54 protein-coding genes, 1 other RNA gene, 3 pseudogenes and 1 riboswitch (2 of these 59 cut by a window edge) are annotated in these 56511 nt (G+C 61.3%); of the genes and pseudogenes, 28 read left to right on the forward strand and 30 right to left on the reverse strand.

Translation table 11 applies throughout. The features are described 5' to 3' along the window. Positions 1-282, forward strand: the 3' end of a protein-coding gene (locus AC1DTN_RS11125) for a MerR family transcriptional regulator (protein ID WP_007817771.1). 411 nt of this gene lie to the left of the window's left edge; 282 of the gene's 693 nt are visible here — the last part of the coding sequence; its start codon lies off the left edge, out of view; its stop codon occupies positions 280-282. A 68-nt stretch (positions 283-350) separates the two neighbouring features. Here AC1DTN_RS11125 and AC1DTN_RS11130 read toward each other — a convergent pair whose 3' ends face one another. After that, positions 351-1478 (reverse strand): ATP-dependent DNA helicase, encoded by a 1128-nt coding sequence (locus AC1DTN_RS11130; RefSeq protein WP_113323371.1) that lies wholly within the window; start codon positions 1476-1478, stop codon positions 351-353. Positions 1479-1537: 59 nt separating this feature from the next. Next, positions 1538-2863 (reverse strand): bifunctional folylpolyglutamate synthase/dihydrofolate synthase, encoded by a 1326-nt coding sequence (locus AC1DTN_RS11135; RefSeq protein ID WP_477920923.1) that lies wholly within the window; start codon positions 2861-2863, stop codon positions 1538-1540. Between the two features lie 20 nt (positions 2864-2883). Beyond that, positions 2884-2964: riboswitch (ZMP/ZTP riboswitch) on the reverse strand. Positions 2965-3136: 172 nt separating this feature from the next. Here AC1DTN_RS11135 and AC1DTN_RS11140 point away from each other — a divergent pair. The 4 genes from AC1DTN_RS11140 to AC1DTN_RS11155 all read left to right on the forward strand — a co-directional run bounded on the left by AC1DTN_RS11140 (position 3137) and on the right by AC1DTN_RS11155 (position 5945). Continuing rightward, positions 3137-4168 (forward strand): diguanylate cyclase domain-containing protein, encoded by a 1032-nt coding sequence (locus tag AC1DTN_RS11140; protein ID WP_477920925.1) that lies wholly within the window; start codon positions 3137-3139, stop codon positions 4166-4168. Between the two features lie 91 nt (positions 4169-4259). Then, complete coding sequence (locus AC1DTN_RS11145) at positions 4260-4640, forward strand: COG4315 family predicted lipoprotein (protein WP_439015880.1); 381 nt, start codon at positions 4260-4262, stop codon at positions 4638-4640. Positions 4641-4650: 10 nt separating this feature from the next. Beyond that, positions 4651-5166: an RNA polymerase sigma factor gene (locus AC1DTN_RS11150; protein ID WP_113323353.1), complete on the forward strand. Its 516-nt coding sequence runs from the start codon at positions 4651-4653 to the stop codon at positions 5164-5166. After that, positions 5163-5945 carry an anti-sigma factor family protein gene (locus AC1DTN_RS11155; protein ID WP_442206144.1) on the forward strand — a complete coding sequence of 261 codons (783 nt, stop codon included), beginning with the start codon at positions 5163-5165 and terminating at the stop codon, positions 5943-5945. Before AC1DTN_RS11150 ends, AC1DTN_RS11155 begins: the two co-directional genes overlap by 4 nt. 27 nt (positions 5946-5972) lie before the next feature. On the opposite strand, the gene AC1DTN_RS11160 is transcribed toward AC1DTN_RS11155, so the two are convergent. From AC1DTN_RS11160 to nthA, 4 genes are all read right to left on the reverse strand, one after another. Then, complete coding sequence (locus AC1DTN_RS11160) at positions 5973-6530, reverse strand: hypothetical protein (protein ID WP_442206145.1); 558 nt, start codon at positions 6528-6530, stop codon at positions 5973-5975. Positions 6531-6713: 183 nt separating this feature from the next. Further along, on the reverse strand, positions 6714-7085 hold the full coding sequence (locus AC1DTN_RS11165) for a nitrile hydratase accessory protein (RefSeq protein ID WP_477920926.1): 372 nt from the start codon (positions 7083-7085) through the stop codon (positions 6714-6716). Then, the gene (gene nthB / locus AC1DTN_RS11170; protein ID WP_442206147.1) at positions 7072-7731 is read right to left on the reverse strand and encodes a nitrile hydratase subunit beta; all 660 of its coding nucleotides are present in this window, start codon (positions 7729-7731) and stop codon (positions 7072-7074) included. The genes AC1DTN_RS11165 and nthB overlap by 14 nt, the downstream gene beginning before the upstream one ends. Continuing rightward, positions 7728-8402: a nitrile hydratase subunit alpha gene (gene nthA / locus AC1DTN_RS11175; protein ID WP_442206148.1), complete on the reverse strand. Its 675-nt coding sequence runs from the start codon at positions 8400-8402 to the stop codon at positions 7728-7730. The genes nthB and nthA overlap by 4 nt, the downstream gene beginning before the upstream one ends. A 255-nt stretch (positions 8403-8657) precedes the next feature. Between nthA and AC1DTN_RS11180 the strand changes: the two genes are divergently transcribed. The 3 genes from AC1DTN_RS11180 (at position 8658) to AC1DTN_RS11190 (ending at position 11203) form a co-directional block, all read left to right on the forward strand. Continuing rightward, on the forward strand, positions 8658-9350 hold the full coding sequence (locus AC1DTN_RS11180; RefSeq protein ID WP_442206149.1) for a hypothetical protein: 693 nt from the start codon (positions 8658-8660) through the stop codon (positions 9348-9350). A gap of 99 nt (positions 9351-9449) precedes the next feature. Then, a complete protein-coding gene (locus AC1DTN_RS11185) occupies positions 9450-10733 on the forward strand; it encodes an SDR family oxidoreductase (protein WP_442206150.1) in 1284 nt (427 codons plus the stop codon). Beyond that, entirely contained in the window at positions 10733-11203 is a 471-nt protein-coding gene (locus AC1DTN_RS11190; RefSeq protein ID WP_310387561.1) for a DUF2269 family protein, read from the forward strand. Before AC1DTN_RS11185 ends, AC1DTN_RS11190 begins: the two co-directional genes overlap by 1 nt. Here AC1DTN_RS11190 and AC1DTN_RS11195 read toward each other — a convergent pair. Next, a complete protein-coding gene (locus AC1DTN_RS11195; protein WP_439015888.1) occupies positions 11195-11788 on the reverse strand; it encodes a LysE family translocator in 594 nt (197 codons plus the stop codon). The two genes, AC1DTN_RS11190 and AC1DTN_RS11195, sit on opposite strands and share 9 nt — an antisense overlap. Before the next feature lie 152 nt (positions 11789-11940). Here AC1DTN_RS11195 and AC1DTN_RS11200 point away from each other — a divergent pair, with 152 nt between their 5' ends. Then, positions 11941-12786 (forward strand): aldo/keto reductase, encoded by an 846-nt coding sequence (locus AC1DTN_RS11200; protein WP_477920927.1) that lies wholly within the window; start codon positions 11941-11943, stop codon positions 12784-12786. An 80-nt stretch (positions 12787-12866) separates the two neighbouring features. Here the strand turns inward: AC1DTN_RS11200 and ilvN are convergent, their stop codons facing one another. Next, positions 12867-13439, reverse strand: coding sequence for an acetolactate synthase small subunit (gene ilvN, locus AC1DTN_RS11205; protein ID WP_113323364.1), 573 nt, complete (start codon positions 13437-13439; stop codon positions 12867-12869). Positions 13440-13465: 26 nt separating this feature from the next. Next, positions 13466-15259 (reverse strand): acetolactate synthase 3 large subunit, encoded by a 1794-nt coding sequence (locus AC1DTN_RS11210; protein WP_113323365.1) that lies wholly within the window; start codon positions 15257-15259, stop codon positions 13466-13468. Positions 15260-15601: 342 nt separating this feature from the next. On the opposite strand from AC1DTN_RS11210, the gene AC1DTN_RS11215 reads away from it, so the two are divergent. Beyond that, positions 15602-17647: an ATP-binding protein gene (locus AC1DTN_RS11215; RefSeq protein ID WP_439015892.1), complete on the forward strand. Its 2046-nt coding sequence runs from the start codon at positions 15602-15604 to the stop codon at positions 17645-17647. A 7-nt stretch (positions 17648-17654) separates the two neighbouring features. On the opposite strand, the gene AC1DTN_RS11220 is transcribed toward AC1DTN_RS11215, so the two are convergent. Both AC1DTN_RS11220 and miaA read right to left on the reverse strand, forming a co-directional pair. Next, the gene (locus AC1DTN_RS11220) at positions 17655-17912 is read right to left on the reverse strand and encodes a hypothetical protein (RefSeq protein WP_113323372.1); all 258 of its coding nucleotides are present in this window, start codon (positions 17910-17912) and stop codon (positions 17655-17657) included. 81 nt (positions 17913-17993) lie between these two features. Beyond that, positions 17994-18890 carry a tRNA (adenosine(37)-N6)-dimethylallyltransferase MiaA gene (gene miaA, locus AC1DTN_RS11225; protein ID WP_477920929.1) on the reverse strand — a complete coding sequence of 299 codons (897 nt, stop codon included), beginning with the start codon at positions 18888-18890 and terminating at the stop codon, positions 17994-17996. On the opposite strand from miaA, the gene serB reads away from it, so the two are divergent. Further along, positions 18889-19779 carry a phosphoserine phosphatase SerB gene (gene serB, locus AC1DTN_RS11230; RefSeq protein ID WP_439015894.1) on the forward strand — a complete coding sequence of 297 codons (891 nt, stop codon included), beginning with the start codon at positions 18889-18891 and terminating at the stop codon, positions 19777-19779. The genes miaA and serB overlap by 2 nt on opposite strands. 293 nt (positions 19780-20072) lie before the next feature. On the opposite strand, the gene AC1DTN_RS11235 is transcribed toward serB, so the two are convergent. The 6 genes and pseudogenes from AC1DTN_RS11235 to AC1DTN_RS11260 form a co-directional block, all read right to left on the reverse strand. Then, on the reverse strand, positions 20073-21812 hold the full coding sequence (locus AC1DTN_RS11235; protein ID WP_113325492.1) for a Do family serine endopeptidase: 1740 nt from the start codon (positions 21810-21812) through the stop codon (positions 20073-20075). A 103-nt stretch (positions 21813-21915) separates the two neighbouring features. Further along, a pseudogene (locus AC1DTN_RS11240) lies at positions 21916-22100 on the reverse strand (DUF2065 domain-containing protein). Between the two features lie 11 nt (positions 22101-22111). Further along, positions 22112-23077, reverse strand: coding sequence for a protease modulator HflC (gene hflC / locus AC1DTN_RS11245; protein WP_442206158.1), 966 nt, complete (start codon positions 23075-23077; stop codon positions 22112-22114). A gap of 3 nt (positions 23078-23080) precedes the next feature. Then, complete coding sequence (gene hflK, locus AC1DTN_RS11250) at positions 23081-24181, reverse strand: FtsH protease activity modulator HflK (protein WP_442206159.1); 1101 nt, start codon at positions 24179-24181, stop codon at positions 23081-23083. A gap of 146 nt (positions 24182-24327) precedes the next feature. After that, the gene (locus AC1DTN_RS11255) at positions 24328-24849 is read right to left on the reverse strand and encodes a dihydrofolate reductase (protein ID WP_477920930.1); all 522 of its coding nucleotides are present in this window, start codon (positions 24847-24849) and stop codon (positions 24328-24330) included. Between the two features lie 113 nt (positions 24850-24962). Then, positions 24963-25757 (reverse strand): thymidylate synthase, encoded by a 795-nt coding sequence (locus tag AC1DTN_RS11260; protein WP_113325496.1) that lies wholly within the window; start codon positions 25755-25757, stop codon positions 24963-24965. Positions 25758-25871: 114 nt separating this feature from the next. On the opposite strand from AC1DTN_RS11260, the gene ssrA reads away from it, so the two are divergent. From ssrA to AC1DTN_RS11280, 4 genes are all read left to right on the forward strand, one after another. Next, positions 25872-26248: a transfer-messenger RNA gene (gene ssrA, locus AC1DTN_RS11265) on the forward strand. Between the two features lie 131 nt (positions 26249-26379). Continuing rightward, positions 26380-26892, forward strand: coding sequence for an SspB family protein (locus tag AC1DTN_RS11270; protein WP_113325497.1), 513 nt, complete (start codon positions 26380-26382; stop codon positions 26890-26892). Between the two features lie 47 nt (positions 26893-26939). Beyond that, positions 26940-27128 (forward strand): DUF4169 family protein, encoded by a 189-nt coding sequence (locus tag AC1DTN_RS11275; RefSeq protein ID WP_037070786.1) that lies wholly within the window; start codon positions 26940-26942, stop codon positions 27126-27128. An 82-nt stretch (positions 27129-27210) separates the two neighbouring features. Further along, positions 27211-27432, forward strand: a complete 222-nt coding sequence (locus AC1DTN_RS11280; protein ID WP_113325498.1) for a ribbon-helix-helix domain-containing protein — start codon at positions 27211-27213, stop codon at positions 27430-27432. A 22-nt stretch (positions 27433-27454) separates the two neighbouring features. Here AC1DTN_RS11280 and AC1DTN_RS11285 read toward each other — a convergent pair whose 3' ends face one another. From AC1DTN_RS11285 to AC1DTN_RS11295, 3 genes are all read right to left on the reverse strand, one after another. Beyond that, the gene (locus AC1DTN_RS11285) at positions 27455-31168 is read right to left on the reverse strand and encodes an AsmA family protein (protein WP_113325499.1); all 3714 of its coding nucleotides are present in this window, start codon (positions 31166-31168) and stop codon (positions 27455-27457) included. Between the two features lie 89 nt (positions 31169-31257). Next, a complete protein-coding gene (locus AC1DTN_RS11290; RefSeq protein WP_477920932.1) occupies positions 31258-32670 on the reverse strand; it encodes an FAD-binding oxidoreductase in 1413 nt (470 codons plus the stop codon). Positions 32671-32770: 100 nt separating this feature from the next. Further along, positions 32771-33823: an aldo/keto reductase gene (locus tag AC1DTN_RS11295; protein WP_113325501.1), complete on the reverse strand. Its 1053-nt coding sequence runs from the start codon at positions 33821-33823 to the stop codon at positions 32771-32773. A 91-nt stretch (positions 33824-33914) separates the two neighbouring features. On the opposite strand from AC1DTN_RS11295, the gene AC1DTN_RS11300 reads away from it, so the two are divergent. The 3 genes from AC1DTN_RS11300 (at position 33915) to AC1DTN_RS11310 (ending at position 37102) form a co-directional block, all read left to right on the forward strand. Beyond that, complete coding sequence (locus tag AC1DTN_RS11300; protein WP_439015900.1) at positions 33915-34817, forward strand: LysR family transcriptional regulator; 903 nt, start codon at positions 33915-33917, stop codon at positions 34815-34817. Between the two features lie 152 nt (positions 34818-34969). Then, positions 34970-36064, forward strand: a complete 1095-nt coding sequence (locus tag AC1DTN_RS11305; protein ID WP_477920992.1) for an AbrB family transcriptional regulator — start codon at positions 34970-34972, stop codon at positions 36062-36064. A gap of 117 nt (positions 36065-36181) precedes the next feature. Next, positions 36182-37102 (forward strand): LysR family transcriptional regulator, encoded by a 921-nt coding sequence (locus AC1DTN_RS11310; RefSeq protein WP_477920933.1) that lies wholly within the window; start codon positions 36182-36184, stop codon positions 37100-37102. Between the two features lies 1 nt (position 37103). On the opposite strand, the gene AC1DTN_RS11315 is transcribed toward AC1DTN_RS11310, so the two are convergent. Then, positions 37104-38057 (reverse strand): NmrA/HSCARG family protein, encoded by a 954-nt coding sequence (locus AC1DTN_RS11315; RefSeq protein ID WP_439015902.1) that lies wholly within the window; start codon positions 38055-38057, stop codon positions 37104-37106. A gap of 453 nt (positions 38058-38510) precedes the next feature. After that, a complete protein-coding gene (locus AC1DTN_RS11320) occupies positions 38511-38909 on the reverse strand; it encodes a VOC family protein (protein ID WP_310389447.1) in 399 nt (132 codons plus the stop codon). An 87-nt stretch (positions 38910-38996) separates the two neighbouring features. On the opposite strand from AC1DTN_RS11320, the gene AC1DTN_RS11325 reads away from it, so the two are divergent. Then, positions 38997-39704: a helix-turn-helix transcriptional regulator gene (locus AC1DTN_RS11325; protein WP_439017254.1), complete on the forward strand. Its 708-nt coding sequence runs from the start codon at positions 38997-38999 to the stop codon at positions 39702-39704. On the opposite strand, the gene AC1DTN_RS11330 is transcribed toward AC1DTN_RS11325, so the two are convergent. Next, complete coding sequence (locus AC1DTN_RS11330) at positions 39699-40613, reverse strand: AraC family transcriptional regulator (protein ID WP_477920935.1); 915 nt, start codon at positions 40611-40613, stop codon at positions 39699-39701. The two genes, AC1DTN_RS11325 and AC1DTN_RS11330, sit on opposite strands and share 6 nt — an antisense overlap. 33 nt (positions 40614-40646) lie before the next feature. On the opposite strand from AC1DTN_RS11330, the gene AC1DTN_RS11335 reads away from it, so the two are divergent. Next, on the forward strand, positions 40647-41054 hold the full coding sequence (locus AC1DTN_RS11335; RefSeq protein WP_113325509.1) for a DUF2000 family protein: 408 nt from the start codon (positions 40647-40649) through the stop codon (positions 41052-41054). A gap of 68 nt (positions 41055-41122) precedes the next feature. On the opposite strand, the gene AC1DTN_RS11340 is transcribed toward AC1DTN_RS11335, so the two are convergent. Next, positions 41123-41788, reverse strand: coding sequence for a YiaD family glycine zipper/OmpA-like lipoprotein (locus tag AC1DTN_RS11340; protein ID WP_113325510.1), 666 nt, complete (start codon positions 41786-41788; stop codon positions 41123-41125). A 164-nt stretch (positions 41789-41952) separates the two neighbouring features. Continuing rightward, on the reverse strand, positions 41953-42363 hold the full coding sequence (locus AC1DTN_RS11345) for a winged helix-turn-helix transcriptional regulator (protein ID WP_113325511.1): 411 nt from the start codon (positions 42361-42363) through the stop codon (positions 41953-41955). A 77-nt stretch (positions 42364-42440) separates the two neighbouring features. Here AC1DTN_RS11345 and AC1DTN_RS11350 point away from each other — a divergent pair, with 77 nt between their 5' ends. After that, positions 42441-43034 (forward strand): NAD(P)H-dependent oxidoreductase, encoded by a 594-nt coding sequence (locus AC1DTN_RS11350; RefSeq protein WP_113325512.1) that lies wholly within the window; start codon positions 42441-42443, stop codon positions 43032-43034. A 65-nt stretch (positions 43035-43099) separates the two neighbouring features. Here AC1DTN_RS11350 and AC1DTN_RS11355 read toward each other — a convergent pair whose 3' ends face one another. The 5 genes from AC1DTN_RS11355 to AC1DTN_RS11375 form a co-directional block, all read right to left on the reverse strand. After that, a complete protein-coding gene (locus AC1DTN_RS11355) occupies positions 43100-44098 on the reverse strand; it encodes a flagellin N-terminal helical domain-containing protein (protein ID WP_113325513.1) in 999 nt (332 codons plus the stop codon). A gap of 283 nt (positions 44099-44381) precedes the next feature. Beyond that, positions 44382-47537 carry an efflux RND transporter permease subunit gene (locus AC1DTN_RS11360; RefSeq protein WP_477920937.1) on the reverse strand — a complete coding sequence of 1052 codons (3156 nt, stop codon included), beginning with the start codon at positions 47535-47537 and terminating at the stop codon, positions 44382-44384. Next, positions 47534-48739 carry an efflux RND transporter periplasmic adaptor subunit gene (locus AC1DTN_RS11365; RefSeq protein WP_477920939.1) on the reverse strand — a complete coding sequence of 402 codons (1206 nt, stop codon included), beginning with the start codon at positions 48737-48739 and terminating at the stop codon, positions 47534-47536. The genes AC1DTN_RS11360 and AC1DTN_RS11365 overlap by 4 nt, the downstream gene beginning before the upstream one ends. A 193-nt stretch (positions 48740-48932) precedes the next feature. Continuing rightward, on the reverse strand, positions 48933-49721 hold the full coding sequence (locus AC1DTN_RS11370) for a helix-turn-helix domain-containing protein (RefSeq protein ID WP_113325520.1): 789 nt from the start codon (positions 49719-49721) through the stop codon (positions 48933-48935). 187 nt (positions 49722-49908) lie between these two features. Continuing rightward, a complete protein-coding gene (locus tag AC1DTN_RS11375) occupies positions 49909-50391 on the reverse strand; it encodes a VOC family protein (protein ID WP_113325516.1) in 483 nt (160 codons plus the stop codon). Between the two features lie 332 nt (positions 50392-50723). On the opposite strand from AC1DTN_RS11375, the gene AC1DTN_RS11380 reads away from it, so the two are divergent. From AC1DTN_RS11380 to AC1DTN_RS11410, 7 genes and pseudogenes are all read left to right on the forward strand, one after another. Next, complete coding sequence (locus AC1DTN_RS11380; protein ID WP_477920941.1) at positions 50724-51413, forward strand: hydrolase; 690 nt, start codon at positions 50724-50726, stop codon at positions 51411-51413. Positions 51414-51482: 69 nt separating this feature from the next. Continuing rightward, a pseudogene (locus tag AC1DTN_RS11385) lies at positions 51483-51734 on the forward strand (XapX domain-containing protein); the annotation flags it as partial. Then, positions 51731-53488 (forward strand): annotated as a pseudogene (locus tag AC1DTN_RS11390) (amidohydrolase); the annotation flags it as partial. The pseudogenes AC1DTN_RS11385 and AC1DTN_RS11390, both read left to right, overlap by 4 nt. 14 nt (positions 53489-53502) lie before the next feature. Beyond that, a complete protein-coding gene (locus tag AC1DTN_RS11395) occupies positions 53503-53952 on the forward strand; it encodes a DoxX family protein (RefSeq protein WP_477920943.1) in 450 nt (149 codons plus the stop codon). Between the two features lie 4 nt (positions 53953-53956). Continuing rightward, positions 53957-54862 (forward strand): glyoxalase, encoded by a 906-nt coding sequence (locus tag AC1DTN_RS11400; protein WP_477920944.1) that lies wholly within the window; start codon positions 53957-53959, stop codon positions 54860-54862. A gap of 130 nt (positions 54863-54992) precedes the next feature. Further along, positions 54993-56321, forward strand: coding sequence for an alginate export family protein (locus tag AC1DTN_RS11405; protein WP_477920946.1), 1329 nt, complete (start codon positions 54993-54995; stop codon positions 56319-56321). 119 nt (positions 56322-56440) lie between these two features. After that, positions 56441-56511, forward strand: the beginning of a protein-coding gene (locus AC1DTN_RS11410) for an alpha/beta fold hydrolase (RefSeq protein WP_477920948.1). 910 nt of this gene lie beyond the right edge of the window; the window shows 71 of its 981 coding nt (coding positions 1-71); the start codon lies at positions 56441-56443; its stop codon lies off the right edge, out of view.

A 56511-nucleotide genomic window follows, 5' to 3' on the forward strand; every position in this document is an offset into this window, starting at 1 on the left:
CACCGGCAGCTGCAGCAGGTGAGCGACCTTCTCGATTACGACAGCAGCCTCGACCTGCCGCCGATCAACGACAACAGGGATCCGGCAAGCCTGACCGATCAGGAGCGCCAATGCCTGGAGCTGATGGCCGAGGGATATTCGACGCAGCGCATCGCCCGCGCCCTCGACCTCAGGCATGAGGAAACGCGCGCGCTGGAAGCCGATATCATCATGAAATTCCAAGCCAACAACCGCTTTCAGGCGATCGCCAAGGCGGTTCTCCTCGGCATCGTGCAGGCCTGATCACTTGGCAGCGGCCGCCACCGCATCCCTGTAGGAGCACAAACGCCAGTTTCCAGCGGACGCCAATCTTAGCGAACGATTGTCAGCGTCTCTGCTGCGCGCGTAATCGCGGTGTAAAGCCAGCGCTCGCGCGTATCGCGAAAGGCCCAGCTTTCGTCGAACAATACGACATTGTTCCACTGCGAACCCTGCGCCTTGTGCACCGTCAGCGCATAGCCGTAATCGAACTCGTCATAGCGCTTGCGTGTGTTCCAGGGGATCTCGCCTTCCACATTCTCGAAGGCTTGCTTCAGAAGCTTGATCTTCGCAGCCCCACGATCCATATCGTCATCTTCGGGGCGGACCAGCAGGTTGATGCCGGGCTTGGTCGTTTCCTTGGATGAGGTCATGACCTGCCAGAGCGAGCCATTCAGCAGGCCCTTGGCCGGGTCGTTGCGCAGGCAGACCAGCTTGTCGCCGGTCTGCGGATGTTCGGTCGTAAAACCCTTGAGCTCCCGCAAACGCTGGTTATAGCGCCGCCGCGTCTTGTTTGTGCCGACGAGCACCTGATCGGCATCCATGACCAGCGGCTGCGTCACCTCATTCTTCGAGATCACCTGCGCCTTGCCATAGTCGCCATACATGATCTCGTTGCCCTCACGCACCTGCATGGCAAGCTTGATGATCGGATTGTCGCGCGCCTGCCGATGAATATCGGTCAGCAGGTAGTCTGGGTCCTGATTGGTGAAGTAGCCGCCGCCGGTGACCGGCGGCAGCTGGCCGGGATCGCCGAGCACAAGGATCGGCGTGCCGAAGCTCATCAGGTCCTTGCCGAGCGCCTCGTCCACCATCGAGCACTCGTCGACGATGATCAGTGCCGCCTTGGCGACCGGGCTCTGGCGGTTGATGGAAAACATCGGCGCAATCGATGTCTTGCCGGTTTCCTCGTCGGCAATCTCTTCCTCGCCGCGCGGCCGGTAGATCAGCGAATGGATGGTCTTGGCATTCGACGCCCCGCGCGAGCGCAGCACCTGTGCCGCCTTGCCGGTGAAGGCGGCAAACAGTACGTCGCCATCGACATGCTCGGCAAAATGCTTGGCAAGCGTCGTCTTGCCCGTGCCGGCATAGCCGAACAGACGGAAGAGCGGCGACCTGCCCTCCTTCAGCCAGTTCGAAACGGCTTTCAGGGCTTCATCCTGTTGTGGGGCGAATTGCATGGAAGCGACTTGGCAGGATTCGCCCGGCATAGGCAAGGCGGAATTTTCCTTGAAGCGACCTAGCTCTTCGCAGCCTCGCTGATGACCCGCTCGCGCAGCAAGCCAACGAGATAGAGCGATCCCGTCAGGATCACCCAGGCGCCGGAGGCCGCTGCCCGTTCGAGCGCCTTTTCATAGGCTGTTTGCGGATCGTCGATCACCTCACTCGCGAGACCGATCTGACCGGCAAGCGTCTGTAATTCGGCAGGAGAGCGGAAACGATTGGAAACCGAGGTGAAGATCGGCGAGACGCCGTAGCGGCCCATCACCTCGAGAAGCCCGGCGGCATCCTTGTCTGCCGCGATCGCCACGACAGCAATGCCCGGCCCGACAAATCCTTCCATGCCGGAGAGGTCGTCAAGCACTGCTTCGAGATTGAACGGCACATGTGCCCCGTCGAGCGCAACGGCAACACCTCTGCCCGCGACAGGCCCCGAAACAGACCCAGAGACAGGCACGATCAAACGCTCCAGCCGCCCCGGCAGCTGCGATTCCCGCTCGGCCTCTGCATCGATCAGCCATCCGCCGACCGCCTTGCCTTCGCGCGCCTTGATGCCGAGTTCGCCAAGTACATCGAGCGCGGCACCCGCGACAGCGACATTACGACCGGCAATCGTCGACGCTCCGGAAAAATCCGGACGGATGAGACGCGCATCGATCTCTGCTGCCCGCTTGGCAGCCACTGCTCCGGCTTCATCATCCGCATCGAGCGGCGTGACGACGGTCGAGCGCGGCTTGATGATGCCGGCCTTTTCGAAGGCAATGGCCGCCCGTGTCTTGCCCAATATCTCCGTATGCTCGAGGCCGATATTGGTGATGATGGAAACATCGCTGTCGACGATATTGGTTGAATCCAGCCGGCCACCGAGACCCGTCTCGATCACGGCCCATTGAACGCCCGCATCGCGGAAAATCAGGAAACCGGCCGCTGTCAGTATGTCGAACCATGTTGCAGCTTCCGCCGCCGTCCCTTCCGCCCTTGCGGCCTTGAGAGCATCGAGCCCCAGGAAGAGCGCCTCGGCGAGCACAGCCTCTTCGACCGGTTGGCCATTCAGGCTGACACGCTCGGAAATATGCTCCACATGCGGCGAGGCATAACGCCCGACGGAAATGCCGGCATGGCGCAAGCCTGCTTCGAGTAGCGCCGAAGTCGAACTCTTGCCCTTGGTGCCCGCCACATGGATCGAGCGGAAGGCGCGGTGCGGATCGCCTAGACGGGCGGAGAGATCGAGGATCGGCTCCAGTCCGACGCGCATTTCGCCGCGTGGACGCTGTTCCCAGTTGGTGAGCTGATCAAGTTGCGAAAGGGCTTCGATAAGGCGGGGATTTTCTATCTGCATGGGCATGGCACAGGTTACAGGGGTTATTTTGGTGCCCAGGCGAGCGGCATCGGCAGCCTGCGCTTCCCGATGGTTCCCCATCTGTCTCGCCAGTCACGCAGGCGGGCCGACACTAGAACCTTTCCGTTGCCCTGCCTAGCCTCGCAAGCGTCATCAGCACGGCTCGCCGCGACGCCGCCTGCGGCAACTGCCAGTTAACGCTGGTGAATTTTAGCTCTTGCGGAGATTGGCAAGAGCGCCACTTTAGCTCCTGTCTATGACAAAGAGGCGGAGATTCGAATGGGACAGACTGTCCGAATTCCAGTTAACGAACCGCAGAGACTGCTTGCCGTGCGCTCGCTGAGCGCCATCAGCAGCAGCCCGACGCCGGAGCTTGCAGCACTTGCCGAGCTCGCCAAGAATGCATTCGCAATGCCCTATGCCGCCGTCAACATCGTCGACGAGGACTGGCTGCGCATCGCCGGCGAAGCGGGCATGCAGCTTTCGGAATGCCCGCGCGACCTTTCCTTCTGCACCCGTGTCGTCTTTGCCAACGACATGGTCGTCGTTCCCGATCTGGAACAGGATGCGGAGCTCAATGCCGCGCCCTATGTGACAGGCCCACCGCATTTCCGTTTTTATGCCGGCGCACCGCTGGAACTGGAAAACGAACTGGTCGTCGGCGCCTTCTGCATTCTCGATCAGAAGCCGCGCCTCTTCACCGAAAAAGAGGCGGCCAATCTTCGCCGTTTCGCTCGTGTCGCGAGGGCGCTTCTGCGGCTGCAGAAGGCGAATTTCGTCATGGGCCTTGCCGAAAGCAGCCTGCGCACTGCGGCCATGACCGATCCGCTGACCGGCTTCCTCAACCGCGCCGCACTCGATGCCATCGTCGACCGCGCGCTGGAATCAGCCCTTGCCTCCGGTCAGACCTTCGGCGCCCTTTATCTCGACATGGACGGCTTCAAGTCGATCAACGATACGCTCGGCCACCATATCGGCGACGAGGTGCTGCGCGAGGCGGCAAACCGCATCCGTTCGGTCATCCGCTCCGGCGACATCGTCGTGCGCATGGGCGGCGACGAATTTGCGATCTTCGTACCGAACCCGCCGAACACCGAAGCGCTGGTCTCCGTCTCCGAACGCCTGCTCTCGGCCTTCCGCAGCCCCTTCACCATCGAGGGGAATACGATCCTCGCCCGCCTGAGCATCGGTGCCGCACTCGCCCCGCAAGGTGGCCGCCGCCGCCGCGAACTGCTGCGCAACGTCGATGGCGCCCTCTATAGCGCCAAGGCTGCCGGACGGGACTGCTATGTGGTTTTCAATCCGAACTGACGTTTGAAAGAGAAACGGGAATAAAACGGACGCCTGCCGTGTCTCATCTCCGGTATCGCAAAAATGTGTGCCCAACCCGAGGAGAGAGACCATGAAGTCCGTGAAATTCCTGTCCGTGCTGGCAGTCGTTGCTGCCACCGCCACTGCAGCGTTCGCCGCCCCCGCGGTCACCACCGTCGAAACGACCAAGGGCAAGGTTCTTGCCGGTGAAAAGGGCATGACGCTCTACACCTACAAGAAGGACGAAAAGGGCGTCACGAATTGCTACGACAAGTGCGCCACCAACTGGCCGCCCTTCCTTGCTCCTAGCGACGCCAAGGCCGATGGTGCATACTCACTCGTTGAACGTAAGGATGGAAAGAAGCAGTGGGCCAAGGACGGCATGCCACTCTATTACTGGGTGAAGGACACCAAGTCCGGCGACATCACCGGCGACGGCGTAGGCGGCTCCTGGGATCTTGCCAAGCCCTGATGAGGCCAGCGTGAAGCCCCCCTCACCCGATACGTTCGAGGGCCAGATCCTGGCCCTCCTTCCCTCGCTCCGGCGCTATTCCCGCAGCCTCACCCGCTCGGATGTCGAAGGCGAGGATCTGCTTCAGGATTGCGTGGAAAAGGTTCTGGCCCGGCGCGGCCAGTGGCGCGGCATCAACCTGCGCGGCTGGGTCCTGACGACGATGACCAACCTCTATCGCAACACCCGCCGCGCCAGCCCCCGCGACCGGCTGATCGAGCTCGACGCCGTCGAAGAACTTGCCGGTCCTGATGCCCAGGCCGATCCGTTGGAGCGCCTGCGGCTGGAACAGGCTCTCGACAGTCTGTCGGAAGACTACCGCGCCGTCCTGATGCTCGTCGTCATCGAAGGCTACAGCTATCATGAAGTGGCAACCATGCTGGACATCCCGATCGGCACCGTCATGTCGCGCCTGTCGCGCGCACGCCAGCGCATGAGCGACCATATGAAAGCCGATAATGTGATTACGCTTCGGAGACCGAAATGAACGAGACCAACCCCACCGTGACCGAAGCGGACCTGCACGCCTTTGCCGACGGGCAATTGCCGGAGGCCGCCCGCGCCCGCGTGGAAGCCTACCTCGCCGAAAACCCCGAGGAAGCCGCCATGGTCGCCGGCTGGCAGGCGCAGAATGCCGGCATCAAGTCCCTGTTTTCAGGCTATGAGAAGAGCCGCGACACCGATCTCCGGATGGTGGCACCGGCTGACACTGCCTCCCCCTGGAAGACACGCTCTGCCCTTGCCGCTGCCGCCGTCATGCTCTTCGCGCTTGGCGCCGTCAGCGATCGCTTCATCCCGCCGCTCTTCCAACGCCCGCCGCTGCAGTTGGCCGAATCCGAGACCTTGCCGAAGCAGGCCGAAACCGCCTTCCTCGTCTATGCCGGCGAAGTGCGCCACCCGGTCGAAGTCTTCGCCAATGAGGAAGCGCATCTGGCGACCTGGCTCGGCAAGCGGCTGGCAATCCCCGATCTCAAGGTGCCGGACCTGAAATCCCTCGGCTTCCACCTTGTCGGCGGCCGCCTGCTGCCTGTCGATAACAGGCCGGGCGCCATGTTCATGTACGAGGACCAGGGCGGCGAACGCCTCACCGTCATCGTCGGCCGCAACAAGGAAAACAGGACGACAAGCTTCCGCTTCGCCTCTGCCAAGGATGTCGAGACCTTTTACTGGATCGACGGTGAACTCGGCTATGCGGTAACGGGCGAAATCTCCCGCGACATGCTGCGCAAGGTGGCCGAAGAATGTTACCGGCAGTTCCCGTCATAAAAGGGGAACTGCACGCAGACTACGCGATCAGGCCGATACGACTTGGTAGCGGCCGATTTCATCCTGCTTGAGCATAGAACCGCCCTCAGCACCCTCGGCAAGCTGCTTCTTCAAGGCCTGCGTGACCTTGTCGTTCTTGTCTGGATCATCAGCGCTGTTGATAAGATCTTCCAGCGTGATGCCGAGCTTATCCAGACCGAGATCGCGCTCGATCTTGGCAATGGCCTGCGCCCCGTCCGGCTTGCTCTTAAGGTCAGAAAAAGCCTTTTTCGTCGCAGCGACGAACGCATCCATCGATGCATAGTCGCTCTTTTTCACGCCGAGCGCTTCGCCTGCGCGGTCAATCAGATCGAGCTTCATCTGGGTCACGCTTCGATCGTTCACGCTGAACAAGGCATCCGAGATCTTGGACTGCGCGGCCGTCGGTTGCGGGCTCATGCCGGATGTCTGTTTGACCGGCTGGCCATGGGCAATCGCCACCAGATTGTCACCATCGGTCTTCTTGGCGTCGGTGGAATTCACAGGCGAAATGCTCTGCTGAAGGATCAGCAAGGCGGCTTCATTGGTCGATGAAATCGAAGTCATGCATGGTCCTCGTGCGCATGTGCTCGACCATCACGGGCGCAATGTGCAGGTTTGACCGGGCGTCATGCCTGAGCGGGAATCAGCTGGGTTTGCGATGGCATCATCGCCGTGATTCCTTGCATAAATATAAAACTTGAGCGTGTGCCTGTCGATAAATCCGATCGACAGCGTCAGGCCGTGATCTCAGCGCTGGGGATCGTTGGCAAGCTCGATCGGCTTGCCATGCGGCGTCGCTTCCGCCGCCCGCTGCCAGCTCTTCTGCAGGTCGAGAATGGCGGAAGCATCCGCTACACCACGGCTGACAAGCAGCTCGGAAAGGGCCGCCACCCAACAGTCAAAATAATCGCTGCCATCTTCGGCACGGCCAGGCTTATGCAACTCCCTGGACAGGACTTCCGCCCATTCGCTCCAGGCAAACAACCCCTTCTCATGCAGATGCACGGTCATGGCGAAGGCTTCCGCCGCCCAGGGCTCCGGGAAGACGGGATCACCCTCCGGCGACTTCGGCAGACCCGGCGATTGGGCCAGTTGCGAGGGCGTCTCACATACGCTCAAGATAGCTCTCCCACGCATCGATCGACACCGTCAGCGACGGATCGGCGCCCTCGCCCCAGATCTCGCCGCCATCGAAGACGACGGTATAGAGCCATTGCGGATTCTCGCCTTTGCCATGCGCGTTGTCATCGGGAAAGACGAAGGAACCCTGCACCGCCTCGATCACGCCCGTCTTGGCACGCGCATAACGCGGCAGCCGCGTATGGCTCGCCGGATTGAAATTCTTCGTCTTCACCGCTTCTCCGACAACGAAAAGCGGCGCGGTCTCGACCGGCCGGTCGCAGGGAGCGCCCTTGGCGAGCACCCCTGATACCATATCGGCCTTCAGCACCCGCTTCGGCACCGTGCCATCCTGCAGCTTGTGCCCGGACAGCAGCTCCTCGCGGCTCGCAAAACCATGGCGTTCCAGGAGCATGTCGATGCCGCGGATCCAGATTTCGTAATAGCTCGCCGCAAGATAATCGGCCGGCGGAATGCTTTCGCGCGCATGCCGGCTCTCGTCGATCGTCCAGGCACCGAAAGCGCCGCAGGACAGTGTGATGCCGAGCGCCCGCTTCTCCCATTCGGCATGGAAATAGGGTTCGTTCGTTTCGGGCGCGACGGGGCCGAAGCCCATCTGGCCTCCGAGATCGTGCGGGCCGTTCATGGGGTGACCTCCGGGTTGCCGGCACCCGAAATTTTCGGGCTGCCCACAATTGCGGTGCCGATCATCGCATCACGGCTGACGAGATCGGCAAGCGCCTCCTCGTCCATGCCTTCGGTCCCCTGTGGCCGCTCGGGAATGACGAGATAACGCAGTTCCGCCGTCGAATCCCAGACGCGAACCTTCTTGCTCTCAGGCAGCGTCACCCCGAATTCCGCAAGCACGCCGCGCGGATCTATGACCGCGCGTGAGCGATAGGCCGGCGCCTTGTACCAGACAGGCGGCAGGCCGAGCACCGACCACGGATAGCAGGAGCAGAGCGTGCAGACGATGAGGTTATGCGTGTCTGATGTATTGAAGACGGCGCGCATATGCTCGCCCTGCCGGCCGGTGTAACCGAGGCTCGCAATCGCCGCCGTCGCATCCCGCTTCAGCCATTCGGCAAAGTCGGGATCGCTCCAGGCTTTCGCAACGACACGCGCACCATTGCGCGGCCCGACCTTTGTCTCATAGGTCTCGACAATCACATCGATCGCCGCCGGATCGATCAGCCCCTTCTCCGTCAGCAGCGTTTCCAGCGCTTTCACACGCGCCTGCATGTCCGAATAGTGGTTGTCGTGGTGATGATCATGGTGATCGTGGTCATGATCTGCGTGGTCGTCTCTGTGCCGCATGGCGCTCTCCAGGGTAGAGCGCTCAATCTTATGCGCCGATCGGAGGACCGCCAAGCGTATTTCTCGCCAAGAAGTGCCCCAATGAATGCAATCGGCAAAGGTTGAAGATGGAGCTAATTAAGCAACTCCTTATTTTTCGCCGTGATCCTAACCAAACGTTAACGGCTTCATCTCAACATCGCACACATGAAAGTTCCGACATTCGGCCGCAGCACCAGGCCACCCGCGCCCCCGTCCGCCCCTCCGCGAGAGGAGATGGAGAGCCTTGCCGACAGCTCGGCCTCTGCCGATCCGCGCCGGCGTGAGACCGAAGATACCGTGCAGAGCCCGGGGCTGGTTGCACGCGCCCTGCTCGACCACGTGATTCAGGAAATGGCGACGGACGGCAATGTTCATTCGATCGATCTGTTCGCAGCCCTGGGATCGGTTGGCGGTTTTTCGTGCGTCCTCACCGCCTTTGATATCGCTTCCGCCGGACAGCTCAGCGACGACGCTGATCTCATCGCCATGGAAACCGAGGATGGCTCCCGCTATTATACTGGCAATCTGCCGAACGCCTTCCTTCTGGAAAACCATGATTCCCTGCTCAACCTGACATACGGCGCGGCAAGAAGGTCCGGTGCTGTGATCTCGCAAGAGATGGCGATGGAAGCGCTTCGTTACGTGGTCTCAACCATCGGACATCCGCAGTTCGGAATACCGCGATTGATGGATGAACACCGTCCAGGCGATACGCCCCTTGCCTACGTTCGCCGCCTGTGGCCGAAGTTGGCCGATGCTCTCGATCGAAATATCGTGCCCATCAGCAGGCGACCTTTCGCGATCGGCCTGGCGTTGGAACTTGCCTTCTACCAGGTCAGGCCGCCGCTCGACCCGTCCCTGGCGGCGCGGATCGTCACCGAATGCGCTATTCCCATGGCCAAACTCGATCCCCGCCTTATCGCCTAAGCCATCCGGCATGAAAGCGAGGCAGTTTCTTGCGAGCAATACGCGGGCATTACACGGCCGCCCCCTGCTCGATATGCCGTTTTTCGGTAGTCTCCCACTATGAACATCCTGATTCTCGGTGCCACAGGCTTCATCGGCTCGGCGATCGCAGCACAGTTGCTTGCGGACGGCTGCACCGTGACCGGGCTTGCCCGCAATCCCGACCGGGCACGGGTTCGCCAGCCCGCTATCCGCTGGATCCGGGCCGATCTGGAGAAGATGACCAATGTGGCCGACTGGGGGCCTGTGCTGGAAGGCCAGCACGTCGTCGTCAACAGTGCCGGCGCCCTCCAGGACGGTCTTTCGGACAATCTCGCAGCCACCCAGCAACGCGCAATGATCGCGCTCCAGCAAGCGGCGCGACCAGCTGGCGTGACGCTGATCGTCCAGATCTCCGCCCGAACCGACGGCGCCGGCAGCCACTTGCCCTTCCTCACCACCAAGCGTGCTGCCGATACAGCGCTTGCAGCATCCGGCCTGCCTTACGTGATCCTGCGCCCATCCCTCGTGCTCGGCCGCAACGCCCACGGCGGCACCGCACTTCTGCGCGCGCTTGCATCCTTCCCCCTTGCCCTGCCGCTCATCCATGCCGACAGCCCGGTCGAAACCGTCGCCGCCGAAGATGTCGCCTCTGCCGTCTTGGCCGCGATCTCGGACGCACTCCCCTCCGGCAGCGATATCGAACTCGCCGCTGAGGAACGGCACACGCTCGCAAGCCTCGTCAAACTGCATCGCGCCTGGCTCGGCCTGCCGGATGCGCCTGTCATCTCCATCCCGCCGGCAATCGCAAGGCCGGTCTCATGGCTTGCCGATATTGCCGGCCATCTCGGCTGGCGCTCGCCGCTACGCTCTACCGCCATGACCGTCATGTCCGAGGGTGTGCGCATGGACCGCCCCACGCCCTCGGGTCTGCCGACACTCTCGGCTGCGGAGACGCTCGCCGCCCATCCCTCCGGCGTTCAGGACCTATGGTTTGCCCGCCTCTATCTCCTGAAGGCGCCGGTCATTGCCGGGCTGTCGCTCTTCTGGCTGCTATCCGGCCTCATCCCGCTTCTGGCCCCCGCGCAGGCAAGCGCTCACTTCCTGCCCTTCATGCCCGCGGGCGCTGCGGTCACGGTGACAGTCCTCACCTGCCTGATCGATATCGCGCTCGGCGCTGCAGTCCTCTTGCGTCCATTCGCCCGCCGCGCCCTCCTCGGCATGCTCGTCGTCTCCCTCGCCTATCTCTTGGGCGGCACGATGCTGGAGTCCGCGCTCTGGCTCGATCCGCTTGGGCCGCTCGTCAAGATCCTGCCATCGCTGCTGCTGACGCTTGCGGCACTCGCCATCCTGGATGAACGCTGATGCTCGCAGAACTGCTGCTTCTCGCCCATGTTGTCGGCGCAACTGTGCTCTTCGGCACCGGCGCCGGTATCGCCTTCTTCATGGTGATGGCCCATCGCACCCTTAACCCTGTCCTGATCGCCCATGTCGCCGGCACCGTCGTCATCGCCGATACGGTCTTTACGGCCACAGCCGCCATTCTCCAGCCGGTGACAGGCTATCTTCTTGCCCGCATCATCGGCTGGGATCTGACGGAAAGCTGGATTGCGCTATCGCTGGTGCTTTATGTCGTCACCGGCATCTTCTGGCTGCCGGTCGTCTGGATCCAGATCCGGTTGCGCAATCTCGCCCGCGCAGCAGCCGCCTCGGGCACTGCCCTGCCGCCGGCCTATTTCAGCCTCTACCGCGTCTGGTTCGCCTTCGGCTTTCCGGCCTTCTTCGCGGTAACAGGCATTCTCTTGTTAATGCTATCAAAGCCGACGCTATTTTAGCATCGGCCACAAGCTGAGCACGAGCAGCACCGCCATGGTGATGTTGAACCATTTCAGCCGCACCGGATCGGAAAGCCACTGCCGAAGCGCCGAACCGAAGCCCGCCCAGGTGGAAACCGAGGGCACATTGACCGTCGCAAAGGCAAGGCCGACGAGCAGCACGCTGATCAGATAAAGCTCCGGATTCGTATAGGTTGCCATCGCCGTGACCGCCATCACCCAAGCCTTCGGATTGACCCACTGAAAGGCCGCAGCGCCAAGGAAGGACATCGGTTTCACGCCGCTCTTGCCTTCGCTCAGCGACCGCGATGTCGCAATCTTCCAGGCGATCCAGACGAGATAGGCGCCACCGGCAAATTTCAGCGCGATATAGACCGTCGGCACCGTATGCAGCAGCGCCCCGAGCCCCAGACCTACGGCAAGCAGCAGCGACAGGAAACCCGCCCCGATGCCGAACATATGCGGGATGGTGCGGCGAAAGCCGAAATTCACGCCCGAGGCAAACAGCATCATATTGTTCGGCCCTGGGGTGATCGAGGTCGTGAAAGCAAAAAGCAGCAGGGCCAGAAACGTATCCAGCGGCATGAAACCCTCCCGGGGCCGCACAGGTTCATAGCAAGGCGGCCTGTTGAAATTAGGTCAGCATAACTGCCCTAAACCCCTGTCACCATAACATGATTGTCATGGTGACAGGATTACCTGATAGTCTATCGAGCACGCACAGGATCAGAACGGACATGGACGACCCCATCCCCACCATCACCTTTCCCGATGGCACCGAAGTGCCGGCGCTCGGCCAGGGCACCTGGGGCATGGGCGAGGATGCCGGCCATGCGAAGGAAGAGATCGCAAGTCTCAAGGCCGGCCTCGATCTCGGCATGACGATGATCGATACCGCCGAAATGTATGGCGATGGCGGCGCCGAGGAAATCGTCGGACAGGCAATCAAGGGACGCCGCGACGAGACCTTCATCGTCAGCAAGGTCTATCCCTGGAATGCCAGCCGCACCGGCACGATCACCGCCTGCGAAGGCAGCCTCGAACGCCTCGGCACCGACCGCATCGACCTCTATCTGCTGCATTGGCGCGGCAATTATCCGCTGGCTGAAACCGTCGAAGCCTTCGAGACGCTGAAAGCGGCCGGCAAGATCCGTGCCTGGGGCGTCTCCAACTTCGATACCGACGACATGGAAGAACTGTTCTCCGTTCCCGGCGGTCGGAACGTCGCCGCCAATCAGGTTCTCTACAATCTCGCCCGCCGCGGCATCGAATACGATCTCCTGCCCTGGTGCCAGAGCCGCAACATTCCGATCATGGCCTATTCGCCGATCGAACAGGGCCGCATCCTGCACCACCCCGACCTGATCCATATCGCCAAGGCCTATCAGGCGACACCGGCCCAGCTGGCTCTCGCCTTCCTGCTCGAACGCGACGGCGTCTTCGTCATCCCCAAGACTTCGAATATCGAGCGCGCACGCGAAAACCGCGACTGCGTCTCCCTCGATATCACCGACGAGGACTGGGAAGCCCTCGACGCCGCCTTCCCGCCGCCATCAAAGAAAACGCCGCTGGAGATGCTCTGACCTCCAGCGGCGCAAACTGCCATTCAAAAGCAGCCGATCACATGCCCGGGCTGTAACCCTTACATGCCCGGGCTGTCTCTTTACATGCCCTGCCCGCCGCGGTTCATCGCGGCAATGCCAGTGCGGCAGACTTCGATGAGGCCGAGCGGCTTCATGATCGCGATGAACTGGTCGATCTTGGAGGACTTGCCGGTGATCTCCAGGATGAAGTGATCGATCGTCGCATCCACCACCTTGGCGTGGAAGGCGTCCGCTAGGCGCAGCGTCTCGGCGCGGGTCTCGCCATTGCCGATAACCTTGAGCAGAGCCACTTCCCGCTCGATCGGCCGGTCCTGGCCGAGTTCGCGGGCGCGCACCGTCAGGTCCACCACGCGATGGACAGGCACGATGCGTTCGAGCTGCGCCTTGATCTGCTCCAGCACGTGCGGCGTGCCGCGGGTGACGATGGTGATGCGCGACAGATGCGCCGCATGCTCCGTTTCCGAAACCGTCAGGCTTTCGATGTTGTAGCCGCGGCCGGAAAACAGGCCAATGACGCGGGCGAGAACGCCCGGTTCGTTATCGACAAGCACCGAGAGCGTATGGCTCTCGACGGCTGCCGTTTCCGGAGAGATGAAGTAGGCAGAGCCGGTGGGTTGAAGGTGTGCGTTCATGATCCTGGGTTTCCTCTGACTTCTTCTTAGACTAGCTGACGGCCCTTGGCGTCGATCGCGTTGGCGACCGCTTCGTCCGTGGCTTCGTCCGGCAGCAGCATTTCATTATGGGCCTTGCCCGAGGGGATCATCGGGAAACAGTTGGCGAGATTGGCAACGCGGCAATCGAAGATAACCGGCTTCTTGACGTCGATCATCTCCTGGATGGTCGCATCGAGATCATCAGGCTTCTCGCAACGCAGGCCAACAGCGCCATAGGCTTCGGCGAGCTTCACGAAATCAGGCATCGCTTCTGTATAGGAGTTGGACAGGCGGTTGCCGTGCAGCAGTTGCTGCCACTGGCGCACCATACCCATGTACTGGTTGTTCATGATGAAGATCTTGATCGGCGCATTGTGCTGGATCGCTGCCGACATTTCCTGAATGCACATCTGGATCGAGGCATCGCCGGCAATGTCGATGACGAGGCTTTCCGGATGAGCGATCTGCACGCCGAGCGCTGCCGGCAGGCCATAACCCATCGTGCCGAGGCCACCCGAGGTCATCCAGCGGTTCGGCTGTTCGAAGCCGAAGAACTGGGCCGCCCACATCTGGTGCTGGCCGACTTCGGTCGTGATGTAGGTGTCGCGATCCTTGGTCAACGCGAAGAGACGTTCCAGCGCATATTGCGGCATGATCACGTCCTTGCTCATCGCATAGGCGAAGGAATTGCGGGCGCGCCAGCGGGTAATATCGCCCCACCAGGCATCGAGACGGTTCTTTTCCGGCTTCTTCGGCAGTGCGCGCCACAGGCGGATCATGTCTTCCAGAATATTGCCGACATCGCCGCGGATGCCGACATCGACACGGACGTTCTTGTTGATCGAAGACGGATCGATATCGATATGGATCTTCTTGGAATTCGGCGAGAAGGCGTTCAGACGACCGGTAATGCGGTCGTCGAAGCGGGCACCGATGCAGACCATGACATCGCAATCATGCATCGCCATGTTGGCCTCATAGGAGCCGTGCATGCCGAGCATCTTCAGCCAGTTCTTGCCGGAAGCCGGATAGGCGCCGAGGCCCATCAGCGTCGAGGTGATCGGGAAATCTGTCAATTCGACCAACTCGCGCAGCATGCGGGAGGCTTCCGGGCCGGAATTGATGACGCCGCCGCCCGTATAGAAGACCGGCTTGCGGGCGTTGGCCATCAACTCGATCGCCGCCTGGATCTGGTTCAGGTCACCCTGGATCTTCGGCTGGTAGCTCTTCTGGATGGCATGATCGGCCGGCGGCGTGTAGGTGCCGGTGGCAAACTGCACGTCCTTCGGGATATCGACGACAACGGGACCCGGACGGCCCGACTGGGCAATACGGAAGGCCTCATGGATGACGGCGGCGAGCTCGTTGACATCCTTGACCAGCCAGTTGTGCTTGGTGCAGGGGCGCGTGATGCCGACCGTATCGCATTCCTGGAAGGCGTCCGAACCGATCAGCGGCGTCGGAACCTGGCCGGAGAGGCAGACGAGCGGAATGGAATCCATCAACGCATCCTGCAGCGGCGTGACGGCATTGGTGGCACCGGGGCCTGACGTGACCAGCATGACACCGACCTTGCCGGTGGAGCGGGCGTAACCTTCGGCCGCATGGCCGGCGCCCTGCTCATGGCGCACGAGGATGTGCTTGATATCCTCCTGCTGGAAGATCTCGTCATAGATCGGCAGGACGGCACCGCCGGGATAGCCGAAGATGTGCTCGACACCATTGTCCTTCAGCGCGCGGAGAACGATTTCCGCTCCCGTCATCCTGTTGTCTGCCGCTTGATTGTCCGTGCTCGCCATGTGTCTGTTCCGTTTGATGCTGGAGATCTGAGGTTTGTGGCCGGAAGCCCTGATTTCGGGCATAAAAAAAGGCCCCTGAGGAGCCTTCGTCTTGCGCATGGGTGGCTATCGCCGGATGGTTACACCATCCTGCCCATGCGCTTTCCCACCACGATAAGAACGTTCGAAATTGTCATGGGCGGAAGTGATAGACAGAAAATTTCGCAGCGTCAACGCATTCCGCAATAAAAAATCGGCACGCCGTCAACTGCGCAAACCGTCCAATGGGCCGTCCAATTCTGGGGCTGAAGGATTTATTAAAGGATCGATTCTATCCTGCCCTTTAATGCAGGGAGTAACCCTTTGCTCAACAACGACATGATGACGACAGGCAAAGCAGGCGAACAGGATCGCCGCGACAGCCTTGCGCCGGGGAACAGATTTCTCGGGCGTGTCGTTGCATGCAGCGGATCGCGCGCCACCATCGCCGCCGTGGCGGAAGCCGGCGGCACCGATCTCACCGAATTATGGTCCGTCGGCCGGCTGATTTCGATCAGCGTCGGGCGCAATCGCGTCGTCGCCCTCGTCTTTTCCATGAATACCGGTAGCCAGGGCTGGGGCGAAGGTCAGGACAATATCTTCCGCATCGAGACCGAACTGCTCGGCGAAGTCCGCGTCGATGAAGACGGCCGCGAGGAATTTTCGACCGGCATTTCGCGTTACCCCTATCTCGGCGCCATCGCCCACCGCATCCGCTCCGCCGACCTGATACGCATCTATGATGCCGGCAAGGGCGCCACTGCCGTCATCGGCAATCTGACGCAGGATGAAAGCATCGACGCGGCGATCCATGTCCCCTCGATGCTGTCGAAGCATTTCGCCGTGGTCGGCTCGACCGGCGTCGGCAAATCGACCGCCGTCTCGCTGCTCTTGCACAAGGCGATCGAGGCCGATCCGAAGCTGCGCGTGCTGATCCTCGATCCGCATAATGAATTTGCCGCCGCTTTCCCGAAACACGCCGTCACCATCGACACCGACACGCTCGACCTGCCCTTCTGGCTGATGCGGCTTGAGGAATTCGCCGAAGTTGTCTTTCGCGGCCGCCCGCCGGTGCCCGAAGAACTCGACATGCTGCGCGATATCCTGCCGGAGGCCAAACGCGCCTTTCGCGGCAGCGACAGTTCGCTGGTGCGCCGCCAGACGGAAAAGAGCTCGATCACCGCCGACACTCCGGTGCCCTATCGCATCGCCGATCTGCTTGCCCTCATCGACGAGCGCATCGGCAGGCTGGAAGGTCGCGCCGAAAAGCCCTTCCTGCGCTCACTGAAGATGCGCATCATCGCCGCGATCAACGATCCGCGCTATCACTTCATGTTCTCCAGCAACACGATCAGCGACACGATCACCGAGACCATCGCGCAGATCTTCCGCATCCCCGGCGACAACAGACCGATCTGCACCTTCCAGCTCGCCGGCATCCCCTCCGAGGTCGTCAACTCCGTCGCCTCGGTACTCTGCCGCATGGCCTTCGAAATCGCGCTCTGGAGCGAAGGCGCCATTCACATGCTGGTCGTCTGCGAAGAGGCGCACCGCTATATACCCTCGGACCCGAACCTCGGCTTTGTGCCGACGCGGCAGGCGATTGCCCGCATCGCCAAGGAAGGCCGCAAATACGGTGTCTCGCTCGGCATCATCACCCAGCGCCCCGGCGAACTCGACCAGACGATCCTGTCGCAGTGCTCGACGCTCTTTGCCATGCGCCTTGCCAACGACCGCGACCAGGAAATCATCCGCTCGGCCATCCCCAATTCCTCGATCTCGACGACGAGCTTCATTTCCTCGATCGGCAATGGAGAGGCGATCGCCTTTGGTGAGGCGATCCGGGTGCCGATGCGCATGCGCTTCTTGCGCGTCGACGAAACCCTGCTGCCGAAGGCCCATAGCGCCACCAGCAAACATGCCGAGGAAGACCCTGACACCGTCGACCTGCGCCGCATCGTCACCCGCATGCGGGCGATCACATCAGGCCCCGATATCTCCACCTTCCAGCAGAACTACAGTGCAGCGATAGCGGATTACGAGCCGGAAGAGGATTTCGAAGACGAGGACGCTGCTCAGCCCCACGCCAACCAGCCCTATGCCGCTCCATCAGCAGCACAGGCGCCGCTCGAACCCTATCGCCCCGGACTGCTGCCGCAAAGCCGCGCGCAACATCCCGAGACCCCGCCGCTCTCGCCGCAGACTTCCATTGACGCACGCCTCGAAGCGCTGCGCCGCGAAATGCGCCGCGACGAGCAGTCGAGGCCCGCCTTCGGCGAACAGACGTCAGCGCCGCGTCGCGAGGGCGGCATGTCGCTGCGCGAAAGCATCCTGAAGAAGCCGCTGAGCAGCCTTTACGATAAGGACTGAGTACTGCCTACGAACGCGGCTGGCGCGTTGCCGCTGCGATTTCGGAGAGATGCCGCTCGATCAGTGCCAGGAAGGCGATGGTGCCGCAGATCAACGCTGCAATCACGATGCCGCCGATGGCGCCCAAAATTGCTCCGACGATGAACATGCCCGATCCACCCTGCGCCGCTGCTGCAGTCGCACCCGAAAGCGTGGAAAAAGCAAGAATGACGATAGCGATCAAGGCGTTGATCGAAGAAAGCGTCTTGGCGAGAAAGTTGTTCATGCCGGCCCCCATAGCTCCATTGGTCATGATTCGAAGATCATTCTAGCCGTTTGCGGGCGTGAAGCATGGGTCGCTTTGGCGCTAAGGCGAAAGCCGCTCCCAGCTTTCATCCATCTGATTGCGGAACCAGGTCATCTGCCGCTTGGCATATTGCCGTGTGGCGGCGGCCCCACGCTCAATCACCTCGGCGCGGGTCATCTCGCCGCGCAGCATCGCCGCGATCTGCGACACACCGATCGCCTTCATGACAGGCATTTCCGGGGGAAGATCAAGCGCGAGTAGCGCCCTCACCTCGTCTTCCGCCCCCTGCTCCAGCATTTTCTCGAAACGTCCGTTGATATGCTGATGCAGCACGGCGCGATCCGGCAGCACGACGATCTTGCGCGCCCTGTCGGGATTGACGACGACAGGCCCCGCCTGCCCCTGGAATTCTGCAATCGACTGACCCGTCGCCTCGAAGACCTCAAGCGCCCGCACGATCCTCTGCCCGTCTTGTATGTTCAGGCTTTCGACCATGGCGGGATCAACCTTCGCAAGCTCTGCATACAGGCCCTCTGGCCCCTCCTCCAGAAGCCGTGCGCGCAGCCGCTGCCTTACCTCCTCGGGAATGACGGGCATTTCCGACAACCCGCCCGTCAACGCCTTGAAATAGAGCCCTGTGCCGCCGACGAAGACCGGCAGCTTTCCCTCGGCGTTGATGCGCGGCAAAAGCGCTGTCACGTCCCGCAGCCAGGAACCGGTCGAATAGGCCTGCGCGGCCGGCACATGGCCGTAGAGATGATGCGGCACACCATCCATATCCTCTTCCGAGGGTCGCGCAGTCAGCACACGTAGCGTGTCATAGACCTGCATGCTGTCGGCATTGATCACCACGCCGCCATGCTCTTTGGCCAATTCCACTGCGAGCGCGGACTTGCCGCTGGCAGTCGGCCCGGTTATCAGGATCGCATTCACAGCGCTCAGAAGGTTTTCCATCATGGCCCTCGTTGCCACGCTTGTTGCCAATCCGTCAAACCCCGTTCTTTCGCCTGAGATCGCCGAGCGCGCTTCAGACGCCGTCAAGGCATCCGGGCTCTACTGGCTGGCGGATGGCATTGCCTGCGATATCGTGCTCGCAGACGGCTCCGACAGGCAGGCAGTCGAGGCCAATCTGCACGCCGTCATCGCCAACAGCCCGATCGATCTCGTCATCCAGGAACAGGAAACCCGCCGCAAGAAGCTGCTGATCGCCGATATGGATTCGACAATGATCGGCCAGGAATGCATCGACGAACTCGCTGCCGAAGTCGGCCTGAAGGAAAAGGTCGCCGCCATCACCGCCCGCGCCATGAACGGCGAGATCGCCTTCGAACCGGCGTTGCGGGAACGCGTCGCCCTCCTGAAGGGCTTGCCGATCTCGGTCGTCGACGAAGTGATCGCCAAGCGCATTACGCTTACCCCCGGCGGCCTTGAACTGATCGCTACCATGAAGTCGAAAGGCTATTATACCGCCCTCGTCTCCGGCGGCTTCACGGTCTTCACCAGCCGCATCGCAGCTACCCTCGGCTTCGACGAAAACCGCGCCAATCTCCTGCTTGAGGAAGACGGCCTCCTCTCCGGCCACGTCGCGGAACCCATTCTCGGCAAGCAGGCCAAGGTCGATGCTCTCAACGACATCGCCACCCGCCTCGGCATTTCCCCCGAAGAAGCCATTGCCGTCGGCGACGGCGCCAACGATCTCGGCATGCTGCATCTGGCCGGCTCCGGCGTCGCCCTCCACGCCAAACCGGCTGTCGCTGCCGAAGCCGACATGCAGATCAACCACGGCGACCTGACCGCGCTGCTCTATATCCAGGGCTACCGGAAGACGGATTTCGTGACGGCATGAACCGCACGAGGCGTGGCTGAAAACTGAAAAGGAGCGTCATAACCGCTCCTTTCGCGTCTTGGGGCGGCAAGCGCCCCTCCCCACCCTCATTCCTGTGCTTGTCACAGGAATCCAGCTACCGAGCGTCCGCGCGGTGAATGACTCGTATTCTCCGTAAAGGGAGAAAGTCTTTCCTGCCCAAGGACTTGGGCAGGCTGGATCCCTGTGACAAGCACAGGGATGAGGGAGAACTGGGCGGTCGCCGCGACTAATCAACTACCCTAGTCACGGCATCCTCCGCCAACCGACAGCCCTCACTCCATCGGCACTGCGACAAACCGCAGGTCGCCATTCGCTGCAGCGACCATCATCTGCGCGTTGCGCCGGCCTTCCTGCTTCAGCGTCTGCACCTTGGTAGCAACCGCATCCGGCGACTTCATGAATTCCTGCGCCACTTCGACGATCACGTCGCCGGGCTTCAAACCCTTTTCGGCGGCGGCCGAACCCGGCGCAACCTCAGTCACGACGACACCATCAACGCTTTCGGCAATGCCGAAGGCCTTGCGGGTCTCGGGGCTGAGCAGCGAGAGTGAAAGACCGAGCACATGCTTCGGAGCAGCCTGACCGGGCGTTGCCTGATCCTGGCTCTGGCTTTGCCCTTGTCCCTGGCCCTGTTGCTGCGGATCCTGGCCGTCAGGTGCGGCCTGCCCCTGATCGCCACCCTGATCCGGTTCGTCCATATCGTTGTTTTCACCAGGATCGGGATTGATGACACCGTCATCCGTCGAATTGTCGTTGGCGGCGGCCTGGTCGCTATCTTCGAGACGACCGAGCGTTACCTTGACGGTCTGCTCCTTGCCGTCACGCAGCACCACCACATCGACTTCTTTGCCGACGGGGCTTTCGGCCACCACGCGTGGCAGGTCGCGCATCTCGCTGACGACCTTGCCGTCGAATTTCAGGATCACGTCGCCGGCCTTGATCGAGCCGTCATCGACCGGCCCGCCCTTGATGACGCCAGCGACTAGCGCACCCTTGGCGGTGTCGAGGCCGAGGCTGTCGGCCACTTCGTCGGTGACAGGCTGAATGCGCACGCCGAGCCAGCCGCGCCGCGTCTCGCCATATTCGCGAAGCTGGTCGACCACGCCTGAGGCAAGCTCCGACGGCACTGAGAAGCCGATGCCGATCGACCCGCCCGACGGGGAGATGATCGCCGTATTGATGCCGATCACTTCGCCCTTCATGTTGAAGAGCGGACCGCCCGAATTGCCCTTGTTGATGGCCGCATCCGTCTGGATGAAATTGTCATAGGGGCCGGCATTGATATTGCGGCCGCGGCCCGAAATGATGCCGACCGTCACCGATCCGCCGAAGCCGAACGGGTTGCCGATTGCCATCACCCAGTCGCCGATGCGCATGACGCTGGAATCGCCGAACTTGACGGATTTCAGCGGCTGTTTCGGCTCGACCTTCAATACCGAAAGGTCGGTCTTGGTGTCCGTGCCGATCAGCTTGGCCTTCAGCTTGGAGCCATTGGCGAAATTGATCTCGATGTCGTCGGCGCCCTCGATCACGTGGTTGTTGGTAACGATATAGCCGCTGGGGTCGATAACGAAGCCGGAGCCGAGCGAGCTGACATTGTGATTGGGGCCACGATTGCCCTGCTGCTTGTTGAAGAAATCGTTGAAGAATTCCTGGAAGGGCGAGCCGTCTGGCGCGCGCGGCGCCGGGCCTGCACCTTCGTCGTCCTTCACATTCTGCGAGGTCGAAATATTGACCACGGCATCGAGCAGTCCCTCGGCGAGATCGGCGACCGAAGCCGGTCCATTGCCCGGAGCCGTCATCTGCACCGGCGGAGCGGCGGGCGCTACTGCAGCCGGGGAAACCGGCGCCGGTTGAGGGGCGGCAGGGGCCGGTGCTGCCTGTTCAGGTGTCGCTGGTGCGGGGGCGGTTTGCGCATGCGCAACACCGCTTGCGCCGACATTTGCCAGAAGGGCGGTGCCGGCCAGCAGCGCGAGCGTTCGTCTGAAGGGCGAGCGAGTCGTGGGGGCCATCAAGCTTCCTCGTCTGGGGTAAAGGCGCACATACAGCACCAGCATAAGGCGGAATGATGGAGGGCGAAATCACCTTTTCGCGAAATCCCCTTGCGAATGTGATCTAGCCTCGCAAAAGCCAGACACAGCCGACGCCGAGCGCTATCGCGGCAAGCCCGAAGACCCTGAGTTGCCGCTCCCGAACGGTGGGGAGAAGCTTTGCCATCTCGATAAGAAAACGAGGGGCCAGTGCGTAGACCAGCCCCTCAATGATAAGGAAGAATGCAGTCCGGTCAGGAGGTCCTGCATTCAGTCTGTCGTCAGTTCGCCGGCGGTGCCGGAGCGGCCGGCTGTGCGGCCGCAGGCGGCACGAGGCCCCCGGTCTGGCCCGGTGCAGCAGGCTGGTTGCCGTCCGCATTCTCGAAGTAGCGGAAGAACTGCGAGGTCGGCGAAAGCACCAGCGTCGTATCCGGCGAGGAAAGTGCCGTGGAATAGGCGGCCATCGAGCGGTAGAACTCGAAGAAGGCCGGATCCTTGCCGAAGGAATCGGCGAAGATACGGTTGCGCTCCGCATCACCTTGACCGCGCAGGATTTCCGAATCGCGCTGCGCATCGGCAGTGATCTCGACGACCTGGCGGTCGGCGACAGCCCGGCGGCGCTGGCCCTCTTCATTACCCTCGGCGCGGATGCGCTCGGCTTCGGCCAGACGCTCGGAGCGCATGGCGTTGTAGGTGTTCGGAGCCACTTCCGGCGAAAGGTCTGTCCGGCGGATGCGGACGTCATCGATATGCAGGCCGAGATTTTCGGCATCGGTGCGCAGATCGTCGCGGATTTCGAGCATCATCGCCACGCGCTCTTCCGAAAGCGCGGCATTGTAGTCACGCAGACCGTAGACGCGGCGAAGCGAGGAATCGAGCTGCGCACGCAGCCGTGCCTCGGCAGCGTCGCGGTCGCCCGAGACCGTTTCGCGAAAACGGCGCACATCCGAGATGTTGTAGATCACGAAGGCGTCGACATCGAAGGTCTGGCCGTCCTGAACCTGAACGCGGATATTGTCGAGGTCGAGCCTGAGCGCACGCTTTTCCACGAACTGCACGCGGTCGGCATCCATGAAGCCGAACGGCAGCTTGAAGTAGAGGCCGGGCTCGCTCTTCACCGACTGGATCTGACCGAAGCGCACGACGATGGCCTGCTCACGCGCATTCACGACGAAGATCGACGAATAAAGAATGGCGAGAACGATCGCGAGCGCGATGAGGATTACGGGAAGTCTGTTCGATACCATGGTTCAACCTCCCTGCCGTGCCGGTGCTGGTGCCGCCGGTCTGTTGATCTCGTTGAGCGGCAGGTAGGGCACGACGCCCTGCTTTTCGTCGATCACGACCTTCTTGGAGTTTTTCAGAACCTGCTCCATCGTTTCGAGGAACAGGCGCTTGCGCGTCACATCGGGAGCTTTCGAATATTCGTCATTGATGGCCGTAAAGCGCTGCGCTTCACCTTCCGCTTCCTTGACGACGCGATCCTTGTAGGCGGCTGCGTCTTCGCGGATGCGGGCTGCATCGCCTCGTGCCTGACCGAGCTTCTGGTTCGTATAGCGGTTGGCGTCTTCGATCGTGCTGTCGCGGTCGCGGCCGGCACGCTGTACTTCTTCGAAGGAGTCGGCGACTTCGCGCGGCGGCGCCACGTTCTGGATCGTCACGCCGGTCACGGTAATGCCCGCGCCGTAACGGTTCATCGTATCCTGAACGATGTTGAGAACCTGCGTCTCGATCGGCTGGCGGTTGCTGCGGAAAGCGTCCAGCGCCGGACGGCGGCCGACGACTTCGCGCATGGCGCTGTCAGAAACCTGCTGCAGTGTTTCAGCCGGATTTTCCACACCGAAAAGATAGGCCTTGGGATCGCTGATCGTATAGAAGACGGCAAACTGCACGTTGATGACACTCTTGTCGCTCGACAGCATCAGCCCGCTCGAAGAGCCTGCCGTGGTCGCGCCGATGTTCAACTGCTGCACCGTCACCTTGACCGTCTCGACGGTTTCAACCGGCCAGAAATGGAAATGCAGGCCCGGCATGGAAATCTCCTGCTTGGGCTGGCCGAAGCGCAGCTCAACGCCGCGCTCGTCCGGCTGGACGACATAAATGCATTGGAAAAGCCAGAAGATCGCGACAACAGCCACGATGATCGCAACGACACCGCCGTTGAAACCACCCGGAATGAAGCCGCGCAGCTGATCCTGCCCGCGCCGGATGATGTCTTCCAAATCGGGCGGACCGCCCTTGCCGCCGCCACCGCCGCGTGGACGGTTCGGCCCCTGCCCCCATGGTCCCTGATTATTACCGCCGCCGCCGCCCCAAGGGCCGCCGCCGCCATTCTGATTGCTCCAGGGCATCAAAACCTCGTTGTTCGTTACGTCATACACATCCGACCGCCGTGGGGGCTGCCGGCGGATGCGATCCGACCGTTATAGGTATCGGCGCATCTGCTTTCAACGCAGCGTCAGAAACTTGGTCAATATAATTGGAAAATAGTTCCTTTTCAGGCATCTCGCCGTTCATAAACGACGAAACGCGTGGGATAGGTGTCCCTTTCCCCGGCTGGAACATCAAGGCTCTCGGTCGCCACCCAGATTGTGGGATCGATCTCGGGAAACGACGTGTCGCCATCCACATCGGCTTCCACATGCGTCACACACATGCGGTCGACGAACGCCATCGCCTGCGCGTAGATCTGCCCGCCGCCGAGGATGGAGATCTCGTTTTCACCCTGCTTGCGGGCGAGCTCCTCGGCCATCTCTATCGCCTCGTTGAGCGAGCGGGCCATTTGCACGTCGGGAAGATCGATAGCGGCACCGCGCGAGATCACCACGTGCTGGCGCCCCGGCAGCGGTTTGCCGCCGAAGCTCTCGAAGGTCTTACGACCGACGACCACAGGCTTGCCTGTTGTCATCGCCTTGAAGCGCTTGAGGTCGGTCGAAAGCCGCCAGGGCATGTCGCCGTCGCGGCCGATAATGCCGTTGCGCGCAACGGCAACGAAAATGGTCTTGCGGATATCGGACATCGGCCTTCCCGGCTTGGAGCATGCGCGCAAAAGTATGCAGCGGTTTTGCGATAACGACACGCGAAACAAAAGCCTAAAGCGTGGCAAGCGATCTAAAAAGATCGCGACACGCTTCAGACGGCGATCGGCGCCTTGATATTGGCATCCGCGTCGTAGCCGACGAGTTCGAAATCCTCGTAGACGAAGCCGAAGATATCCTTCACATCGCGCTTGATCAGCATGCGCGGCAGCGGCTTCGGCTGGCGCGCCAGCTGCAGCTTCGCCTGGTCGAAATGGTTGTGATAGAGATGTGTATCACCGAGCGTATGGACGAATTCGCCATATTTCAGCCCAGTCACCTGCGCCACCATCATCGTCAGCAATGCATAGGAGGCGATGTTGAAGGGAACGCCGAGGAAGATGTCCGCCGAGCGCTGATAGAGCTGGCAGGAAAGCTTGCCGTCAGCCACATAGAACTGGAACAGGCAGTGGCAGGGCGGTAACGCCATCTCGTCCACTTCTGCCGGGTTCCAGGCCGAAACGATGTGACGGCGCGAATTGGGGTTCTTGATGAGGCCTTTTACGAGATTGTCGATCTGGTCGATATGCCCGCCATCCGGTGCCGGCCAGGAGCGCCACTGCGCGCCATAGACCGGGCCGAGATCGCCGTTCTCGTCGGCCCATTCGTCCCAGATGCTGACGCCGTTTTCATGCAGGTATCGGATATTGGTCTCGCCCTTGAGGAACCACAGCAGTTCATAGATGATCGAGCGCAGATGCAGCTTCTTCGTCGTCAGCACCGGGAAGCCGGCATCGAGATCGAAGCGCATCTGATAGCCGAAGACCGAACGCGTGCCGGTGCCCGTGCGGTCACCCCGGTCGGTGCCTTTTTCCATCACATGGCTCAAGAGGTCGAGATATTGCTTCATGGTCGCCACCGATTCCTTTTGCACCCAATTTAAGAGCAAAGCGGCCGCAAACCAATGCGTCTTGCTGATTATCCAAGCAAAATCCCTGGAGAGCACGACGCTTTTATGACGTATCCCCTTCCCTTGCGATCACAAAAACACTATATCACCCATGCCGGCTTTCGGGCCGGCTATGGCGATAAACGGGCGGTGGAATAAACCTATTGGACCCGGGGGCGGTACCCGGCGCCTCCACCAAAAACAGGCGGCTCTCCTTTTGGAGAAGGGCCTGCTTTTGATGGGGGCGAAATAGGATCGACAAGGGTGTAAAGATCGACTTTTCGCTCGGCATGATACCGCCGTTATCGGGTCACAAGTGTAGTTGCAAACGACAACAACGCTAAGGAATACGCTCTCGCTGCCTAACGGCGGTGCGGGAATTCCGCTCTAAGTCCTTACGGTTAGCCCCGTAAGGCGGGGTCCGAAGGCACCTGGCAACAGAAGCCTTCACCTTCTCCCCTTTTTCGATGAAATCATGTATGCTTGATGAACGCATGAATCGGCTTGCGCCTTTCCCAAAGCGCCCGGACGTGCCATACAAGTTCGTGAAAAGACTTCCAAACCGACGAAAGACAGGAAAAGCATGGGGCAGGATCATATCCGCTACGACATTCTGGCACAGGACGCGTTGCGCGGTGTCATCCGCAAGGTCTTGACCGAAGTCGCAACGACGGGCCGTCTGCCCGGCGACCATCACTTCTTCATCACGTTTCTCACGGGCGCTCCTGGCGTGCGCATCTCGCAGCACCTGAAGTCCAAATATCCCGAGCAGATGACCATCGTCATCCAGCACCAGTTCTGGGAACTGAAGATCACCGAATCCCATTTCGAGATCGGCCTGTCCTTCTCAGACGTGCCGGAAAAGCTCGTCATTCCCTTCAACGCCATCCGCGGCTTCTACGACCCCTCGGTCAATTTCGAGCTGGAGTTCGACGTACCGCTGAGCGACGGCGAGGAACTTCCGGCCGCCGAGATCACCGCCTATCCCGTTGATGCCGTCAAGACGGAGGACGCGGCCGCAAAGCCTGCCGCAGAAGGCGAGGAAAAGAAACCGGGCTCCGTCGTTTCGCTCGATTCTTTCCGCAAGAAGCAGTAATGCCGAGGGAGGCGAAAGCCTCCCTTTTTCATGATGGAGGCAACCGCGTGAGCGCCGAAATCGTCAATCTACGCCAGTTCCGCAAGCAGCAGGCTCGCTCCGAAAAGGAGAAGCAGGCAGAGCAAAACCGCATCTCCCACGGCCGTACCAAGGCTGAAAAGCAATTGACCCGCGCCCTCAACGAAAAGGCCGAAAAGGCGCTTGATCAGGGCCGGATTGAAGACGACAAGACCTGATCGCCGGCGGGTGAAAAGCCTGGGCGATCAGACAGATGCGGTTCCTGACTGAATCGCTTTCTCAACGAAGACGAAGCAGGCGATGATCCGCAAACATTCGGCGACGTTGCATGGGCACCGCACCAGTTTCTCGCTGGAAGATGAATTCTGGACCGAGTTGAAGGCGATTGCCGCGGGTCGTTCCATGCCGCTCGCGGCGCTGATATCAGAAATAGACGATGGCCGCGCGCCTGACAGCAACCTCTCCTCGGCGCTGCGCCTGCACGTTCTGTGCTGGCTGAAAAACGCCGTGGCGAACGCCTGATCGTCCGCTTGACCGGCCCTTCTTACTGGGCCTGAACGCCGGGCAACTGATCGAAATTGAGCTGGCCGGGCTGCAAGGGCTGTTCTGCCCGCCGCGCGGCCTCAGCCTCCGAAGCAGCCTTTGCCTTCGCTTCTGCCTCAGCCTTGGCGCGCGCCGCAGCTTCGGCAGCCGCCTTCGCCTCGGCTTCCGCCTTGCGCTGGGCCGCCTGCTGCGCAAGAGCCCTCAGCCGCTCTTCTTCCGCCTGCCGCTGCCGCTCGATCTCGGCAGCTGCAGCCCGCTGGGCGTCATTGAAGCGATAGAGCGCCACCTCGCGCCGCAGCCGCTGCTTTTCCAGCACATTGGTCTGCAGCCGCTCGACACGACGCCGCTCGCGCTCGAAGGCGCGCAGCGAGAGAAAGCTGGTAATATCGGTCACATCCATCGTCTTGCCGGGCGAGGCCAGCAGGCCGGAGAAGTTCAGCCGGATGCCCGGCTCCGCGCCCGAAAGCGCCTCCGCGCCGGGATTGAGGCCGATGCCAAGTGTCGCGCTGATGCGCCCCTGCGGCAGCTCGATTTGCGCGTCGGCGCTCAAATGTGCCAGATCGTTGGCAACGCTGACATTCTGGACCCGCAGCGTACCGTCAGTCACGTTGAAGGGAATGCCGAGCGGCGGCAGCTTCGCCTCGCCATTGTTCAGCAGCGTTTCGACAATCGGATGTATCTTGCCGGCATTGATCTGGTCCTGCATCGGATCGGTGGCGGCCAGCAGCGGCGCCAGGATCGCAAGGTTCAGCCCGCGAACGCTCGTCTCGCCGAGCCGGATTTCGCCCGAGCCGTTCAGAGAACTCGCAATTTCCGAAACCGTCTTGCCCGAAGCTTCGAGCGCCAGAGACATGCCGAACTTGCCGTTGGCGACAGGCGCGCCGTCGCGCGGCCAGACGACGCCGCCGAGATCGGAATCGGCAAGTGCAAGCCGCAACTGCAGGAAGCCCGTGCCATTGGCATTCGTAACGAGCATATTGCCGGAGAGCGCGCCGCCATCCCAGTTGCCGGCCATGTCGTTGAGCTGCAGCTCGTCGCCCTTGTAGGCAACGTTTGAGGTGAAATCGTTCACAGCCGTGTTCAAAAGCCCAGGCCAGAACTGCTTGGCGGTAAGCTTCAGATTGACGTCGAGATCGCGGAAGAGCGGCAGGCCGAGGGCGGCCGTTGTCAACTGGCCGTTGGCGGGATCGTTGATCTGCCCGAACACGGCTTCGCCGAGCCAGCCGAGATCGGCCTTGGAAAGCGCGAGCGTGCCGCTCGCCGTCGTCTTTGCCGCCTTGCGATCGAAGGTCAGCCCGCCGGCAAATTCATTGTCGGCAGCATGCCCGTTGAGATCCGCCAACACCACCTTATCGGCATCGATGGTCGCGTTGGTCTGCAGCTTGAAGGGCAGCCCGGTGCCAAGCTCAGGCAGCGCGATGCCGTTCATGACCAGATACGGATCGAGATCGGCGCTTTCGAGCGATACGGCGACATTGCCGTTCATGAAAGTGTCGGGCCGTACATCGACCTTGCCGTTTGCCGTAAACGACGTCCGGTCTGTCGCGAAGGTCAGCGCGGCATCGGCAGGATCATTGCCCGCCGCCGTTACCTTCAGCGTCATGCGGCCATTGGCGCCCGCGTCGACCGGCAGCGGATCGAGACCCGCCTGCCCGAACAGGATCGACGGCACGGCATTGTCGAGCGTCGCCTCCAGCGTCGTCGTGCCGCTGCCCGTCAGCGCCAGGAGGTCGGACATGCGGTAGTCGAGATTGACGCGGCTGCCGTTCGAAACGCCTGCGAGCGTCACCGAAAGCGCATTGCCGTCGTCGCCGCCGAGCGTCAGCGCGCCGCGCAGTGCCGTATTGCCGTACCAGCCGGCGTTGCGCACCAGCCGGTCCATTACAGGATGATGCGGCAGATGCTCGCGCAGCATGGCGAAGAAGGCGCCGGGATCGGCGGCCTTGAAGGTGATCTCGCCGGTGCCCTTATAGTCGAGAAGCGATCCCTCCGCCTTGCCCGTCGCCGTCAGTTCGGCGCCCGCAAGGTTCTTGATCGACAGCCGGTCGACGGAAAGCGCCCCATCAGCGAGCGTAAAGGTCGTCTCGACATTATCGGCCTGCACGCCGAAGGCCGTGAATTTGTCGGCCTTGAGCTGCGCGGCAATCTTGTGATCGAGCACATTGTCGCCGGCATCCTGACCGGTAAAGAGACCAGTCAACGCCCTCAGCGCATCGAGATCGAGTGAATCGCCATTGAGCGCAACAGAAAGCGACGGCGTCTGGCCGTTGGTCGCCTGCCGCTCCAGCCGACCCTTCAGCGTCGCAGCACCGATCGCGATCTCCAGGTTCTCGAAGCGCTGCAGATCACGCGTCAGGCTGACATTGGCCGAAAAGCCCGCCTGCCGGAGCTGGCGGATCGCCGGATCGACCGAACCTGCCAGCCAGGAGGCAAGGCCCGTAGGCTGCGTGGAGGCAACCACCATCTGGCCGTTGAAGGACGGATCACCCGTGAGCGTCAGCTTGCCCTTGCCTTCCACCTGCGTGCGGCCGGGCAGCGTGCCGACGGCATTGTCGATCATCCAGCCATTGCCGGCCGGCCTCAGTTCCAGCGCCACGTCGCGGATCGTCGTATCGCCGGCAACGATTGCCGGCAGGCGCACCGTCGCCTTGCCCGGCACTTGCGGGATCGGAACCTGGCCGACAATTTCGAGCAGCGAGTTCAATCGCTGACGTGCCGAAACCGCAGGGTCGCGGTTGGTCTTGCCCGCGGCACCCTGATTGCCGATACGGTTGACGTCGATCTGCTGGCCATCGGCGGTCAGCAGGAATTCCGGCGCACTGCCGGTGTCGAGCGTCGCCTCGCCCGTGATCACATAGGGGTCGTCGGTCGAGCCGACTTCCATACGGTATTCGGGAACGCGGATGCGGTCGTTGGTGAGTTCGAAACGACCCTTGAGGCGCGGCGGCGCCTCCCCCTTTTCGCTCTTGCCCTCACGGTTTTCGATCGCCGCAACCAGCGTGCCCTGATAGTTCGGCCGGCTGTCGACGAGCTTCAGTTCACCATCGAGATCGACGGTGACGGGATGCTTGTCCGGCGCAAGCCGGGTGCGCACGCGCAACACGCCACTCTCGTCCGGCTGATTGCTGGAGATGGAAAAGCTGCCATGTTCGCCGTCGAGCGTGCCATCGCCCTCGATGCGCCATGGACCGGCGAGCGACTTCGCCGACATTTCCGCATTGAGCCCCGTCACATGCCGCGAACGGCCGGACTGGTCGTCGATGAACTCGATCTCGCCGCCGTTGACATGCACATTTTCCAGAACGACGGTCTTGGCCGGAATTTCCGGCTGGCTGCCACGCATCCAGTCCAGCGAGCCATCCTTCAGAAGCCGCAGCCGCACCTTGGGGTTGACGACCCGCATGTCGAAGATCAGCGCCTCGCCCGAGAGGAAAGGCGCAAGCTCGGCATCCATGGAGAACTGCTCGACCTGGACGACCGGCGTGCCGTCTTCTTCCTGGCCGACGCGCACGTCATGCAGCGTCACGGACGGAAACGGCAGCAGCCGCGCGTCGACCGTGCCATGCACCGTCACCTTCTTGCCGATGATGCGGCTCGCCTGATCCTCGAAATTCATCCGGAAATCCGTCCAGTCGATGAACAGCGGTGCCAGCAGCGCCACGAAGAGCACTACGACGATCACTCCTCCTAGAAAGACGAGGAACCGGCCTACCAAGTCAGGGATTCTCCATTCGGGATTCTGTTGCCGACACTAGCGCTATTCATGCCGGGGGCAAGGGCCAAGATCATGAGATTATTCCATTTTCAGCCCAGATGAAAAATCTTGCCGGGATTGAGGATATTGTCAGGATCAAGCGAGCGCTTGATCTGGCGCATCAGGTCCACCGTACCCCCGAGCTCCTGTTCTAGAAATGCCATTTTCCCCTGCCCGATCCCGTGTTCGCCGGTGCATGTGCCATCCATTGCCAGCGCCCGCACATTCAGCCGGGCCACGAACTCCTCGGCCGTGGCAATCCCCGCGGCACTCTTGTCGTCGAACAAAAGCTGCACATGGAAGTTCCCGTCGCCCGCATGGCCGACGATCGGCGCCAGCAAACCATTCGCCTCGATATCGGCCTGCGTTTCGGCAACGCAATCCGCAAGCCGCGATATCGGAACACAAACATCGGTCGAAAGTACGGCAAGTCCGGGCGCGAGCGCGCGCACCGACCAGTAGGCATCATGGCGCGCCTTCCAGAGCTTGGTGCGCTCCTCCGGGGTCGCCGCCCACTTGAATTCGCCGCCGCCGCATTCGGCCGCGATCTCGGCAAAGGCGGCCGATTGCAGAGCCACCGTCTCGTCCGTGCCGTGGAACTCGAGGAAGAGCGCCGGGCTCTCCTCATAGGGAAGACCGGCATAGGCGATGCTGGCACGCATCTGCAGCGCATCGACAAGCTCGATACGCGCCACCGGAATGCCCATCTGGATCGTCATGATGACGGCGTCGCAGGCAGCCTTGACGCTCGGGAAGGCGCACACACCTCCGGCGATCTTCTGCGGAATGCCGTGCAGGCGCAGCGTCACCGAGGTCAGGATGCCGAGCGTGCCTTCCGCACCCACGAAAAGCCGTGTGAGATCGTAACCGGCCGACGACTTGCGCGCCCGCCGCGCCGTGCGGATTTCCTCGCCGGAGGCGGTCACTGCCGTAACGGCAAGCACATTGTCCTTCATCGTTCCGTAGCGAACGGCATTGGTGCCGGACGCCCGTGTCGAGGTCATGCCGCCGATCGAGGCGTTGGCGCCGGGATCGATCGGGAAGAACAAGCCGGTATCGCGCAGATGGATGTTGAGCGCTTCGCGGGTGATGCCCGGCTCGACCGTGCAATCGAGATCCTCCGGATTGACTTCAAGCACCCGGTTCATTCGGCTGAAATCGATGGAAATTCCGCCATTTGGCGCGTTGACCTGCCCCTCAAGCGAGGAGCCGGTGCCGAAGCCGATAACAGGCACTTTATGATCGGCGCAGGCCCGCACAGCGGTCTTCACATCGTCAGCCGTCTCGGCAAAGAGCACGCCGTCGGGCAGTTGGGCGGGAATGTAGGTGGTCGTGTGAGCATGCTGGGCGCGAAAAGCCTGGCCGGTCTGGAAGCGCTCTCCGAAGCGCTGTTTCAGAATGCCGATGACGGCCTCTATGCCCGCCTCGTTTCGCACCCCAGTCTTCGCGTCGCGCAGTGCCATGCCGTTGATCTCCCTGCATTCCACAGCCTGCTACAGCATCTGTAGCAGGCCGGGTATGCGGCAAGTCAAAGCGGCTGTCCAGCCAAGATTCGGGAAGATTTCATCCCATCTTTGTTGCAGGGACCGCGGGCGGGTTGAGCCGCGCAAAGCCCTCCTGCCGATAATAGGGAAAATAGGGATAGGGCGGCGTCACAGCACTCACCGCATCCAGCCGCCCGATCTGCTCCGGCGTCAGCCTCCAGCCGACCGCGCCGAGATTTTGCCTGAGCTGCTCCTCGTTGCGCGCGCCGATGATGACGCTTGAAACCGTCGGCCGGCCGATCAGCCAGTTGATGGCGATCTGCGGTACGGTCTTGCCGGTCTCGGCGGCAATTTCATCCAGCACATCGACGATATCGAAAAGCTTCTCGTCATCGACGGGCGGGCCGTATTCGGCAGTCTGGTGCAGACGGCTTCCCTCGGGCAGCGACGCACCGCGGCGGATCTTGCCGGTCAGCCGGCCCCAGGCGAGCGGGCTCCAGACCAATGCACCCACCTCCTGATCGGCGGCAAGCGGCATCAACTCCCATTCGTAATCCCGCCCGGCAAGCGAATAATAGACCTGATGTGCCACGTAACGCGGGTATCCATATTTTTCCGACAGCCCAAGCGATTTCATCAGCTGCCAGCCGGAGAAATTGGAAACACCGACGTAGCGAACCTTGCCAGCGGCCACGAGCCCATCGAGCGTAGCGAGCACCTCTTCGACAGGAGTCGAGGCATCGAAGGCATGAAGCTGCAAGAGGTCGATATAGTCCGTGCCGAGCCGGCGCAGCGCATCCTCGGTCGCGCGGATCAGCCGTGCCCGCGAGGTGCCCCAATCATTCGGTCCCTCGCCCATCGGCAGCGCCGTCTTGGTCGAGACCAGTACCGCGTCGCGCTTTCCGGAGATCGCCTGCCCCAGCACCTCCTCGGAAGCACCGGCCGAATAGACGTCCGCCGTATCGAACAGCGTCACACCGGCCTCCAGGCAGATATCCACCATCCGCCGCGCCTCTTGCGCATCCGTCGTGCCCCAAGCGCCAAAGAGCGGCCCGCTGCCGCCGAAGGTGCCGGCCCCGAAGCTCAGCACCGGAACCCTCAAGCCCGATGCGCCTAGATTTCTGTATTCCATGATTCAATCTCCTGTTTTCTGAAGAGATAGACCCGGCCAGAACGATGATATAGATTGCCTTGGAGCATATCATCTGTGATTTGAATTCATCATGAGCCGTCAGGACATCAATCGATCGGGCGAAATGGAAGTCTTCGTCAGCGTCGTCGAGCGCGGCGGTTTTTCCGCTGCGGCCCAGGTGCGGCGCATGACGCCGTCAGCCGTCAGCAAGCTGGTCGCCCGGCTGGAAACCAGGCTCGGCGCCCGCCTCGTCAACCGCTCGACGCGCAAGCTGCAACTGACGCCCGAAGGCTGCGCCTTCTACGAGCGCAGTGTCGCGATCCTCGCCAATATATCGGAGGCTGAGCGTTTCGCCTCGGCCGGAGAACAGGCCGCGGGCCGCATCAGCATCAACACCAGCGGCTCCTTCGGCAATCATGTTCTGGCGCCGCTGATCCCGGCCTTCATGGCCGAGCATCCGGATGTCACCCTCGATATCACCCATACCGACAAGGTGGTCGATCTGCTGGAAGAGCGTGCCGATGTCGCAATCCGGGCCGGCCCGCTGAAGACATCGAGCCTGATCGCTCGCAAGCTCGGCGCTGCCAGAAAGATCATCGTCGCCTCGCCCGATTATCTTGAGCGACACAGCAAACCGCGCTCGGCCGAAGAACTGCGCAATCACCGCCGCATCGGCTTTTCCTATGCCCGCGCACTGGAAGGCTGGCCGGTCATTGATGCCGGCGAGACGATCACCATTCCCCTCACCCCCGGCCTTCAGGTCGGCGATGGCGAGGCTATGCGATATCTCGCGCTCTCGGGTGCCGGCCTTGCCCGCATGACAGAATTCACCGTGCGTACCGATATCGCTGCCGGTCGGCTCGTTCCCGTGTTGGAAAAACTCAATCCCGGCGATGTCGAGGAGTTCTATGCCGTCTATATCGGCCAGGGCGGCCCTCTTCCCGCACGCGTTCGCGCCCTGCTTGATTTCCTCGCGAAACACATCCGCCTTTAGCAGCACAAAGGTCAGATTCCGCAATTGACCCATTGGCCACCGCGCGCCTATATCGGGTCTGCGCCTGCCGGCCCTCGCAGCCGGCCTCTTCATACTGCCGGGGCCTCCTCCCACCTTCGCCTTCGGGCTCGCTCCGGTCGAAAAGTTCGGGGATCACAATTTTGGACGCAAGCAGCTTCCATCAGAAAGCGAGCCTGCCCAAATGGGCATTGCTGCTCGCCTTGTCGGCCGTTCTCGTCCTTTTCCTCGAACTCTTCGCGCTGCCCGCCTCGCTGCTGATCGGCCCGATGGTCGCGGCCATCGGGCTGGCGCTCACCGTCGGCAAGGGGCAGCTGCGCATCCCCTACTGGCCGCTGCAGTTCGGCCAAGTGCTGGTCGGCCTCTTGATGGCGCGCAACATCACGCCCGATATCCTCGGCACCATGGCCAAGGACGCGCCGCTCTTCTTCGTCTTCATCGTCTCGGTGATCGCCATTGCCGCCGGTCTTGGCTGGCTGCTCACGCGCTGGCAGGTCTTGCCGGGCACGACCGCCGTCTGGGGCTCCACGCCCGGCGGCGCCTCGGCCATGGTCATCATGTCGGAGGCCTATGGGGCAGATGCCCGCCTCGTCGCCTTCATGCAATATCTGCGCGTCGTGTTCGTCGCCGTCGGCGCTTCCGTCATCTCCCGCCTCTGGATTGCCGCCGATGGCGAAGAGCCGCCGCCGGTTATCTTCTTCCCGCCGGTCGATTGGCCGGCCTTCGCCATGACTGTCGCCTTCGCCGCCCTCTGCTGCTACGCCGTCTTCCGCTTCCGCATCCAGGGCGGTAATATCGTTATCCCGCTGATCGGCGGCGCTCTTTTGCAGGGCTTCGGCCTGTTGAAGATCGAACTACCCACCTGGATCTTGGCGCTCAGCTACGCACTGATCGGCTGGAGCATCGGCCTGCGCTTTACCAGCTCGATCATCAAACACGCCGCCCGCGCCCTGCCGCGCGTTTCCGCCTCCATCATCATCCTGATGGCGCTCTGCGGCTGCATGGCGGTGGCACTCCACAAATTCGCCGGCATCGACCCGCTCACCGCCTATCTCGCGACCAGCCCCGGCGGTGCTGATTCCGTCGCCATCATTGCCGCGTCCAGCAATGTCGACGTGCCCTTCGTCATGGCCATGCAGACCGGCCGCTTCATGATGATCCTGTTGATCGGCCCGGCGCTCGCCCGCTTCATCGCCCGCCGCTCCGATCTTGCGGAAAATGCCGCTTGAGGTCGCGAAATCGTCGGCATGTGAAGCCGTCGAAAGCGAACTGTTCTGCCCATGCTTGACTAGTCGCAGGCCCGGTTATTCCCTACATTGGTTGAATGACCATCACCGTGCTGAAAAATGGATAACACGGGACTGTCTCTCGACAGGATGCGCACCTTTGTTCGCGTTGCCGAGCGGGGCAACCTGTCTACGGTGGCAAAGGAGCTCGGTGTCGGTCAATCAACCGTGACGCGGCACCTCAATGAGCTCGAGGACGCAGTCGGCGTACCTCTCCTCAGCCGGACCACGCGTCGCGTCACCCTTACCGACGAAGGCAGCCGCTATTATGCCAACTGCCTTCAGGTATTACGCCTGGTCGAGCAGGCTACCGAAGAAGCCAGAAATGCCCGTCGGGCGGCCGCAGGCGCTGTCAGGCTCTCGTGTACTGCAGCGCTTGGCGTGATGCACATCACCCGCCTCATCTTCGAATTTCAGGACCAGCATCCGGATATCAGCGTCGATCTCAACCTAACCGACGAGCGCATCGACCTGGTTCGCGAGGGCGTTGATGTGGCGCTCCGGCTTGGGCCTCTCACCGACAGCTCCATGAAGCTTCATGCGCTCGGAAAAAGCCATCGGCTGATGGTAGGCGCTCCAGCGTATTTCTCCGCCCACGGGCGGCCGGAGCACCCGGACGATCTCTCGCGATACGAAACCGTCATCATGTCCAATATAGCCGGGAGCGATCAGGTCACTCTCTCCTCCCGCCATGGCGTGAATGTGACGGTTCCAGTCAATGGGAAGCTGCGCGTCGATCACGGGCTTGCGGCGCGCGAAGCCTTGGCCGCAGGACGCGGCATTGGTCCCGCCCACCTTTGGCTGGTCCACGATCTCCTGGACAACGGTCGGCTCGAGGTCGTGCTCGAAGACTATCGTCCGTCGCCGGTGCCGCTAAGCCTGCTCATCGTGCCCGAGCGTTCCGCTATTGCCCGCGTTCGCCTTCTCACCGATTTTCTTGTCGCCGAAATTTCCAAACTGCCGGGAATCCGACCATCGTGACTCAGACCCCGAAAGATCGCTTGTCGCCGCGCCAGCCCGTGGTCCGAAGATACTGTTCCCAGTCGAGCGCGTCGGGATCCAGGCGACGGCTCCATTCCAGATCATGCTCCCTGCCGAAATAACCATATTCGACAGCATATTCGACCATCCCCAGAAGCTCTCGCACGAGAAACTCGTTGGCGGCAAACTCCGGAAAATGCTGCAGCAGGCCGTCCCTGGTGAAAGCATCTCGATATTCTGCCTTGATGCCGGTTACCTCTCGGAAAGTTTCGACCATCTCGCGCGGAGAGATGATATCGCCGACGATAGGCAGCGTTTTCCCGTTGTAGCACTCGGGATTTGAGAAAATTTCCAGCACAGCCGGCCCGGTCGCCGTGAGCGGATCGACGAAAGGCGCTCGAAAATCTTCAGGAAGATAAATCGGCAGCAGGAGCGTATCACCTTCCATGCGCGGCGGATAATATTCGAGAAGATTCGTGTAGAAGAATGCCAGGATGACGAAGGAATAAGAGATCGGCAGACCGCGAATATAGTCTGCAACGCGCGCTTTGTCGGTGAAATGCGGAGCATACTTCGTCCCGCCGGAGATGGCGTCGACATTCTCGAGCGTGCTGAAAACAATATGTCCGACACCTGCCTCAACCGCTGCATCCGCCAGTTGGCGGCCGATGGGAGCCTCTATTGTCTCCGGTGGCATGACGGGCGGCGTCATCAGAAATGCCCCGTCCGCGCCTTCGAAGGCAGCAACGAGATCCTTCTGGAAACCAAGCTGGAGAGGGACTGTTACAATTTCAGCTCCAAGTTTCTCCAGACTTAAAGCCTCGGGTGAATCCTTTTTTCGGGTTAAGGCGCGTACGCGGAAACGTTCGCTGCGAAGGAGCGTCGCTGCGACGCTACGGCCCTGTTTGCTGGTTGCACCGACAATTGCGATAAGTGGTTTATCATTTGAAGACATAGTTGCGCCTTGAACCTTTTCCCTGTCTCACCGGCTGCTGATTGCACAGCCAGGCGTCATACTGGAGAGAGCTTTCGGCTCATGCCGATAGCTCGGATCCGGGAGGCAAGTTATGTCATCAAGCTTTCTTACTGTAGGCATGCGCAATGCATATGATAATGCCACTTTACGGATAAATACGGTGGCCGGCCGCGCCTGTCGTCCGCTGGACGAGGCAGGATTTCGAAATCCACGCAGGAGACGAGATCATATCAGGCCAACGGATCCGGCCCTTATTTTCAGGTCTGCGCCACGAAAAAAGACTGTGACAAACTACCATTGCTGACCGTTGCCGCAGAAAACCGCTGAAGCCCCACCCAGCGCTCTAGCGTGACCCCATAGACCTTCTTGAAATGCCGGATGAATGCGCCTGATCGGCAAAGCCGGTTGCCGCTGCCACTGCCCGCAGGCGAGTTAACGACCGCTGAAGCGTTGTCTCGCAGCCTCGGTAACGGGTGTATAAAGCGCCACGCGGGTGCCCTCCGGGTCGGAGAACTGAACCGTGCGATTTCCCCACGGCAAATCCTTGGGTTCATGCACCACCTCGACATGATCCTTGAGCCGAGCGAATTCAGCATCGACGTCCGATACCATGAATTCAAGAATGGCGGTTTTATTGGCGCGTGGCTCCGCGCTGCCCTCCTTGAAGAGCGCGACCGTTTCCGCGCTCCCTATTGCCACGACGGCACCGGGTGTGACGATCTCGGCAAAGACGGGAGCAAGCCAGTCCGCGCGATAGCCCGTCACGAGCTCATAAAAGGCCACCATGCTTTCGATATCCGAAGCGATGAGACGGGTGGATGCGAGTTTCATCATTTTCTCCTTCAGCGTAATGATCTCTTTGCCTGCTCTTGTGACATAGTCGTCCTGCCAGCGTTGTGGCAGCAGGAGTCACCAGCCATGCGAAAAGCGGAACGGCTTTTTCAGATCATTCAGATTCTTCGAAGGTCAAACCGCCCGGTCACCTCGGCGCAGCTTGCGGACGAACTCGAGGTCGCGCGACGAACCGTCTATCGTGACATTGCCCACCTGATTGGCCAGCGCGTTCCTATCGAAGGGGAAGCTGGTTTTGGCTACGTCCTCGACCCACGATACGATATGCCGCCGCTGATGCTGACTGCAGAGGAAATCGAGGCTGTTCTACTGGGCGTTCAGATGGTGGCGAAGCTGGGTGACCCGGCCATCAACGCTGCGGCCAGAGATGTCATCGCAAAGATTGCATCAACCGTACCGGACCACCTTCTTCCCTTCATTGCCGAACCTTCGGTCAGCCTGAAACCTGGCGAGGTCATGGACAGCCTGACGCTCGACAGCCGTCCAGTCCGGCGGGCGATCAGGGAGGGGCGAAAGATTGAGCTTGAATATCGCGCCGCGAATGGAGCGGTAACCAGCCGTATCGTGTGGCCGGTGCTCCTAGGCTATGAGGATGCGCGCTGTCTTTTGATTGCGTGGTGCGAATCGAAACAGGCCTTTCGCCATTTTCGCACCGAACGCATTCTCGATCTCAAGGTTCTCGAAGAAACCATCGGCCTATCTAGAGGCAAATTGAGACAGCAATGGCTGCAATGGCGTGAAGCCGAACTTTCCCGTTCGCGCCAAGCGCTATGATACGCCGCCATTGCTGACCTGCGCTGTCCGCTGAAGCCCCACCCATCGTCCAGGCGTCACCCCATAGGCCTTCTTGAAGTGCCGGATGAAATGCGCCTGATCGGCAAAGCCCGTGGCGGCCGCCACATCGGCGAAACCTTCGCCCTCGCCCATCAGCGCCTTTGCCTGCTGCAGCCGCCGCATCAGCATGTAGCGGTGCGGGCTGGTGGCAAAAGCCGTGCGGAAATGCCGTGACAGAGTGAAACGATCGAGGCCGGTAACGTTCTCCAGCTCGCCGGAGCGCACTGGCCTCAAAGCATGCGCCTCCAGATAATCGCGCGCCGCCCGCACCTGCCTCCAGGCAACGGCGCCGAGAGCCCGGAGGCGCACCTGCGAATGGCGCGACAGGCCGCCCGCCACGCGGCTGACGAAATCGTCGACGAAAAGCTCGTCCAGTTCCCGATCGAGTTCGCCGAGTGCAGCGAGCAGCAATTGCGCCAGCGCGCCGTCGGCAATCACGGGCTGATCGACGAAGGGAAGGCCGATCTTTTCCGCCTCAAGGCATTCCATCAGGAGCGCCGGCTCCATGTAGAGCATGCGGTAATGCAGCCCGGCCTCCGTCGCCGCTCCGCCGTCATGCTCCTCGTCGGGATGCAAAACGATCACCTGCCCCGGCATGCTGAAGCGCCGCTCGCCGCGGTAGGTGAAGGTCTGCACACCATGAAGGGTGACGCCGAGCGCATAGGTATCGTGCCGGTGCGGTTCGAAGACATTGCCTGAGAATTGCGCCTCGATGCGCTCGATGCCCGGAAAGGCCGGCGCAGTCAGGATGCCGCTGCCGGCGGGCGCGGCCAGTATGCCGCTGCCCCCTTGCGGCTCGCACAAACGTTCAAGACCCTCGAAGACCTGCGGCGTTAGATCCTGGCTCAATGCGTTTCCGATACCCTGATGAAAGAGACTGGAATGTTTGATACCAAAATTGCGATCGTCCTGCGAAACAATCTTGCCGGCTGGCAGAAGCTGAATGTCACGGCCTTCCTTTCGACAGGTATCGCCGGGCAATATCCTGAAATCATCGGCGAGCCCTACAAGGATCGTGCCGGCAATCTCTACAACCCGCTATCCATCCAGCCGATCATCGTCTTGTCGGCCGACGAAGCGACGATATCGACGATCCACCGCCGCGCGCTGGAGCGCGAGGTGACCTCCTCGATCTTCATCGAGGAGATGTTTGCAACCGGCCATGATGCCGCCAATCGCGCCGTCTTCGCCGAATACACTCCCGATGATGCCAAGGTCGTTGGCATTGCGCTGCGCGCCGACAAGAAGATCGTCGACAAGATCACCAAGGGCGCGACGATGCAGCATTGAGGCAAACGGCCGGAAACGAAAAAAGGCCGGGCAATGACCTGGCCTTTTTGTCGTCTGAATGCAACCGATCAGCCCTGGGTGATCGGCGCGATCTGGATTTCGACACGGCGGTTCTGGGCGCGGCCGGCTTCGGTCGCATTGGAAGCGACCGGCTGCGACGGACCGTAGCCGACGGCCGAAACGCGGCGCTGGTCGATGCCCTGGCCGCCGAGATAATCGGCAACGGACAGCGCGCGGCGCTGCGACAGGTCCTGGTTATGCTGCAGGCTGCCGGTGGAATCCGTATGGCCGTTGATGTCGATGAGCGTGCGGTTGAACTTGCGCAGCACGATCGCGACAGAATTCAGCGTTGGATAGAAGCCAGGCTTCACCGCATCCTGGTCGATATCGAAGGTGATGTTCGACGGCATGTTGAGGATGATGTTGTCGCCCTGGCGGGTAACGGAGATGCCGGTGCCTTCGAGCTGGGCGCGAAGCTCGGCTTCCTGCTGGTCCATGTAGTTACCGATCGCACCACCGGCGAGCGCGCCGATGCCGGCGCCGATCAGCGCCGCATTGCGCTTGCCATGGCCGCCGCCGCCAACGGCGACACCGACGAGGGCACCGCCGAGCGCGCCAAGGGCAGCACCGCCGGCGGTGTTGGATACCTTCTGCTCACCAGTATACGGATCGGTCGTCGTGCAAGCTGAGAGGTAACTCGCCGCAACGGCCAGAAGGATGAATTTCTTGATCATGGACAGGAGGTTCTCCGTTCGAAGCTGGTGCGAGCAGATATTAGGGAATGCGGCAACAAGATGAAGATGCAAATCTGATAAGCTAAATTTCCCATGGAAAACATCGGCCTGTTGCAGCCGTGCCCCGATATCACCAGCTTTATTGGCAAACCGCGGCGCTTGCCTCAGTCGAGCCCGCGGCGTTTGGCATAGGCCACCCGCGCCTCGTCCATGCGTGCGGAGTTTGCAACGACCCACTCGGCGAGCCCCCGAACCGGATCCAGGAACTCCCGACCGAGATCCGTCAGCGCATATTCGACCTGCGGCGGCGTGGTGGGCGTGACGGTCCGGGAAACGAAGCCGTTCTCCTCCAGCTCCCGCAATGTCGATGCGAGGACCTTCTGGCTGATCTCGCCGACTTCGCGGCGCAAGGCGTTGAAACGCAGCGGCCCGTGACCCAGCACGCGCACCACCAGCAGGCTCCACTTGTCGCTGATGCGCGCCAGCATGCGGCTGATGTGATCGCAAGCACGAACTTGCTGGCAGCCATCGACTTCCTCGCAGGGGGCGGTTTCCTGATGGTTATCTGGTTTCAACAAAGTGCCTCCTTGTGCGGCCACGCAAACCATTCGTAATCTGGTTACCGTAAGAAACCAGCATACAGGAGGTTACTTTGAATTCTAAGCCCCGTATCGCCGTTATTATCGGCTCCACCCGCCCCACCCGTTTCGCCGATGCCCCGGCACAATGGATATTGAAACAAGCTCAGGCACGTGATGACTTCGACGTGGAGCTGATCGACCTGCGCGATCACCCGCTTCCCTTCTTCGAAGAGATGGCGTCAAACCTGTGGATGCCCAGCCAGAACCCCGAAGCGGTCCGCTGGCAGCAAACGGTTGGGCGCTTCGACGGCTATATCTTCGTGGTCGCCGAATACAATCACTCGATCACGGCGGCTCTCAAGAACGCACTCGATCAGGCCTATAAGGAATGGAACCGCAAGCCCTTTACCGCCATCGGCTATGGTGGCACGGGCGCCACGCGTGCGGTCGAACACCTCAGGGGAATCGGCGTGGAACTGCAGATGGTGTCCACCCATGCTGCCGTCCATATCGGCGGCGGCGATTTCATGGCTGTTCATCCGGCTTTCGGCAACAAGCCGATCGAGGAAATCGAGACGAGCCTGCTGCCTACGGCAAAGATGGCCCTCGACGAACTGGTCTGGTGGGCCAAGGCGACGATGGCCGCAAAGGCAGCCGAAGCCTGAGCTTTCCGAAAAGAAAACCGCGCGGCAAGCATGCTTGGCGCGCGGCTATGTTGCTGCTTCGGGACTTAGAAGTTCTGGAAGAGCTGACGAACCTTATCGTAGGACGCGTTTGCAATATTCAGTGATTGCAGACCGAGCTGCTGCTGGGTCTGCAGCGCCCTGAGCTTGCTCGATTCCTCCTCCATATTGGCATCGACAAGGCGACCAATGCCTTCGGTGATGTTGTCGGACAGGTTCTTGGCGAATTCGTCCTGCAAGCTGATGCGCTTTTCCAGTGCGCCGAAGGCCGAGCCGACGGTCGTCAACTGTCCGAGCGCCGCATCGACGACGCTGATCATTTCGTTCAGGTCCTGCTTGCTGGTATTCGCCGTCAGGCCGATTTCCACCTGGCCGGCCGTGTTGCCGTTCTTGCTTTTCGTCAGCACCCAGGTCTGCGCGGTGCCGAGCTCGGTTGCGAAGAAGGCGGAGGTCAGCACGCCATATTCGCCGGTGCCGCCCGCCCGATCGTCGATCACATAGCGTGCATCCTTGGAGGAGGTCGCGCCGCTCGGCGGGATATCGATATGGTAGCTCAACATGCCGACCGATACCGTACCGTCAGAATTACGGATGAAGGAGGCCGGGATCTGACGCGGCTGCGTCGGCGTCGTGGTATTGTCGAGAATGATCCAGTTGTCGTTGTTGAAGCCTGCGCCCTCGGAAACGCTGCGCAGCTGCGCCTTCAGCTGCTCGAGTTCTTCACCGACCTTGGTCTTGTCCACGCCCTGCTCGGTTGCGGCGACAAGCTTTGCCTTGATCTCGGTGACGACGTCGATGACGCTGTCGACGCCGGCTGATGCCGTTCCCATGGTGGCAGCCGCCATGCCGAGAGCATCCTGAACGGCGGAAAGTGCCTTGTTGTCGTGGCGCGCAGTCGTCGCGACCGACCAATAGGCGGCATTATCTCTGGATTTTTCAACACGCAGACCCGTCGTGATATGGTTCTGCGTCACCGTCATATTTCGATTGATATCACGCAGCACATAAAGCGCCGCATCCACGGAGGTGCGCTGATAAATACTCACGGTACGAACTCCAAAAACACAACAGAACGCAACAGAACAGGATGTACCGAAATCAAGCGAACATTCATGTCCGCCGTCGCTGGAAAATCAGCGCAATGGCCCTCGGGAAAACTGGGGAAGGCCGACCGGTACTGATCGCAATCATTGCCGATTATGCTTAAAAAACGGCTAAAGTTCAGAAGTAATTTATCTTATTTCACAAGACTTCATACACCATAAAAACGCCCGCCGAAGAGACCCGGCGGGCGTTTCCGAAAGTATTAAAAAAGGCTTGTTCGCGCTCTTACTCAGCAGCCTGAAGCTGTTCTTCCGGGCTCGGCTTCGGACGCGTCGCATGCGTCATCTCCTCGTGCAGGCGCGCTTCCTCATGGGCATGCGGCTTGGCGAAGCGGGCAATCAGGAGATAGGCGACGGGCGTGATGAACAGCGTCACCAGCGTTGCAAAGCCAAGGCCGCCGACGATGACCCAGCCGAGCGCCACGCGCGCTTCCGCACCGGCGCCATGGGCAAAGACCAAGGGAACACCCCCAAGAATGGTCGCGATCATCGTCATCATGACCGGGCGCAGGCGAAGCGCACAGGCCTTCTCGATGGAGGAGCGCACATCCTCGCCGCGATCGCGCAGCTGATTGGCGAATTCCACGATCAGGATGCCGTTCTTCGCCATCACGCCGACAAGCAGCACGAGGCCGATCTGGCTGTAGATATTGAGGCTGGAGCCGGTGACAACAAGCGCGAAGACGGCGCAGGCGAGACCGAGCGGCACCGTCGACATGATGATCAGCGACGACAGCACGCTTTCGAACTGGGCCGCGAGCACCAGGAAAATGATGACGATCGCAAAGCCGAAGGTCAGCGCCATGCCGCTGGAATTCTCTTCCAGTGTCGCGGCTTCAGCGAGCGGCAGCAGGCGCGCGCCGGGCGGCAGGAGCGGTGCTGCCATTTGCGTGACGTTCTTCACAGCGTCGCCGAGCGACATGCCGTCCTTCAGGCCGGCGGTGATCGCCACGGAGGCGAGCTGCTGTTCACGGCTGAGCTGCGGGGCGACCGAGCCTTCCTTCAGCGTGGCGATGACCGACATCGGCACGATCTTGCCGTCGCCGGTCTTCAGGAAGACGTTTTCGAGATCGGTCGGATCGTCGATCGGCCGCATCGTCGATGTCAGGAGCACCGGATAGGATTCGCCGCCGACGAAGACGTCGACCACTGAACGTCCCTCGAGCAGTGACTGGATGGCGGTCGAAAGCCCGGTGATGTCGATACCAAGATCGGAGGCCCGCTCGCGGTCGATGGCGACGGAGACCTGTGCCTGCGACGGTTCGTTGGTCAGGCGTGGCGTGTCGTACTGGCCGCTCGCATCGAGCTGCTGCACCAGCTTGGCGGCAGCCGCCGTCAGCGCCTCGTGATCATTGCCAATCAGCGCCATCTGCAACCCGCTGCCGGCGCCGCGGATACGCAGGCTGTTCGACGAGATCGCGTTGCCGCGCAGCGCCGGCACCTTGAAGGCCGCCTGGTTGATATCGCGGACGATATCGGCCTGCGTGCGGTGGCGCTCGCCCCAGGGCGCCAGCGTCAGCACCATGAAGCCGCTGTTGGAAGAGCCGCCCTGGCCGGAAATCGAGAAGACGTTCCTGATGTCACCGCTATCGACGAGCGGCTGGAGGTATTCCTCCACGAGCTGCATCTTGTCGCGCGTATATTCGAGGCTGGAGCCCTGCGGCGTCGTCAGCCGCATCTGCACCATGGCGCGGTCTTCTTCCGGCGTCAGCTCGCTTTTGACCGTGCCGAAAGCGACAACGGCTGCAGCGCCGAAGATGAGCGAGAAGACGATGACGACGACAGGCGCGTTCAGGCAGGCATGTAGCGCCCATTTATAGACGCGGGCGAAAGCCTCGCCGAAACGGCCGAGCAACCCGTGATCCTCGATCATCGGCTTGGTCAGCAGGCGCGAGGCGAGCATCGGACACAGCGTCAGCGCCACGATCGACGATAGGCCGACCGAGAAGGCCAGCACGAAGCCGAACTCGCGGAACAGGCCGCCCACCTGCCCCGGCAGGAAGGATAGCGGAATGAAGACGGCGGCAAGTGTCGCCGTCGTCGCGATGACGGCGAAGAACACCTCACGCGTGCCAAGCACGGCAGCCGCGCGCGGTCCCATGCCCTCGGAGCGACGGCGCACGATGTTTTCGAGCACGACGATGGCATCATCGACCACGAGGCCGGTTGCCAGAACGATGGCGAGCAGCGTCAGGATGTTGATGGAGAAGCCGACCATGTAGATCGCTGCCAGCGTGCCGATCAGCGCCACCGGCATCGAGACGGAGGGGATGAGCGTCGCGCGCCAGTCGCGCAGGAAGAGATAGATGACAACAGTAACGATGACCGCCGACAAAAGCAGCGCCAGCACCACTTCGTGGATCGCGCCATCGATGAAGACGGCGTCGTCGCTGGTGATCGCGATCGTCGTGCCCTTCGGCAGCGTCTTCGAAAGTTGGTCGACAGCAGCGTGAATGCCGGTGGAAATATTCAGCGTATTCGACTGCGCCTGGCGGATGATGCCGAGACCGATGCCCGGCTTGCCGTTGGAACGCAGTGCTGTCTCGCCGTCGCGCGGCCCGAGCGTCACGGTCGCAACGTCACCCAGGCGCACATTGTGTTGCAGGATGACGTTCTGGAAATCCTCGGGTGTCTGCAGGCTGGCGGTGGCGCGCACCACGATATCCTGCATCGGGCTCTTCAGCGAACCGGCCGGCACGTCGAGCGCGGCATTGTCGAGCGCCTTGGTGAGATCGCCGATGGTCAGCCCGCGGCTTGCAAGCGCGCCCTGATCGACGTCGACTCGGAAGACCTTTTCCTGATCGCCGTATTCTTCGACATCGGCCACGCCATCGACGGAGGCCAGGCGATCGACCACCTCGTTTTCGACAAGCAACGTCAGGTCGTCCATGTTGAGCGTGTCCGACGTCACCGCGAGGCGCATGATCGCCGAAGAATCCGAATCCGCCTTGACGATCTGCGGCGCATCCGCCTCGTCGGGCAGGTTCTGGGCGATACGGCCAATCGCGTCGCGCACGTCGTTGGCGGCAACTGCGAGATCGATGGAGTCGGAAAATTCCAGCGTCACGCGGCTCTGGCCGAACTGGGAACTGGAGGAGATGGATTTGAGGCCGCTGACGCGCGCGACCGCACCTTCGATGACCTTGGTCAGTTCCTGGTCGATCGTCTGCGGCGAAGCGCCGTCGAAGGTGGTGCGCACGGTCACGACCGGCCGGTCGACATCGGGCAGCTCGCGCACTTCGACGCCGACATAGGCCGCTAGGCCCGCCACCACCATCAGCGTGTTGAAGACCAGCGCCAGGATCGGCCGCCGCACGAAAAGCGCGGTGAAGGTCGCCTTGTTGGATTCCGGTTTGCCGTGGTGGATCTCGGTCACGCTCATTGGGCGGCGACCTTGTCGTTGGAGGCGACATCGGTTGCCACCCGCACCGCGCCGTTCTCGCGCACGCGCTGCAGGCCCTGTGTGACGATCAGATCGCCGTCCTTCAGCTCGCCCTTAACAAGCACATAATCTGGATTGCGCTGGACGACCGTGACCCGCACCTTGTGCGACTTGTCGTCGGTCACCTGCCAGACGAAGGAGCCCTGAGCATCCCACTGCACAGAGAGCGGGTTGACGGCCGGATATTTATCGCCGGCAAACTTCATGCTGACGGCGAAGGACATACCAGCGCGCAGTTCGTCCGAGCCGTTGTCGATCCGCCCCCGCAGACGCAGCGTGCGGCTTGCCGAATCGATGCGGTTGTCGACCGCTTCCAGCACGCCAGAGAAGACCTTGCCCGGCCGCGCCACAGACGTTGCCTCGACCGTCTGGCCGACGGAAACGGTATTGGCGAAACGCTCCGGCACCCAGTAGTCGACGAGGATTTCAGTGCGGTCGTCCAGTGTTACGATCGGCGTCGAGGTCGTGACATTGTCGCCGATATTGACGGGCACGATGCCGACGATGCCGTCGATCGGCGCCACGATGTTGCGGCGCGTAAGATTGAGCTCGGCAGCCTGCAGCTGCAGCCGCGCATTCTGCTCGGCGATCTCGGAATCGAAGACGTCCATGCGCGAAACGCTGGACTTGATGCTGTGATAGAGGTTGGACTTCTCAAGCGCACTGTTCAGCGCCACCTGTGCCTGCCCCTGGGCAATCACCTGCTCTTCGCTGTCGAGCTTGGCGAGAACCTGGCCCTGCTTGACCATATCGCCTGATTTGATGAGGATTTCGCGGATCGTGCCCGTCGCCTGCGGCGTGACCGCAACGGAGCGGATCGCATCACCTGTGCCGATCGCATTCAGCCGGTCGTTAACGACGCCCTGCACTACGGCCTGGGTGACGACAAGTACGGCAGCATTGCGTCCGCCGCCATTCCGACGGCCCTGCCCTTGCCCCTGAGCACCCTGACCTTGCCCACCCTGTGCCTGAGCGCCGGCATCGGCTGCTTCCTCGCCTTTGGGTGCGATCACGGAGACGATATTGTCAGGAATACCGGCATTGCGCATCGTCTCGCCGGCGCCGGGCACAAAGTAAACCCAGGCGGCAAAGCCGGCCAAAATGACGACGATGCAAAATGCAAATTGCTTCCAAAAGGGCATTCACGTCTCCGGAGGGACTCGAGGTTACGTCCAGGGTCGGTCGAAAGAGGCGTACGGGACGACAAGTCCCGCCTGATGCGACAATATCGCACCTTCCCCCGGCCAGCAGCAAGCGTAACCACCCGTCATTACGGATTTGTAATGTCAGCAAGTTTTGAAAATAACCCGTCCAGTCACTTTTACTTGAGCGAAGCTAAATACGCCGCTCCCGCCGCCATGTTCCGGGCGAAACTCCGTTGAGTGCGGTGAAGATACGCGTGAGATGGCTCTGGTCGGCAAAGCCGCAGGCGACGGCGATCTCGGCGATGGAAGCCGTGCCCAGCAGCATCTGCCGCGCCTTCTCCGCCCGATATTCCATCAGCCAGCGATGCGGCGTGCGGCCCGTCGATTTCTTGAAGGCGCGGATGAAATAGCTGGTCGAAAGCCCGCATTGCGCCGCGACATCCGATATCGTCGCCTCCCGCGCCGTCAGCGATGCGAGGAACGCCGTCGCCATGTTGAGCTGGCGCCCTGAAAGTCCGCCGCTACGCTCTGCAGGCAGATTGACCTTGCCGTAACGCGTCACCAGGTGCGCCTGCAGCGCCAGGAGAATGTGATCGATGAAGAGCGCGCTCGCATATGCCGGCTGGCTGAGTGCCGGCAGCAGCGCCATGGCAAGCCCCTGCACAACAGGATCGAGCTGCCCCTGCCCGCAATCGAGCCCGTCAAACCCCGAGCGTCCTGCCTCGTAGCTGAAATCGGAAAGCCCCTGCCGGGATATATTGAAGCGCATATTGTCGAAGGAGGAGCGATGATGGCAGCGCCATTCTTCCCCAAGATCGGTGATCGCCAGCGCGCCTGCCGGATGGCCGCCGTCATGGACGAGCTTGCCGCTGCGCCAGAGGCGATGATTGTCGAAAGGTTTCAACTGGGCGATGACGCTGAAAGCCTCCGCCTGGGGAATCGGCCCGCTTTCGTCATGGTCGACGCTATTGCTGCGCATGCGCACGATCGAGACCGCACCGGCTTGAAGCAATGAAATCTTTGGCCGAGACGCCAATTCAATCACCCCCGTTTTCGAATTGCCCCCGCCATCACAATTACATGATTTCCCCTCAAAAACCACTGACGGAATCGAAACGGCAGCCTCCTTCCCGAGACTGCCGTCCGTCATACCGTTTCCCGAAAGATCAGGCGGCTTCCTGAAACGCCTTTTCAAGCGTGGCGATGTCGAGCTTGACCATCTGCAGCATCGCCTCGGTCATCTTCCTGGCATTACCCTTGCGCGTACCGCTCATCATCTCGGTCAGCGCCTTGGGCACGATCTGCCAGGAAAGACCCCAGCGATCCCTGAGCCAGCCGCATTGTTCTGCCGTGCCCCCGTTGGCAAGGAAGCCATCCCAGATGCGGTCGACCTCCGCCTGATCTTCGCAGATGACCTGCACGGAGTAGGCATGGTTGAACGGTTCGAACGGCCCGGCCCGCATGGCGACGAAATTCTGGCCGCCGAGCGTAAACTGGACGATCTCGACGCTGCCCGGAGGGCCGCTCGGTGTTTCCGCCGGCACGGTGGTGATCTCGCCGATAGCGGAATTGGGCACCAGCGAGACATAGAATTCGACCGCCTCGCGAGCGCTTTCTGCAAACCAGAGATGTGAAATGACCTTGACCATGAAACGTCCTCCTTTGGTCTGTTGGTCTCCGTTCATGGCTAAGACGTGTGAGCCGTGCCCGTCCCGACAGCGGAGTACAAGAATTTTATCGGCCTTCTTTTTCGGCCTCCCGTTTTCGGTTTTCCGAAGCCTCAACACGGCCCTGCAGGTCAGGGCAATTTTCGACAAAAGAGGGTGAGAACAAACAATCGGAATTGGTTTTTGCCAAGTAGGTTCGCGGCAATACGCGGCCTCGCTCTTGCGGGGAAGCGATGCCGACCGACGCCCTCCATGGACGCATGTCGGCAACACGTTTCTTGCCTTTAAGGCCTCATGACCAGGGAGAACGACCAATGTCCAGATATCTTGAAGTCCTCACGCCGCAGAACAGCCAGCTGATCTTCATCGACCAGCAGCCGCAGATGGCCTTCGGTGTCCAGTCCATCGACCGCCAGACGCTGAAGAACAACGTCGTCGGCCTCGCCAAGGCTGCCAAAACCTTCAAGGTGCCGACCACCATCACCACGGTCGAGACCGAAGCCTTCTCGGGCCACACCTATCCGGAACTGCTCGCTGTCTTCCCCGAAAACACAATTCTCGAACGCTCCTCGATGAACTCCTGGGACGATCAGAACGTTCGCGACGCGCTAGCGAAGAACGCCGCCAACGGCCGCAAGAAGGTCGTCGTGTCAGGCCTCTGGACCGAAGTCTGCAACACCACCTTTGCACTCTCCTGCATGCACGACACCGATTACGAGATCTACATGGTCGCCGATGCCTCGGGCGGCACATCCGCCGATGCCCACAAATACGCCATGGACCGCATGGTCCAGGCTGGCTGCGTTCCCGTCACCTGGCAGCAGGTGCTGCTGGAATGGCAGCGCGACTGGGCCCGCCGCGAAACCTATGAGGCCGTCACCACCATCGTGAAGGAACATTCCGGCGCTTACGGCATGGGCGTCGACTACGCCTATACCCATGTCCACAAGGCACCCGAGCGCGTCACGCATGGCAAGCGCATTGGCCCGAACCCGACCAAGTGAGTTCTCTCGAGGGAGCGGCTTCATCGCCGCTTCCCCGTTGCTGCATGCCGAAATAAATCGAGGCCTCAAATGAAAATCTATCTCCTCTCCCTCGGCGCCGGCCTTCTCGTTGGCATTGTCTACAGCCTCCTGAACGTTCGTTCGCCGGCTCCTCCTGTGATCGCGCTTGTCGGTCTGCTGGGCATCCTTGTCGGCGAACAGATCATTCCCTTCGCCAAGACGATTATCAACAAAGAGCCGGCCGCAGTCTCGTGGCTGCATCAGATCAAGCCACACATGTTCGGCCATTTGCCCAAGGGCACAAATCCCGCCGACATCTCATGGCGCTCAAGGGGCCGGACACCAAGGTGGTCGATCTCAAGGGCAAACGTGTCCTTCCCGGCCTCATCGATAACCACACGCACGTCGTCAGGGGCGGTCTGAACTTCAACATGGAGCTGCGCTGGGATGGCGTGCGCTCGCTCGCAGACGCGATGAACATGCTGAAGCGCCAGGTGGCGATCACACCTGCACCGCAATGGGTGCGAATCGTCGGCGGTTTCACCGAGCATCAGTTCACCGAGAAGCGCCTGCCGACCATCGACGAGATCAACGCGGTTGCGCCCGACACCCCGGTCTTCATCCTGCATCTCTATGATCGTGCCCTGCTGAATGGCGCAGCCCTTCGCGCCGTCGGCTATACCAAGGACACGCCAAACCCGCCCGGTGGCGAGATCACCCGCGATGCCCAAGGCAACCCGACCGGCCTGCTGCTTGCCAAACCGAATGCCGGTATTCTCTATTCGACGCTCGCCAAGGGTCCGAAACTGCCCTTCGACTATCAGGTCAATTCCACCCGCCACTTCATGCGCGAGCTGAACCGCCTCGGCGTAACAGGCGTCATCGATGCCGGCGGCGGCTTCCAGAACTATCCAGATGACTATGCCGTCATCCAGAAGCTTGCCGATGACGGCCAGATGACCGTCCGCCTCGCCTATAATCTCTTCACCCAGAAGCCCAAGCAGGAGAAGGAAGACTTCCTGAACTGGACGGCTTCGGTGAAATACAAGCAGGGCACAGATTACTTCCGCCATAACGGCGCCGGCGAAATGCTGGTCTTTTCCGCTGCCGATTTCGAGGATTTCCGCCAGCCGCGCCCCGATATGCCGCCGGAAATGGAAGGCGAGCTGGAAGAGGTCGTGCGCGTACTCGCCGAAAACCGCTGGCCCTGGCGCCTGCACGCCACCTATGACGAGACGATCAGCCGCGCGCTCGACGTCTTCGAGAAAGTCAATCAGGATATCCCGCTCGAAGGCCTCAACTGGTTCTTCGACCATGCAGAGACGATTTCCGAACAGTCGATCGACCGTATCGCCGCACTCGGCGGCGGCATCGCCGTGCAGCACCGCATGGCCTATCAGGGCGAATATTTCGTCGAGCGCTACGGCGTGGGGGCTGCCGAGGCCACCCCACCCGTCGCCCGCATGCTGGAAAAAGGCGTCAAGGTTTCCGCCGGCACCGATGCCACCCGCGTTGCCTCCTATAATCCCTGGGTGTCGCTCTCCTGGATGATCACGGGCCGCACCGTCGGCGGCATGGCGATCTATCCGCGCCGGAACTGCCTGGACCGCGAAACGGCGCTGCGCATGTGGACCGAAAACGTCACCTGGTTCTCCAACGAGGAAGGCAAGAAGGGCCGCATCGAGAAAGGCCAGTTCGCCGATCTCATCGTGCCGGACAAGGATTTCTTTGCCTGCGCCGAAGAGGAAATATCCTTCCTTACGTCGGAGCTGACCATGGTCGGCGGCAAGATCGTCTATGGCGCGGGCCACTTCGCCGAGCTTGATGATAACCCGGTTCCGCCCGCCATGCCCGACTGGTCGCCGGTACGCGCCTTCGGTGGATATGCCGCCTGGGGTGAGCCTGAGGGCGCCGGCAAGAACTCGTTGCACCGCCACCTGATTTCCGCCTGCGGCTGCGCCAATGATTGCAATGTCCACGGCCATGCCCACGCCAATGCCTGGGGTTCGAAGGCACCGGTCTCCGATCTCAAGAGCTTCTGGGGTGCGCTCGGCTGCGCCTGCTGGGCCGTCTGAAGGGAGATAGCGTCATGACCTCTGCTGTCGAAACACGTCTTTCCGGTCTCGTGCGGCCGCTGTTTGCAGGCGCACCCATGCGCTTCATCGCCTATCTCGGCCTCTGCGCCGCCTATATCCAGGGGCCCGTCAGCAAGCTGACGGACTTTCCCGCCGCCATCGCGGAGATGCAGCATTTTGGGTTGTCGCCGGCTGCTCCCTTTGCCGTCGTCGTGATCGTCTTCGAACTGGCGGCGTCGGCGATGATCCTCACCGGCTTCTTCCGTTGGCTGGCAGCGCTCGGTCTCGCCGGCTTCACCCTGATTGCCACTTTCCTGGCGCTGCGTTTCTGGGAACTGCCGGCAGGGCAGGAACGCTTCATGGCCGCCAACTCCTTTTTCGAACACCTGGGCCTCGTCGGCGGCTTCCTGCTCGTCGCCTGGCTCGATCTGAATTCCCGTTTTGTCTTGAAAACGAAGGTTTGACGATATGATATCCCGCTCACTCCGTACTATCGGGTTGCTTGCCGTACTCGCAGCCCTGCCGCTCGCGCCGAGCCCTGCCGCCGCCCGCGCTGCTCAATCTCAATTCGGTGTCGGTGCGCAATACGACACGACGCATGTCTATGTGGATCCCGACAAGGTGGATGCCTTCGCCCAGAGTTTCCTTGCGACCTTCGGCGGAACCAGCACCAAGCAAGTCGTCGCGACCGTGACGCCGACGCCGAGCAGCACGACATCGCAGCTCCTGCAGACTCCAGTCGGCACGGTATCCCTTTTCGGCTTCAAGACGCCGATCCCCTATCCCTTCGGCTTTGAGCGGACAGGTTATCTGGTGACCGACATGGACAAGGCGATTGCCGCAGCCCGTGCCGCCGGTGCCAGCATCATCGTCCAGAGCTTTCCCGATCCGATCGGCCGTGACGCCGTCATCCAGTGGCCGGGCGGGGTAAACATGCAGCTTTACTGGCACTCGACCAAGCCGAACTACGCCGCCTTCGAGACCGTGCCGGAAAACCGTGTCTATGTCTCTCCCGACGCCGCATCCGCTTTCGTCAAGGATTTCGTTGCCTTCTCGAAGGGCACGGTGGTCTCCGACGAAAAAAAGGCGCCGGGAGTCGAGATCGGCCGTCCGGACGATACATTCCGCCGTATCCGCATCGAATCCGTCTTCGGAAAGATAACCGTCCTTGTCACTGATGGGCACCTGCCCGTCCCCTACGGGCATGAAATGACCGGCTATGAGGTCGTCGATCTCGAGGGCACTCTTCAGAAGGCGAAGGACAACGGCGCGAAGATCCTCGTCGAACCCTATCAATCAGGCGACCGTCGAGCCGCCATGGTGGAGTTTCCGGGCGGTTATGTTGCGGAGATTCATTCCGGTGCCAAGCCCTGACGACGATACTGCGGCCGCGTCGAGCGCGGCCGCTCGGCCCTGATGGGAAGCATAAATGATGATCGAACGTTACCTTGTTTCAACCGCCGTCCTGCTGACTCTGTCGGCGACGGCGGCAAGTGCTGCCGACATGTCGGCACCTGCCAAGAGGCCGGCGATCAAGAGCAACCGCTGGCAAGAGGATTGGTCTGCTTTGGCCGATCCAGCGCTCAGAACGCAGCCGCTCGATGGCCTGAAATATGTCCCGCTGTCCATTTCCGATCCCGGTACTTACGTGTCATTCGGGGCGAACCTCCGCGAGCGATTCGAGACCAACCACACTCCGGGCTTCGGAATCGGCGGTGTCGAGGGCGATAGCTATTTGATTCAGCGGGCTCAGTTCCACATCGATCTGCATCTCTTCGAAGACTGGCAGATATTCACCCAGTTCGAAGATGATCGAGCATTCTGGAAAAGATCGGTCGGCCCAACGGATGCCGACAAGGTGGATCTGCGGCTGGCGTTCGTCTCTTACTCACATGATTTCGATGCAGGGACTTTCAAGGCGCGCATCGGTCGGCAGGATTTTGCTTTCGACCTGCAGCGATTCGTCTCCTCACGCGACGGGCCGAATGTGCGACAGTCCTTTGATGCAGTGTGGGCAGATTGGGAAACGGGCCCGTGGCGCTTCATCGGTTTCGCCAGCCAGCCAGTCCAATATAGCAATAACGAGGCGTTCGACGATACCTCGAATGGAGACTTCCGCTTCAGCACTTTGCGCGTGGAACGGCAGGTCCTGGGAGCCAACGAACTTTCTGCCTACTACTCGCTCTATCAGAAACATGAAGCGCATTATCTGGACGGATCGGGAGACGAAAACCGGCATATCTTCGATACTCGGTTCGCCGGCAATTCGAATGGCCTCGATTGGGATATCGAGGGGATGGGGCAGCTAGGTTCCGTCGGCGACAAGGATATCCGTGCCTGGGCGATCGGTGCGCGCGCCGGCTACACTTTCGACGATTCATCCTGGACTCCTCGGCTGGGCCTGCAGTTCGATATGGCTTCAGGAGACCGCAATGCCGGCGACGGCACTGTCGGAACCTTCAATCCTCTCTTTCCAAACGGCTATTATTTTACGCTCGCCGGCTACACCGGCTATGCAAACCTCATACACCTCAAACCTTCGATCACAGTGAAGCCGACGGATAAGATGACGCTTATGGCGGCGGTCGGTCTCCAGTGGCGGCAAACAACAGCGGACGCGATTTACGTCCAGCCCAATCAGGCTCTCGCAGGAACGGCGGGTCGCGGCGGCGCGTGGTCCGGGGCTTACGGGCAGGTCAGACTCGACTACGCCTTCAGCGTAAATCTGACAGGCGCCGTCGAGGCCGTTCACTATGAGGTCGGCGATGCCATTCGCAATGCCGGCGGCCATGACGGCAATTACCTTGGAGCTCAATTGAACTTCGTCTGGTGACCGGCTTGCGGGCGCGGGCCGGCGTAACCCAAGCTTTGTCCAAATAGGACGAGTATCGGACAAGAGGTGCCAGCCCTTCACAGGCTATGAAATCAACGTCCACCCCAAAGGTTACTAAGATGTCTGACAACCCGATCGAGATCATGTTTTCCCGCAGACAAACATTGCTGGCCGGCGCAACCCTTTCCGC

Source organism: Rhizobium sp. 01T444 (assembly GCF_056398305.1).

Coding starts and splice junctions, on each gene's coding strand:
- AC1DTN_RS11130 (WP_113323371.1), bottom strand. CDS start 1,478: ATGCAATTCGCCCCACAACAGGATGAAGCCCTGAAAGCCGTTTCGAAC.
- AC1DTN_RS11135 (WP_477920923.1), bottom strand. CDS start 2,863: ATGCCCATGCAGATAGAAAATCCCCGCCTTATCGAAGCCCTTTCGCAA.
- AC1DTN_RS11140 (WP_477920925.1), top strand. CDS start 3,137: ATGGGACAGACTGTCCGAATTCCAGTTAACGAACCGCAGAGACTGCTT.
- AC1DTN_RS11145 (WP_439015880.1), top strand. CDS start 4,260: ATGAAGTCCGTGAAATTCCTGTCCGTGCTGGCAGTCGTTGCTGCCACC.
- AC1DTN_RS11155 (WP_442206144.1), top strand. CDS start 5,163: ATGAACGAGACCAACCCCACCGTGACCGAAGCGGACCTGCACGCCTTT.
- AC1DTN_RS11160 (WP_442206145.1), bottom strand. CDS start 6,530: ATGACTTCGATTTCATCGACCAATGAAGCCGCCTTGCTGATCCTTCAG.
- nthB (WP_442206147.1), bottom strand. CDS start 7,731: ATGAACGGCCCGCACGATCTCGGAGGCCAGATGGGCTTCGGCCCCGTC.
- nthA (WP_442206148.1), bottom strand. CDS start 8,402: ATGCGGCACAGAGACGACCACGCAGATCATGACCACGATCACCATGAT.
- AC1DTN_RS11180 (WP_442206149.1), top strand. CDS start 8,658: ATGGAGAGCCTTGCCGACAGCTCGGCCTCTGCCGATCCGCGCCGGCGT.
- AC1DTN_RS11185 (WP_442206150.1), top strand. CDS start 9,450: ATGAACATCCTGATTCTCGGTGCCACAGGCTTCATCGGCTCGGCGATC.
- AC1DTN_RS11190 (WP_310387561.1), top strand. CDS start 10,733: ATGCTCGCAGAACTGCTGCTTCTCGCCCATGTTGTCGGCGCAACTGTG.
- AC1DTN_RS11195 (WP_439015888.1), bottom strand. CDS start 11,788: ATGCCGCTGGATACGTTTCTGGCCCTGCTGCTTTTTGCTTTCACGACC.
- AC1DTN_RS11200 (WP_477920927.1), top strand. CDS start 11,941: ATGGACGACCCCATCCCCACCATCACCTTTCCCGATGGCACCGAAGTG.
- ilvN (WP_113323364.1), bottom strand. CDS start 13,439: ATGAACGCACACCTTCAACCCACCGGCTCTGCCTACTTCATCTCTCCG.
- AC1DTN_RS11210 (WP_113323365.1), bottom strand. CDS start 15,259: ATGGCGAGCACGGACAATCAAGCGGCAGACAACAGGATGACGGGAGCG.
- AC1DTN_RS11220 (WP_113323372.1), bottom strand. CDS start 17,912: ATGAACAACTTTCTCGCCAAGACGCTTTCTTCGATCAACGCCTTGATC.
- serB (WP_439015894.1), top strand. CDS start 18,889: ATGGCCCTCGTTGCCACGCTTGTTGCCAATCCGTCAAACCCCGTTCTT.
- miaA (WP_477920929.1), bottom strand. CDS start 18,890: ATGATGGAAAACCTTCTGAGCGCTGTGAATGCGATCCTGATAACCGGG.
- AC1DTN_RS11235 (WP_113325492.1), bottom strand. CDS start 21,812: ATGGCCCCCACGACTCGCTCGCCCTTCAGACGAACGCTCGCGCTGCTG.
- hflC (WP_442206158.1), bottom strand. CDS start 23,077: ATGGTATCGAACAGACTTCCCGTAATCCTCATCGCGCTCGCGATCGTT.
- hflK (WP_442206159.1), bottom strand. CDS start 24,181: ATGCCCTGGAGCAATCAGAATGGCGGCGGCGGCCCTTGGGGCGGCGGC.
- AC1DTN_RS11255 (WP_477920930.1), bottom strand. CDS start 24,849: ATGTCCGATATCCGCAAGACCATTTTCGTTGCCGTTGCGCGCAACGGC.
- AC1DTN_RS11260 (WP_113325496.1), bottom strand. CDS start 25,757: ATGAAGCAATATCTCGACCTCTTGAGCCATGTGATGGAAAAAGGCACC.
- AC1DTN_RS11270 (WP_113325497.1), top strand. CDS start 26,380: ATGGGGCAGGATCATATCCGCTACGACATTCTGGCACAGGACGCGTTG.
- AC1DTN_RS11280 (WP_113325498.1), top strand. CDS start 27,211: ATGATCCGCAAACATTCGGCGACGTTGCATGGGCACCGCACCAGTTTC.
- AC1DTN_RS11290 (WP_477920932.1), bottom strand. CDS start 32,670: ATGGCACTGCGCGACGCGAAGACTGGGGTGCGAAACGAGGCGGGCATA.
- AC1DTN_RS11295 (WP_113325501.1), bottom strand. CDS start 33,823: ATGGAATACAGAAATCTAGGCGCATCGGGCTTGAGGGTTCCGGTGCTG.
- AC1DTN_RS11300 (WP_439015900.1), top strand. CDS start 33,915: ATGAGCCGTCAGGACATCAATCGATCGGGCGAAATGGAAGTCTTCGTC.
- AC1DTN_RS11310 (WP_477920933.1), top strand. CDS start 36,182: ATGGATAACACGGGACTGTCTCTCGACAGGATGCGCACCTTTGTTCGC.
- AC1DTN_RS11315 (WP_439015902.1), bottom strand. CDS start 38,057: ATGTCTTCAAATGATAAACCACTTATCGCAATTGTCGGTGCAACCAGC.
- AC1DTN_RS11320 (WP_310389447.1), bottom strand. CDS start 38,909: ATGAAACTCGCATCCACCCGTCTCATCGCTTCGGATATCGAAAGCATG.
- AC1DTN_RS11325 (WP_439017254.1), top strand. CDS start 38,997: ATGCGAAAAGCGGAACGGCTTTTTCAGATCATTCAGATTCTTCGAAGG.
- AC1DTN_RS11335 (WP_113325509.1), top strand. CDS start 40,647: ATGTTTGATACCAAAATTGCGATCGTCCTGCGAAACAATCTTGCCGGC.
- AC1DTN_RS11340 (WP_113325510.1), bottom strand. CDS start 41,788: ATGATCAAGAAATTCATCCTTCTGGCCGTTGCGGCGAGTTACCTCTCA.
- AC1DTN_RS11360 (WP_477920937.1), bottom strand. CDS start 47,537: ATGAGCGTGACCGAGATCCACCACGGCAAACCGGAATCCAACAAGGCG.
- AC1DTN_RS11365 (WP_477920939.1), bottom strand. CDS start 48,739: ATGCCCTTTTGGAAGCAATTTGCATTTTGCATCGTCGTCATTTTGGCC.
- AC1DTN_RS11370 (WP_113325520.1), bottom strand. CDS start 49,721: ATGCGCAGCAATAGCGTCGACCATGACGAAAGCGGGCCGATTCCCCAG.
- AC1DTN_RS11375 (WP_113325516.1), bottom strand. CDS start 50,391: ATGGTCAAGGTCATTTCACATCTCTGGTTTGCAGAAAGCGCTCGCGAG.
- AC1DTN_RS11380 (WP_477920941.1), top strand. CDS start 50,724: ATGTCCAGATATCTTGAAGTCCTCACGCCGCAGAACAGCCAGCTGATC.
- AC1DTN_RS11395 (WP_477920943.1), top strand. CDS start 53,503: ATGACCTCTGCTGTCGAAACACGTCTTTCCGGTCTCGTGCGGCCGCTG.
- AC1DTN_RS11400 (WP_477920944.1), top strand. CDS start 53,957: ATGATATCCCGCTCACTCCGTACTATCGGGTTGCTTGCCGTACTCGCA.
- AC1DTN_RS11405 (WP_477920946.1), top strand. CDS start 54,993: ATGTCGGCACCTGCCAAGAGGCCGGCGATCAAGAGCAACCGCTGGCAA.